The following is a 57,671-nucleotide window of genomic DNA, read 5'->3' as shown; positions in this document are numbered from 1 at the left end:
GAACTCAAGGGCAAGCTGCGCGGCGGCGTCACCGCCACCGACCTGGTGCTGACCATTACCGAAATGCTGCGCAAGGAAAAGGTAGTGGGCAAGTTCGTCGAGTTCTGCGGCGAGGGCACGGCCAGCCTGTCCGTGACCGATCGCGCCACCATCGGCAATATGGCGCCTGAGTATGGCGCCACCATGGGCTTTTTTCCGGTCGACGAGCGCACCATCGACTATTTCAAGGGCACAGGCCGCACCGAGGACGAGATCGCCGCCTTCGAGGCGTATTTCAAGGCCCAAAAGATGTTCGGCGTACCCAAGGGCAAGGACATCGGCTATACCAAGCTGCTCACGCTGGACCTGGCTACCGTCGCGCCCTCGCTCGCCGGCCCCAAGCGCCCGCAGGACCGCATCGAGATCGGCGACCTGAAGAAGACTTTCACCGCGCTGTATTCCAAGCCCACTGCCGAGAACGGCTTTAACCAGCCGGCCGACAAGCTGGCCCAGACTTTCACCACCAGCGTCGGCACCAAGGTGAAGAACGGCGATATCCTGATCGCCGCCATCACTTCGTGCACCAACACCTCCAATCCGAGCGTGCTGCTGGCAGCGGGCCTGTTGGCCAAAAAGGCGGTGGAAGCGGGCCTGACGGTGTCCAAGCACATCAAAACTTCGCTTGCACCGGGGTCGCGTGTGGTGACCGACTACCTGACCAAGACGGGACTGCTGCCCTACCTGGAAAAGCTGGGCTTCGACGTGGCGGCCTACGGCTGCACCACTTGTATCGGCAACGCCGGCGACCTCACGGCCGACTTGAATGAAGCCATCACGTCCAACGACCTGGTGTGCGCGGCCGTGTTATCTGGCAACCGCAATTTCGAAGCACGCATCCACCCGAACATCAAGGCCAACTTCCTGGCGTCGCCGCCGCTGGTGGTGGCGTACGCCATCGCCGGCACCGTGATCAAGGACCTGATGACCGAACCCGTGGGCCGCGGCAAGAAGGGCGATGTCTGGCTGGGCGATATCTGGCCCACTACGCAGGAAATCGACGCCCTGCTCAAGTTCGCCATGGACCCCAACGCCTTTCGCGACAATTACGGCCAGGTCAAGACCAAGCCGGGCAAACTGTGGGAAAAAATCAAAGGCGTCAAGGGCGAAACCTACGATTGGCCCGTTTCCACCTATATCGCCGAGCCGCCTTTCTTCGAAGGTTTCGGCATGACGCCGGGTGCGATGCCCACGGTGCAGGGCGCGCGCGCCCTGGGCATCTTCGGCGACTCGATCACCACCGACCACATCTCGCCGGCCGGCTCCATCAAGGAAACATCGCCTGCGGGCAAGTGGCTGACGGAACACGGCGTGCTCAAGGCCGACTTCAACAGCTATGGTTCGCGGCGCGGCAATCACGAGATCATGATGCGCGGCACCTTCGCCAACGTACGCATCAAAAACCTGATGATCCCGCCCAGGGCGGACGGCAGCCGCTTCGAAGGCGGCGATACGCTGTTCCAGCCCAACGGCGAACAGATGTCCATCTACGAAGCGGCGATGAAGTACGTCGCCCAGGGCACGCCCACCGTCGTGTTCGGAGGCGAAGAGTATGGCACGGGTTCATCGCGCGACTGGGCCGCCAAGGGCACGCAACTGCTGGGCGTGAAGGCGGTGATCGCCCGCAGCTTCGAGCGCATCCATCGCAGCAATCTCGTAGGTATGGGCGTGCTACCCCTGCAGTTCAAGGGCAGCGAGAGCGTGGAGAGCCTGAAGATCACGGGCAAGGAGACCTTCGACGTCTCCGGGCTGGAGCATGGCATCAAACCCATGCAGAACGTGACGCTGAGCATCCACCGTCCCGACGGCAGCAGGCAGGATGTCACCTTGCTGTTGCGGATCGATACGCCGATCGAGGTCGACTACTACAAGCACGGTGGGATATTGCCCTTCGTGCTGCGCCAGCTGCTGGCGGCGTAATCGTCGTATATCGGCGCCCATTGCCGCCGTCACGCCGTCAGGCCTGCCGCCTGGGACGTTGACAAAAAAGCCGCGCAAATTGCGCGGCTTTTTTAATGCCTACGCGCCCCGGGCTACGCGCCCCGGAACTAAGGCGGCTTCTGAACGGGGGCGCGGGTTCAGCCAAAGGAATAGGCATCCATGGCCAGGGCGCCATAGGTGATCTCGTCGTTTAGGCGGCGGGCCTGGTCTCCATTGCCAGCGCCCAGCGCCACGTACAGCGGCATGAGATGCTCGTCGCTGGGGTGCGCCCGATGCGCCTGCGGTGCTTCGAACTCCCATTGCAGCAGTTCATCGACGCGTTCCTGCTGCAGGCGCTCGGCGTACCAGTCCTGGAAGGGTTTCACGTAGCTCGCAGACGGGGCGCCATCGCGATCGATGTCACGCAGATTGTGCGTGAGCGAACCCGAGCCGATCACGAGTATGCCCTCGTCGCGCAGGGGTGCCAGAGCACGTCCGATCTCGTATTGGGCAGCGGCGTCGCGGCCGGCATCCAGAGAAAGCTGGACCACGGGCACATCGGCATCCGGGTAGAGATACCGCAACGGCACCCAGGTGCCGTGATCCAGAGGACGGCGCGCATCATCAGCCGCAGGCAGGCCGGCTTCAGCCAATACCTGACGTGTACGGGCGGCCAGGGCAGGCGATCCCGGCGCCGAGTATTGCAAGTGGTAGAGGACATCGGGAAAGCCACCGAAGTCGTGCCAGGCGACCTGCTGATCGCGAGTGGAAACGGCCAGACCGCGGGTCATCCAATGCGGCGACACGACCAGGATGCCCCGGGGTTTTTCCGGCAAGGAACGGCTCCAATCCGCGAGAACGGGTCCGGTGCGGCCCGGCTCGACGGCCAGCATGGGAGAACCATGGGAAACGAAAAGAACGGGCCAGCGCATGGCGGCAACTCCGCAGGATCAATGAACGCCCTCATTGTGGGCGCTTTGCGCACGGGAATAAACGGCCCCGGGCGGCACGCTCTGTTGCCCAGGGCGAGCCAATAGCGACATACCGTACTGCGAGGTCCCGCCTTGCGCACAAGCGCTTGCGCCTTGACGCAGATCGGCCAAGAAGAACCAAGGGGTAAACTACAAGGCTTTCCTTGACGCAGTCTAAATCGATTCATGGCCCGAACCCGCAGCCGAACCTCCTCCCGCTTGACCCGCGACGCATCGCGTCTGGTAACGCTGGCCCAAGCTTTGAACCGCTCAGGTAGCCGCGTGGAAGACCAGTATTGGGAATCCCAGATCGGCGAGGCCATCACCAAGCTGCTGCGCGGCGGACAGGACGGCCCGCTGGATGCTGCGCTCGATCACCTTGTGCAGCAGGACACCGGCGCCTACGAGATATTGATCGAGCAGGCCGAGACCCAGTCCGAATCCATACAGGTCGAAAAAAACGGCGTACGTCACGACGTGCTGCTGCTGGTGGCCCCCATCCTGGCCTGGACGCGCTATGCGATTCCGGCCGGCCCCATTTCCGCCACCGCGCAGCAGGCCCTGCTTGCCCAGCTGCACGGTCATGTGCTGGCCCGGGATGTACGCGTGGAGCTGATGCCTCACCTGCTCAGCCTGGACCAAATGCCGCGCACTTTCTCGGAAACCTGGCACTGGCTGCACAAGCTGGCTTCCCGGGCGCTAGGCGCCGAAACCGTCAGGCCGGCGCCAGATACCGAGGTGGAGACGGCCCACATGCTGGCCGACACCCGTTACCTGGTGGCCGCGGTGGCTGTGCCGCACGGTCAGGCCCTGTTCCGCTGGCAGGAGCAGCCCGAAGATCCGGCCAGCAGCCGCGATGCCTGCCTGGAGCAATGGGTAAGCCAGGCTCAGCCCACCCTTGCAGGGCTGCTTGCGGGCTGCGGCATCGAGTGCCTGCTGCCCGATGCCTACTACGTCAGCAACCGCGAAGCCGACCGGCGCGTGCGTCCGATGTCGCTGCGCGCGGCGGTCAATTGGCTGGAGAGCGCGGTCAATCTGCCCGCGGACCAGTTGCGCGCCATCGTGGCCGGCTGCGGCGAAACCCGAGTGGACGAGTACCGCATCGGCTTCGCCCCCGCACAGGGCAACGATGTTTACTACGGCTGCGTGTGGCCGCTCTATGGCCGCGAGGATGAAGAGGCCCTGGACGATGGCCAGCCCGGCGCCGCCGAAGAGATCGCGGCACTCCTGCGGGAATACGGCGTAGGCGAAGTGCGCCGCATCCCCGGCGTGCTGCAGCCCGAATTCTGCGAAGATTGCGGCGCGCCCTACTTCCCCAATCCGCTGGGCGAGATGGTCCATGCGGAACTGCCCGAAGACGCCGCAAGCGCCCCTACGCACTTTCACTAAATGAGCTTGCGCGCCGACCTGTTCTGCAGGGTCGTCGACAACTACGGCGACATCGGCGTGTGCTGGCGCCTGGCGCGCCGGCTGGCGAACGGCCTGGGCTGGCAGGTGAGGCTCTGGGCGGACGATCTGTGCGCCTTCGCCCGCATCCAGCCTGGCTTGGACACGGCCGCGGCGCGGCAATGGCATACCGGGGTCCAGATCATCCATTGGCGGGCGACCCCGCCCTCGCCCCTACCGGCGCCGGGCGATGTGGTGATCGAAGCCTTTGCCTGCGATCCCCCGGCAGAGTTCGTCGATGCCGTGCGCGTGCTGGCTGCCGGACCGTCTGGACAAGGGCCGGCCGCGCACGGCAGGGGCGCAGGACCTGTCTGGATCAACCTGGAATACCTCAGCGCCGAAGACTGGGTAGAAGGCTGCCATGGCATAGCGTCGCGCCGTGCCGACGGGCTAGTGAAGTATTTTTTCTTTCCCGGCTTTACGCCGGCGACCGGCGGACTGCTGCGCGAACCGGGCCTGACAGCCGAGCGCGACGCGCTGCAGGCCTCGCGCGAGACGCAAAACGATTTCCTGCGCCGATTGGGGCTGGATGATGCCGCACTGGCGGCGCATCGTTTGGGCGCCCGGGTGCTGTCGCTGTTTTGCTATCCGCGTGCGTCGGCAGACCTTCTGGCAAAGGCCCTAGGAGGGCGCAGCGACTGGACCCTGATGTTGGTGCCCGAGGGCGTGGCGCCCGGCCTGGACGCGCACGCGGGTGGCGCGCTGCGCATCGCCCGCGTCCCCTTCGTCGCGCAGCCCGACTTCGACCGGCTGCTCTGGTGCGCCGATGTCAATTTCGTGCGCGGTGAAGACTCCTTCGTGCGCGCCGCCTGGGCCGCGCGGCCGCTGGTCTGGCACATTTACCCGCAGGACGGCAACACGCATCTGGAAAAACTCGAAGCCTGGCTGGCCCGCTATCCCGCACCCGAAGCCGCCCGCCACCTGGCGCGTGCCTGGAATGGAGGAACCCAGGCCCAGGGCGCGGCCGCCCCGGGCTTGGCCGATGCCCTGCAAGCCGCGCTGTCCGAGCCGACCTGGAGCGCCTGGCAGGCGGCTGCCCGGGCCTGGGCTGCCGAACAGGCGGCCGGTCCCGATCTGGCCGACAAATTGGCCATTTTTTGCGCAGAAAAGCTTAAAACACGTTAGAATAGAAGGCTTTACCGGCTTTGCGATAATCTTTGCCGGCGCTATTGGTGGGAAATTAACCCAGTGGGAGCTGACCCGGCGGGAATGGCCCTGCGCGAGGATTACCCCGAGAACTACCCCGGAGTTTTGATTAAATGAAAACCGCTCAGGAATTGCGAGTCGGCAACGTGATCATGGTCGGCAAGGATCCGCTCGTGGTCCAGAAGGCCGAATACAACAAGTCGGGCCGCAACGCGGCCGTGGTCAAGCTGAAGTTCAAGAACCTGCTGAACGGCTCGAACAGCGAATCGGTCTACAAGGCCGACGAAAAGTTCGACATCGTCCTGCTCGAACGCAAGGAATGCTCGTACTCGTACTTTGGCGACCCCATGTACGTCTTCATGGACGCCGAGTACAACCAGTACGAAATCGAAGCCGACAGCATGGGCGACGCCCTGAACTACATCGAAGAAGGCATGCCCGTGGAAGTGGTCTTCTACGAAGGCCGTGCCATCTCGGTGGAGCTGCCCACCATGCTGGTGCGCGAAATCATCTACACCGAGCCGGCCGTGCGTGGCGACACCTCGGGCAAGGTGCTCAAGCCCGCCAAGATCAATACCGGCTTCGAGCTGAACGTGCCGCTGTTCTGCGCTATCGGCGACAAAATCGAAATCGACACCCGCACCAACGAATACCGCAGCCGCGTGTAAGCGCTGCAGCGCAATCCCTTGTTCATGGCTGGCCCTGAGCCGGCCGATATGCAAAGCCCTCGGAAAGTTCCGAGGGCTTTTTCATTCAGGACCCGCTCGAATCGAAAGCCGTGGCCGGCGTTTACTGCAACGGGCCGTCGTCCAGGAAGGCCGGTAGCGCCAAAACTTCGATGCCGTCCTCGGCCAGCTCCGCGCGCTCTTGCTGGGTCGCGGTGCCGCGGATGGGGCGCTCGTCGACCTCACCCTCATGGATGCGGCGGGCCTCTTGGGCAAAGCGCGCACCGACGTTCTCGGTCGAGCGCACCAGCTCGCGCACCTGGCGCATAACGCGGGCCTGCAGAGCGGCCATGACGGCCTTCTCATCCATGCCCGCCGCAGGCGCTGGCGACGCGGACTCGGGCGCGTGCAGATGCGAAACGTTCAGGTGCGGCGCCGACAGGCGCTTGGCGATCTCCTTGGAGTCGCACATGGGGCATGCGACCAGTCCCCGGGCGCGCTGGGTATCGTAGTCGTCGTGCGAGGCAAACCACCCCTCGAAGACGTGGCCGTGCTCGCATTGAAGGTCGAAAACTTTGAGTGCCATGACTTCAATATGGGCGCGAAAGGCGCCAACACAAGGGCAACAGGCCCGGCTGGCCAAATCGGATGCACCCGCCAGCAAGCGGGTGCCGCCAGACAGGGCCGGCGGCACACATCGTCTTTACTGCGCCTGGGATGCCGCTGGGGACGCCTGCCGGGGCGCCGGGGCAGCCGCTGCGCCAGCCTGCGGTGCGGCGGCGGGAGGCGGTGCATCCGCAGCACGCGGCGCGGGCACCTGAGGCGCTGCCGGCACCTTGGCAGCATGCGCGGCGGGAACCCTGTGGACGGGCGTTCTGCTGTGGTAAGAATGCGAATAGGGCTTTCTATAAGTCCGATGCGCCGGCCTGACGTAGCGCCTGGAAGGCACCGGATGATTGACGATGCCCAAGAGGCGGTTCTGCTCAGCCTGCAAGGCATCGATCTGACGCTGCAGATTGTTCAGCTGCGAACGGGCGATCTCTTGCTGCTGGTTCAGGCGATCGGTTTCGGCGTTGATCTGGTTCTGCCGGGCAGCTACCAGTTGGTCCTGCTGCTGGCGCAGCGCTTGATCGGCCTGCAAGGTGCTCAGGCGAGCCAGGCGGGCGTTGAGCAGTTCTTGTGCCTTGGCGTTTTCCGCTTCCAGGCGGATGCGCTCGAAATCGGCCTGGGCTAGTTCGGCCGTGCGGGCGACAAAGGCACGGTAGGCCATATCGGCCTGCTGGAAGGATTGGGTTTTGACGACCTGCCAGAAATTACGTTGTTGGAAAAGCACAACATAATAGGTCAGATCGTCCGGCTTAAAGAGCATGCTGGCGCCGTAGCTGGCGTTGTAGATGGTGCGCAGCTCGTCGACTTTGTGATCCCGGATGAGGCCCTGCAGTTCGGCCACGGTGGTGTTGGAGACCGGCACATCGGCCTGCGGCGCGACGGGCTCTGTAGCCTGCGCTGCCGGTTTCGCGGCGACGGGGGAGGCCTCGGACGACGACGGATTGGTCGCGCAGGCGCTCAAGCCTATCAAGGCTGCGCAGGCCAGCGCCGCGCGCAAGACCTTGCCGGCGCGCAGTAGACCAAACTGATGCATGTCGTGTGCCATCCTTTTGAGAAACAATCTTTTAACTATAGCAACTTATCGCCCAATTACGAATACCCGCCATCACGGGCTTGACTCCAAAAAACGCCCCAAACGCCCGCAACTTGCCTTCACCGGCAAAGCTTCCATCAACAATCAGGCTTTCAGGAAAACCCGCTATCTTATCGCATTATAGATAAGGCCCATAAATAGTCTGAACTAATTGCTGGCGCTGTGGTCAGATAGCGCATGGAAACCGAAGACGCCCGCCGGCTCAGCCCGGCCGAACAACACGAGCGCCGCCGCCAGGTCATTCGGGCGTACAAGCGCAAGCTCACCAAGCGGCAGATCGCGCGCGATGTGGGACTGAGTTATTCAGCCACGTGCAAGATCATCGACCGCTATAACGCTGGGGGCATGGCGGCGCTGGCGCCAGGTCAACGTGGCCGCAGCGCTGGCGACAAACGCGCACTGACCGTCGAGCAAGAAGCCACGATCGGTCAGACGATCTGCGACAACCGTCCGGAGCAGCTGAAGATGGAGTTCGCCTTGTGGAGCCGTGCCGCCGTGAAGGAGCTGATCGAGCGCGACTACCAGATCACCTTGCACCTGCGCTCGGTTGGAAAGTATCTGGCGCGCTGGGGCTTCACGCCGCAGAAGCCCATCAAGCGCGCCTATGAACAGTCGCCCGAAGCCGTGCGCACGTGGCTGGATGAAACCTATCCTGGCATCGCCGAACGCGCCAAATCAGAGGGTGCGGAGATTCACTGGGGTGATGAGACGGCGCTGGTGAACACCGATGTGCGTGGCCGCAGTTACGCCCCCAAAGGCAAGACGCCGGTAGCGATGGCAGTGGGTGGCACGCGCCAGAAGCTGTCCATGCTGGCCAGCGTGACCAACCAGGGCAAGGCGCGCTGGATGATCATCGACGGCAATTTCAATCACGAGAAGCTGATCGAGTTTTTCGAGGCCCTGGTCGCGGACACCGAGCGCAAGGTGTTTCTGATCCTGGACAACCTGGGCGTGCATCACTGCAAGCCGGTCAAGCAGTGGCTGGCCGAGCATGTCGATCAGATGGAGGTGTTCTATCTACCCAGCTACAGCCCCGAACTCAATCCGGAGGAACGTCTCAACGCCGATCTCAAACACGTTATCCGTCGCAAGGTACCGGCACGCACCAAGGCCAAACTTCGCGCCGCCACCGAAGCACATATGGCCGTGATCGGCAGCGAGCCGGAACGCGTCAAAGCCTACTTTCGCGATCCTCGCGTCAAGTACGCTGCTTGATACTGTTTAAGGGCCGAATCAATAGGGCATTTCCATGTAGCCGTCGGGCGATGAGAAATCCAGCCTGGGCACGGCCTGCAGCAACTGCCGCGTGACGGCATGGCGCGGTTCGTGCAGCACGGCCCAGGCCGTATCGCTCTCGACTATGCGTCCCCCATGCATCACCGCCACGCGATCGGCCAGATATTCGACCACCCCGAAGTTGTGGGTAATGAAAAGATAGGCGATGCCCAGTTCGGTTTGCAGCTCGCGCAGCAGATCCAGTATTTGCGCCTGCACCGACACATCCAGCGCTGAGGTGGGTTCGTCGCAAACCAGCACCTTGGGTTCGACGGCCAGCGCCCGCGCAATGGCGATGCGCTGGCGCTGGCCGCCGGAAAATTCGTGCGGGTAGCGCTGCAGCGAATCCGCGGGCAGGCCGACACGCCTCAAGAGATTTTGCGAACGCCCCGCGCGCGCGGGACGGTCCAGTTCGGGGCGCAGGGCAGCGATCCCCTCGTCCAGTATTTCCCCCACCCGCATGCGCGGGTCGAGCGAAGCATACGGATCCTGGAACACGATCTGGATGTCTCGCCGCAGACCGCGCAGCGCGGTACGCGAGGCTGCCAGCAGGTCTTGGCCGGCCAGCCGAGCGCTGCCCGTGACGCGGGCGCCTTCGGCCAGCCGGAGCAAGGCGTGGGCGGTGGTGGTCTTGCCACAACCCGACTCGCCCAGAAGCGCCAGGGTTTCGCCCACGCCCAAGGTGAAATTCACGCCGTCGACCGCCTTGATCCATTCGCGCCGCCATGCCCGGCCTGTTCCGGGGTATTGCACGCGCAAGTCCCGCACGTCGAGCAGGATCTCCCGTGGGATGTCGCAAGCGGATGGAACGCGGGAAACAACGGCAGCCGGCGCCGGCTGCGCGGCAGCCACCTTCATGGCCTGCCGCCCGGCCGGCGACAGGGGGCGGCCCCGCTTGGCATACGTAGGAATGGCCTCGAACAACTGCAACGCGTAAGGATGGTCCGGCGCGGCGAAGAAATCGGTTGCCGACGCGCTTGCGACGATCTCGCCTGCGCGCATCAGGGCCACATGCTGGGCCACTTGGCGAACCACGGCCAGATCATGTGTGATGAGCAGCACCGCCATGCCCAGCTCGCGCTGGATATCGGCCAGCAGCGCCAGCACCTGGGCCTGCACGGTCACATCCAGAGCGGTGGTTGGCTCGTCGGCGATGAGCAGCCCCGGTTCGGCGGCCAGTGCGATGGCGATCATGATGCGCTGCTTCTGCCCGCCGGAGAACTGGAAGGGATAGTCGTCCAGTCGCCTCACGGCATCGGCGATGCCGACGCGGCCCAGCCAATGCGCCGCCCGCTCGCGCGCCGCCGCGCCGCGCAGCGCGGTATGCGCGCGCAAGACCTCCATGATCTGCTCGCCCACCCGCATGACCGGATTCAGGCTGGTGGCCGGCTCCTGGAAGACGATGCCCATGCGCGCACCGCGCACGGCTCGCATGGCCGATTCCGGCAAGCGGTTCAAGTCCCTGCCTTCGAGGCGGACCTCACCGGCGACGATGCGTCCGGCCTGCGGCAGCAGGCGCAGTAAAGCCAACGCCATCAGGCTCTTGCCGCAGCCGGATTCGCCCACCAGCGCGAAGGTTTCGCCTCGATCGATCGCAAAGCGCAGCCGCCTGACGGCCTGCATTACGCCGGATTCGCCGGCCAGATCCACGCTCAGATCCGCCACCTCGAGCAACGGCACGTTCATGGAGAAGCTCCCGTATCCGCCACGGCCCTGCCGGTGCGGCGCCGGCGCAGGCGGGGATCGAGGGCGTCGCGCACCGCATCGGCGAACAGATTGGCCGCGAGCACCAAGGTCAGCATGAAAACGAAGGCGGAAAGCAGGCCCCACCAGACCATCGGATCGCGCGACATCTCGTAGCGCGACCTGTCTATCATCGAACCGAAGGAGTTCATGCTCGGGTCCACGCCTATGCCAAGATAGGACAGCACCGCCTCGTACAGGACCAGGCTGGAGAACTGCAGAACCACGGTAATGAGGATCAGGTGCATGACGTTAGGCAGCAGGTGCCGGCGCATGATGCGCCAGTTCGAAACGCCGAAGGCGCGCGCCGCCTGAACGTAGTCGAGCTCGCGCAGCTTGAGCGTCTCGGCCCGCAACAGACGGCACAGGCCGTCCCAACCGGTCAGGCCCAGGATCATGCACAGCAGAAAAAGGCGCAGATCGGCCCGCGCCGCCGAGGTATCGAAGAACTCGGCATGGCGATCGATGTAAACCTGCATCATCAGCGAGCAGGCAGCCACCAGCAGCACCCCCGGAATAGAGGTGATGGTGGTGTAGAGATACTGGATGGCAATATCGATACCGCCTTTGAAATAGCCCGCCGCGATGCCGAAGAAAATAGCCGGCGGCAGCATGGCGGCCGTGGTCAGGCTGCCTATCACCAGCGCCGTGCGCACGCTCTTTATGCACTGCCACAACACGTCGTTGCCGGTGCGGTCGGTGCCCAGCACGTGGTAGCCACTGGCCAGGCCGGCCACTGCGCCAATCAGCAGACATAGTGCCGCGACAGTGCAGAGCATCGCGCGCCAGGGCAACTGCGTGCGGTTGCGGCCCACGGCACCCAGCGCGCGCCGCCAGCCGCCATGACGGCTGGACAAGGCCGCCCCCAGGAGGGCGCCCGCAACAAGCGCAGCCGCCACACCGCCGAGCATGCCCCATCCCAGGCGCATGAAAACATCCGGCCGCCATTGGGTGGCGGGGTCGGCCAAATACGCACCCCCATATTTCAGGCGCGGAAAATCGCGCACCGGCTGACCGTGCATCAGCATGGTTTCTTTGGTGAATTGGCGCCACGCCAGCGGCGCGGAATAGGTCTTTTCGGGATGCGTGAGAACCGTGGCATCGAACAGGCCGTCCAGCGCCGAACGCACGGCCGGCGAATACACCGCGCCCGCATGCGCGGGCGCTGCGGACGCAGGCGGCAGGCGCGGCTGGTAGTGCAGGGAATCGAGCAGGCCCGCGGCGACCAGCACCAGCAGCACGATCGCCGAGCACATGGCCGGCGCGCTGTGCGCGACCTGCGACCACGTCGCGCGCAAGGTCGCGCTGCGCGCGACGCGCACCGCGTAGAGTAAGACGCAAGCGAGCATCAGGAACAGCGCGGCGTCGGTCCAGAGCAGAACGGGTTTGAACGGCATGCCGCTCTCCTCGCTATTCGAAACGCACGCGGGGATCGACCAGCGTGTAGGAAACATCGGCCAGAATCAGGCCTACGATATACAGGGCCGATCCCAGAAACACCATGGACCGCACGATGGCGAAGTCCTGCGCGTTGAGGGCATCGATGGTGTAGCTGCCCAGGCCGGGAATGCCGAAGAAGGATTCGGATATCAGGCTACCCATGAACAGCAGAGGGATAGCCGACACGGCGCCGGTCAGAATAGGCAGCATGGCGTTCCTGAGCACGTGGCGAAACAGTACGACTGCCTCGCCAAGACCCTTGGCCCGCGCAGTGCGCACGTAGTCCTTACCTATCTCCTCCAGGAACAGCGTGCGATAGAAGCGTGCATTCGAACCCAAGCCGGCCACCACCGCCACCGCCACCGGCAGGGCCAGGAACTTGATCATGTCCCACCCGCCCGAATAGCCCGAATACGGCACCAGACGCAGCACCTTGGAAAACAGCCACTGCCCCGCGATGATGTAGAAAAGCCCTGATATCGACAGCATCGCAACGCAAGCGACTACGCCCCAGAAATCCAGCCGCGTAGTGTGGAAATACACCAGCATCAGCGCGAAAGCCACACTGCTTGCCAAACCCAGGATGAAGGTGGGTAGCGCCAGGGCCAGGCTGGGTCCCATGCGCGCGCGGATTTCACGGCCTATGTCGCGCCCTGCGTCGGACACGCCGAAATCCATGAAAAGCAGCGGCACCGAGCGCTGGTAGAAGACTGTGTCGATATAGCGCCGTGCACCCTGCTCGGTCGTGTTATAGAACAGCGGCTTGTCGTAGCCGTGCTCGGTCTTCCACCTCTGCAGGGCCTGAGGGCTGGCGCGCTGCCCACCTATGGCCAAGCGCGCCATGTCGTCGGGCGTGTTCACCGCGAAAAACAGCACGAAGGTCAGGAGATTGACGCCCACCAGGATCAGCACGCCGTAGATCAGGCGCCGCAGGATATAAGCGATCATGCCCTCTCCTGCCTCGATCGATCCGCCGCTGCCGCAGGCAGCGCCGCCTGGGCATCGCGCCGCTTGACGGTGCGCCAGGCCGCCGCCACGGCCAGCGCGCCCGCCAGCGCGAAGGCGACCAGCGGCCACCAGATGGGCCGGTTCCATTCACGCACACGCCGCAACCGCAAAGCCGGATCTATCTTCATGTACTGCAGCGTGTTGCGCACCATATCGGTGGGCTTGGCGTTGCCCACCCACTGTTGATAGGCTGCGCCCGATAGCGGAAAGTAGCCGAACATCCAGGGCGCGTCGTGCTGCACGATGGCCACCATGCGCCGCAACAGCTCGACCTTGCGCGGGCCGTCGTCGAGGTATTTCATCTGCTCGAAAAGCCTATCGAATTCCGGATTCTCGTAATTCGCGGCGTTCTCGCCGCCATACTTGACCTTGCCGTTGGGGCCGTAGAGCAGGAAAAGGAAGTTCTCGGCGTCGGGGTAGTCGGCCACCCAGCCCCAGGAAAACAGCTGCGCCGCGCCGCGCTGCATCTTGTCCTGGAAACGGTTGTAGTCGGTGGCGCGCAGGTCCAGCTGAATGCCGATCCTGGCCAGTTGGCGGCGCATCCAATCGAATTGCGCGTCGCCGCCCGCGCCCCCGGTCGCGTCGTAGTAAAGCACCAGCGGCTGGCCCGTCTTGCTGCTGCGCCCGTCGGGATAGCCGGCCTGGGCCAGCAAGCGCCTGGCTTGCGCCAGGGATTTGCGCACAGGCTTGCCGTCGACCAGATCGTAGACTTGCGGATCGTATCCGGCCGGCGGCGCCTCGTAGCCCAGCACGCCCGGGGGCAGTGGGCCGTATGCCACCTGCGCCTGCCCGTTCTCGAACACGGCCACGTGCGCCTCCCAGTCGAAGGCAATGCTGATGGCCAGGCGCAGCTTACGGTTCTTTTCCTGCTGCTCGGGGGTGTCGCCGCGTCCCACCACCGGGTCGAGCCAGTTAAAGCCCATGTACATTTCGGTCATCGCCACCGAAGTGGGCAGGCGGATGCCGTGTTCGCGATAGAGCCTGGCCTTGTCGGCCGAATCGTCCGCCGCCACGCGCATGGCCACGCCGTAGTCGCCGCGGTCAGCCTGGGGAATATCGTAATAACCCTGGATGAACTTGCCGCTCAGGGGCACCGCTTCCTTTTCATTGCTGAACACGATGCGGTCGATGAAGGGCGTAGGCTTGCCGCAATCGGCCAGCAGGCCGCGCGCGCGGTCGCCGGGCGCCCCCTCGCATGGGTAAGGCTCGCCGTGAAAATTGGGATTGCGCTGCAGTACCAGGCGCCGGTTGGGCAGGTTCTGCACCAGCATATAGGGACCGGTGCCTATGGGCCAGGTGTTGAGCGACAGATCGTGCTCGGCCATGCCGGGCTGACTATAGAAGCGGTCCGCCTCCCAGGGCACCGGCGCGGTGAAGGTCATGGCGAGCCAATACTTGAACTGCGGATACTTGCCCTTCACGCGGATGAGCAGGGTGTGATCGTCCAGCGCCTGCACGCCGGTAAAGCCGTCGGCCGGGCGCAGGTCCAGCCAGGGCAGATCGCGCGTGCCCGCCGGCAGTCCCTGACGCAAGGCCGCATCCCGTTTGCGCAGCACGTCGCCGTATTCCTTCAGGCCCACCACGTACTGCGCCATCAGCGCAAAAATGGGCGAGACTACGCGCGGACTGGCCAGGCGCCGGAAACCGTAGACGTAGTCCTGGGCCGTCAGCTCGCGCGTACCCGTCTGCTTGAAATCGGTAATGGCATAGGCCCGCGCAAGCACGCCGGCCGGCACGGGATCGTAGACATCGCTGCCGTCGGCACGGCGGGCCAGCGCCGGATGCGGCTGATAGCGTATGCCGGGGCGGATGCGGATGATGTAGTCGCTCTGGGCGATCTGGTCGCCCGGCGCGTCGGCGGGCAGCACATGGCCCTGCGCGTCCAGGTACCGCGGCGGGTCGATCGAGGCTGCCGCGCGCGGCACCAGCGTATATGGCCGCCTCAGATAGTGATAGCCGTAAAGCGGCTCGTAGATATTGTAGGTATAGGGCGTCTCGTCGGTCGAGTAGGAACTGGCGGGGTCGAGGTACTTGGGCGAGCGTCCGGCGAAGGCGGTGTAGAGCGTGTTGCGGGCCAGGCTGGCGTCGGGATAGGGACTATTGATGGGGTTGTCGGGCGAGCAGCCCGACAGACCGGCGAGCAGCATCAGCGCCGCGACCGCAAAAGCCGTACAGGCCGCCAGCACGCGCCGCATCAATCGCACCGCTGCTGCCTCCAGCAATCGTAGCGCCATTTCCAGGGCGCCGTGGGGCCTTGCTGAGCCCACAAGCCAAGGCCCGCCTGCTTGGCCTGGCTTTGCAATTCGGGCATGGCGCCGTCGCGCAAATAGGCATCATGCCGCGCCGTGTAAGCCCAGGCGTAGCCGCTCTGGACCTGGGCGCGGTTGACCGATGAACCGTCGTCCAACATCAGGGCGCAGACCTCGCGCTTGTATCGGTCGGTCTCGTAGCAGCGCGCCCTCAGGCGCTTGCCAGCCACCATCGCGGCCAAGTTCCTGCGCGCCTGCTCGGCAAAAAGCTGGCCGGGCTGGTCCGAGCCATGCGCTTTTTCCGGCGCGTCGATGCTGTCCAGGCGGATGCGGTGCTGCGTGTTGTCGTCGGTCAGCAGTGTGACGGTGTCGCCGTCGGCCACATTGATCACCTTCCCCGCCAACTCATAGGCGCCCGCGGGCACCGGGCTATCCGGCGCGGACGTATGCAATGCGCCGAGTCCGCCCGTCGTCGGTGAAAGTAACTGCAGCAAAGCCGCCGCCAGAGCCATGATCAGCACGCTCACGGCAAAGCGCGCGTTCCGGCGCCTGGAATTGCCGCGCAGCGGGCCGCCAGAGGAATTTTCGTCGTTCAACGCTTTGCACCTCGAAAAGGCATTACAGCCATCCGGCCCGGCGCAAGCGCCAGTAGAGTGTCATACAAATCGTCGCCATGGCGCCCAGGATCAAGAAATAGCCGCCGCGCCATTTCAGCTCCGGCATGAATTCGAAATTCATGCCATATATACCCGCAATGGCTGTGGGCACGGCCAGTATGGCGGCCCAAGCCGCCAGCTTGCGCGTGGTGTCGTTTTGCTGGGCTTGCGCCATCATCTGGCTGGCCTCGAAGGCAAACACCAGGGCCTCGCGCAAGGCGTTGATCAGTTCGTCAATGCGCTGCACGCGATCGGCCACTTCGCCGTAATACGGGCGGGCCTGCGCGTCGATGGGATCCATCTCGACCCGCGCCAGACGGCGGCATATTTCGGCCATCGGCGCCACGGCGGTGTGGATGCGCAGCAGGTCGCGACGCTGGCGATACAGCTTGCGAATGTCGGCCATGCTGGTACCGCGGATCAGCAGCTTTTGTTCCGCCGCTTCGACCTGGGCTTCGAGCTTGTGCAAGGCAATCGCATAGCGGTCCACCAGCAGGTCGAGCAATTCCGCCGCCACGTAGTCGCTGCCGCGCTTGAGCAGGCCGGGCACGGCTTCAAGGCGGGCGCGCAGATCCGCATACGGCGCCACCGAGCCGCGCCGCACCGTGAGCAGAAACCCGTTGCCGATGAGAAGCTGGGTTTCACCAAACGCGGGGCGCTCGGCCTGAACCTCGACCATGATGGCCACCACCAGCACCATATTGCCGTAGTCCAGAATCTTGGGCCGCGTGTGCGCCTGCAGCATGTCCTCGCGGCAGCGCGCATCGGCGCCCAGGCGGGCCAGCACGCATGTCAGCAGGTCTTCGGTGGGTTCGCGCAGGCCCGTCCAGAGCAGGCTGTCTGCGCGGCCGACATAGGAGGGAATGTCTTCGACGGGCACATCGCACACTCGCCGGCCTTCCAGGTAGGCCACAGACGCCATCACCTCTGGCGGCAGGCTGCTCGCTTCATCGGACATGCCGGCATTTCTCCCCTTGATGCCCGGCCAACGCCGGCCAGACTACCGCAAGTTTACGCAAGACCATGGCTTGATCTCTCTTGGAATGCGCCGATTTTTCCGAAATGCTACGCCTATGAGGCTGCCTGTTGGAGGCTGCCCGGTCCGAGCAAAAAGGGCGGGGGAAGTCCGGACGCGCTGCCTGAGTCCCGCAGGGGCGAGTTCGCGCCCGGACCGCCTTTTTTGCTCGATCGATGGCCAAGGCCCCGTCCTGGGGCCGAGTCTGCCGACCAGGCAGCCTCATAGGCCCCCCCGTTCCGGCATGGCAAACGACTCAAGAACTCAAACAACGTTACTAAACGCACAATCGACATCATGTCGTGCTAGATTGAAAGACTTCCCCGATTCTCCCTCCCCCTCAGACATGAGCCGCACATTCTCGCGTGACGATACGCGTCGTCTTGCCGTCGTACTGGCCGAAGTGGCGCAGTCCGTCGTCATGCCACGCTTTCGTAATCTGCCTCCGGAGGCGATACGCTGCAAGAGTTCGCCGCGCGATCTGGTCACCGATGCGGACGAGGAAGCCGAGCGCCAGATCTTCGCGCGTCTGGCAAAGCAACACTCCGGCGCCGTGCTCATAGGCGAAGAGGCTTCGGAGCGCAATCCGGCGCTGCTGAACATGCTGGTGGACGCCGACCTGGCCTTCATCGTCGACCCCATCGACGGCACTCGCAACTATGTGATGGGGCTGCCGCTATTTGGCATGATGGTCGCCGCTTGCCACCGCGGCGAGGTGATCGCCAGCGTCATCTACGATCCGGTCTGCCGCGATGCCGCCATTGCGGTACGGGGCGAGGGCGCATGGATGGCCCGCGAGGATGGCGAGATGTCGCCGCTGTCGGTGGCCAAGCCCGCGCCGGTACAGGACATGGAATGCATGATCGACGACAGCGGCCTGCCTCGGAATTTGCGCGACATGGCCCATGTCCGCCTGTCCGCTTTCGCCCGCAATACTTCGCTGCACTGCGCCGCGCACGAATACCGCATGGCAGCCTCGGGGCATTGCCATATTCTGCTCTACAACGTGTTGCATCCCTGGGATCACGCGGCCGGCTGGCTGCTGCACCAGGAGGCGGGAGGCTACTCCGCCCATTTTGACGGCAGCCCCTACAAGCCCACACACCGCGACGGAGGTTTGCTGCTCGCCCCCGATGAGGCCACCTGGGAAGAAGCCCGCCAGCTCCTGCTGGTTGACCGCAGGCATGGCAGCAGACAGGCCCTGTAGGCGGGTTTTGCAGGCCGCCTGCTGCAGGCTAGGCGGGATACAGCGCGCCCAGGGCCTGGGCGCAGGACTGCTCCACCTTCAGGCATAGCAAATCGTCCGCGCGCGTGCGCCCCATATTGATGGCCGCGATGGGCAGGCCGCGATGGCTAGCCTCCTTCACATAGCGGTAGCCCGAATGCACCATCAGTGAAGAACCCACCACCAACACTGCGTCGGCCTCGTCCAGCGCCGCCATGGCGCGCTCGTAGCGCTCGCGCGGCACAAGTTCGCCGAAGAACACCACGTCCGGCTTGACGATGCCACCACAATGCGGACACGACGGCACGACGAAGTGCGTGAAATCCAGGCCGTCGAGATCGGCATCGCCATCGGGAGCATCCGGCGCATCCAAGGCAATCCACTCGGGATTCAGTGACTCCAACTGACCCTGCCAGTGTGCCCGCGGGCCGCGCCAGCCGCACGCCGTGCACAGCACCTGGACCATGCGGCCGTGCAGGTCGAGCACGACGCGGCTGCCTGCGGCCTGATGCAGGCCATCCACGTTCTGCGTGACCAGCAGCGCGATGCCCCCATCGCGTTCCATGGCGGCCAGCGCGCGATGCGCCGCGTTGGGCTGCGCTTGGCCAAAGCGCCGCCAACCCACCAGGCCGCGCGCCCAGTAGCGCGCGCGCCTCGTGTCGCTGCCCATGAAGGTCTGAAAATCGATGGGCGGCTTGCGTTTCCATTCGCCGGCCCCGTCCCGGTAGTCGGGCAGGCCCGAGTCCGTGCTGCACCCGGCGCCGGTCAGCACGAAGAGGCGCCGGCCGGTCAAAAAGTCGCGCAGCGCCTGCATCTTAGCCGCGCCGGGCCACCCCGAGGGACAGGGACGCCCCCCCGGCGTGCAGCGAACAAAGCGGACGCGGCGGTCGTTTCATTTTTTAGCCGCCGTCCAGCCCGCAGCCCGGCAGATCGCTCACCAGGCTGGCCTGCGTGACATTGCTGCCCGGCGCCACATCGCGCGTCAGCCAGACATTGCCGCCTATGGTCGAGCCCTTGCCGATGACGACGCGGCCCAGGATGGTTGCGCCGGCATAGATCACCACATCGTCTTCGATGATGGGATGCCGCGGCAGGCCTTTCTTGAGTTCGCCGTTCTCGCCCGGCGGGAAGCGCTTGGCCCCCAGCGTCACCATCTGATAGAGCCGCACGCGGTCGCCGATGATGGCGGTCTCGCCTATTACCACGCCCGTGCCATGATCGATGAAAAAACGCTTGCCTATGGTCGCGCCGGGATGGATGTCAATGCCAGTCTCGGCATGCGCGATCTCGGCCACGATGCGCGCCAGCATGGGCGCGCCCAGGCGGTACAACACATTGGCCAGGCGATGATGGATCATCGCGGTCACGCCCGGATAGCACAGCAGCACCTCATCGACGCTGCGCGCGGCCGGGTCGCCTTGATAGGCCGCCGTCACATCCAGGTCGAGCGCGCGCCGGAGCCTGGGCAGTTCGGCGCCGAACTGCCGCACGATCTGCACGGCGCGCGCCATGGTCTCTTCGCACGACTGCGGCTCATGGCGGCCCAGGTGGCGCAGTTCCAGGTATGTCTGCCCCAGCAGGGCATCCAGCGCCTCGCCCAGCGTATGGCCGACATAGAAATCCTCGCCTTCCTCGCGCAGATCGATGGGACCGAGCCTCATGGGAAACAGCGCCCCGCTCAATTGCGCGACGATCTGGCGCAGGCTGTCTTGCGACGGAAACTCGCGGCCCGCCGAGGCTTCGCGCAGGCGGCCTTGCGGCCCGCGCCAGTCCACCCGCGCCGCGCGCAGGCCCGAAACAATGCCATCCAGATTCCAGTTGGGGCCCCAAGACGGGCTGCTCATGTTTGTATCTCCCGCATTTCAATGGGGTCGAATTTAACCGCTGCGCACCGAACCGTCCGGATCTGCGCGACAAGGCATCAGGGTTTTGTCGGGATACGCGCAGGAGCGGACAAGCGCGTTTTGCTACCATGAATCCGTCGCCCCACGCTTTCCCGCCCGGCATGACGCCTCCCCGCCCGCACTTGATCGACCGCCTGTTCGAGGGCCTGATCGACCCGTTCCGGCCGTCCGTTGACGTCATGCCGCCCGACGGCCTGGTCGGCTTCTATGCCCACTATCTGCGCCAGGTCAAAGGCCCCCTGATCTGTCTTCTGGCCGTCGGCCTGCTGTCCGCCCTGGCGGATGTGGCGCTGTTCGATTTTCTCGGCCGCATCGTGGACTGGGCCAGCGCGATGTCCGGCGGCGCGCCCGGCGGCAATTTTTTCAAGATGCACGGCCGCCTATTGTGGCTGATGGCCTTGGTCACGCTGATTCTGCGTCCGGCGCTCACCGGCATCCACGACCTGCTGGTGCACCAGACGTTGACGCCCGGCCTGGCCACGCTGGTGCGCTGGCAGAACCACCGCTACGTGCTCAAGCAAAGCCTGGCTTTCTTTCTCAACGACTTTGCTGGCGGCATCGCCAATCGCATCGTGCAGACCGGCGCCGCGCTGCGCGATTCGTCCGTCTCGGCCATGGACGCCATCTGGCACGTGCTGATCTACTCGATCACCTCGCTGGTGTTGTTCGCCCACGCGGACTGGCGACTGACCCTGCCGCTGGTCACCTGGATCTCGGGCTATATCGCCACGCTGGTCTACTTTGTGCCGCGCGTAAAGCATCGGGCCGCCATCGCTTCGCAGTCGCGCGGCAAGCTCATGGGCCGCATCGTCGACGGCTACGGCAATATCGCCACGCTCAAGCTCTTCGCGCACCAGCAGTTCGAGGAGCAATACGTGCGCGAGGCCATGGCCGAGCAGACCGAGCAGGCGCAATATGCCGCGCGCATGATCACCCGCATGGGCTTTGTCATCGCGGTGCTCAACGGCATCCTGATTGCCGGCACGCCCGGGCTGGCGCTGTGGCTATGGGCCAGCGGACATATGTCGGCCGGCATGATCGCGCTGGCCACCGGTCTGGCCATACGCATCAACAATATGTCGGGCTGGATCATGTGGGTGGTCAACGGCATCTTCGAGAACCTGGGTACGGTGCAGGACGGCATCCACACCATCTCGCGGCCACGCATCGTGACCGATGCGCCGGGCGCGCAGGATCTGCGCGTGACACGGGGCGGCATACGTTTCGAGGAGGTGTCCTTTCACTATGGCAGGCCGTCGGGCGTCATCGACCGGCTGACTCTGGACATCGAGCCGGGAGAGAAGATAGGCCTGGTCGGCCCCTCGGGCGCGGGCAAGTCCACGCTCATCAATATCTTGCTGCGCCTGTACGATCTGGACGGCGGACGCATTCTCGTCGACGACCAGGATATTTCCCGGGTCGGCCAGGAAAGTCTGCGTTCGCAGATCGGCGTGGTCACGCAGGACACCTCGTTGCTGCATCGATCCGTACGCGACAACATGCGCTATGGCAAGCCCGCGGCCAGCGACGCGCAGATCGTGCAGGCCCTGCGCCAAGCGCAGGCGGACGGCTTTGTCGCGGCCCTGGCCGACCTGCAAGGCCGCACCGGCCTGGATACCCTCGTGGGCGAGCGCGGCGTGAAACTCTCCGGAGGCCAGCGCCAGCGCATCGCCATCGCCCGCGTTCTGCTCAAGAACGCGCCCATACTCGTTCTGGACGAAGCCACTTCAGCCCTGGACTCCGACGCCGAAGCCGCAATCCAGGACAATCTGGAAACCCTGATGCGCGGCAAGACGGTGATTGCCATCGCCCACCGCCTGTCGACCATCGCGCGTCTGGACCGCCTGGTGGTGATGGACAAGGGCCGGATCGTCGAAGCCGGCACGCATGCCGAACTGCGTGCCAAAAACGGGTTGTACGCACGGCTATGGCGGCATCAGTCGGGAGGGTTGATACACGACCCGAATGCGCCACAAAAGAATGCCCCCTGATTTTTCCTTCAGCCTTCCCGGGTGGCAGCCAGCGTCTGGCGCAATATCTCGCCCAGTTCTCCTGGCGAGAATTTCGGGATATAGCCTGTGGCCCCGGCGTTCTTGACATGCGTTTCGTTGGCCGTCCCGGTCAGCGAGGAATGGATGACAACAGGAATGTCGCGCAAATGCATATCGCCGCGGATCCGCCGGGTCAGCATGAAGCCGTCCATCTCCGGCATCTCGATATCCGTCAGCACCAGGGCGATCTTGTCGCGCACGCGCCCGCCCTGCTTCTGCACGGTGTCCGAAATCTCCTGCAGCACCTCCCATGCCTCCTGGCCGGTCTTGGTCATGATGTAGTCCACGCCAAGTGCCTGCAGCGACTCTTCGATGATTCGGCGTGCAAACCCCGAGTCGTCCGCCGCCAGCACCTTGGCGCCGGGAGGAAGACTCGCAAGCGAGCCGACGTCTTCAGGCTTGACATCCGGGTGCTGCGCCGGGAACACGTCGCGCAGCACCTGCTCGACGTCGACCACCTGGGCGAGCCGGGAATCGCCCGTGTTGCCATCGATCCGCGCGAGGCTGGTCACGGAACTGCCGCCGATAGCCGCTTCCGCCGACAACACCTGGTTCCATTCAAGCCGCACGATGTCATCGACTTCCTCGACGGCAAAGGCCTGCACCGTCCGCGCGAACTCCGTGACCAGAAGCAGATTGAGCCCTCGGGTCGGGTCGCAGCCCATCACTTTGGGCAGATTGACGACAGGCATGATCTGCCCGCGGATGTCGACGGCTCCCAGCACGAAATCCGAAGAACCGGCTATCGGCGTCACCGCCGGTATCTGCATGATCTCGCGGATCTTGAAGATATTGATGCCGTAAAGCTCATGCTGATCGCCGCCGCCCGGCGCGGCGCCGAGCCGAAACAGCAGGAGCTCGAATCGGTTCGTGCTGGTCAGGTTGGCGCGTTCGTCGACCAAGCGGCTGCTCGTTTCCATCTCTCGTCCCGTTCAATATTGTTATGAATCTTAACGGTACACGATGAACGACTCTTTAGCATGTCAGCTGGCGCACCCTATGGAATTCCCTAGGGTCTGTTAACCCTGATCTTGCCCGGTCCGCGCCGGCGCTGCCGGTGCCGCTCGGCACGACGTCCATGGTGGCCGCGGTCAAACCGACCGCATCAGCCCACCATCAACGCGCAGGTTCTGCCCCGTGATGTATGCCGCCCCTTCCGAAGCCAGGAAGGCAACTGTGGCCGCGATCTCCTGGCTGGTGCCGTAACGGCCCATAGGCACGCTGTCGCGGCGCTCCTCGGTGGCCGGCAGGCTGTCTATCCAGCCGGGCAGGACGTTGTTCATGCGGATGTTTTCCGCGGCGTAGGTGTCCGCGAAAAGCTTGGTGAAGGCGGCCAGCCCCGCGCGAAATACCGCCGAGGTCGGAAACATATTGCTGGGTTCGAAGGCCCAGGCCGTCGATATATTGACGACCGCGCCGGACTTTTGCTTTTGCATGGCGGGCGTCACCAGCCGCACCGGACGGATCACGTTCATCAGATAGGTATCCATGCCGCGATGCCAGTCTTCATCGGAAATGTCCAGGACGCCTGCGCGCGGCCCGTGACCGGCGCTGTTGACCAGCACGTCGATGCGCCCCCAGCGGGCCAGGACCTGCTCGACCAGCCTGCCCAGGTCCTCGTTGGACTGGTTCGACCCGGTTACACCGATGCCCCCCAATTGCGCCGCCAGCGCCTCGCCCTTTCCGGAAGATGAAAGTATCGCCACCCTGAAGCCGTCGGCCGCCAGCTTGCGGGCGCACGCCGCCCCCATGCCGCTGCCGCCGGCGGTCACGATCGCCACTTTTTCTGCAGTCATGCCTGGCCACCCCCGAAAAAAGAAAAGGCCGGGTACGCAAGCACCCGGCCTTTTTTTCATCTTGGTGCGCCCGGCAGGATTCGAACCCACGACCCCTTGGTTCGTAGCCAAGTACTCTATCCAACTGAGCTACGGGCGCTAAAGAGACAAGATTATAGCTGAATTATTTTAGGTTAGCACCGGATAGTCCACGTAGCCCCTCTCGCCGCCGCCGTAGAACGTGGACTGGTCCCAATCATTCAAGGGGGCCTGCTCGCGCAAGCGGCGCACCAGATCCGGGTTGGAGATAAATGCCTTGCCGAATGCCACCAGGTCGGCCTGCCCGCTTGCCACGGCCTGCTGCGCCTGCGCCCCGTCGTAGCCGTTGTTGGCCATCCAGGCCCCCTTGCCGCCGGCCTCACGGTAGGCCGATTTGAGCGCCGCATAGTCAAAGGGCGCGTCGCCCTGCTGGAAGTCGCGCGCCCCGCCCGTGGCGCCCTCGATCACATGCACATAAGCCAGGCCGTAGCGCGCCAGGCCTTCTACCACGTAGTTAAAGAGCGGCTGCGGATTCGGATCGCTGACATCGTTGGCCGGCGTCACCGGCGAAATACGGATGCCGACCCGCCCCGCGCCGATCTCGGCGGTGATGGCATCGAGCACCTCGAACAGCAAGCGCGCACGGTTTTCGATCGAACCGCCGTAGGCATCGGTACGCTGATTGCTGTCCGAGCGCAGGAACTGGTCGATGAGATAGCCGTTGGCGGCGTGCAGTTCCACGCCGTCAAAGGCCGCCTCGATGGCCGCCCGGGCCGCCTTGCGATAGTCGGACACGATGCCCGGCAGTTCTTCGATGTTCAGCGCGCGCGGCGCGGAGGTCGGCGTAAATTCGCCCTTGCCCTCGGCGTCGATGACGTAGGTCTTGGACTTGGCCGTAATGGCCGAGGGCGCCACCGGCGCGCCGCCATTGGGCTGCAGCGAGGTGTGCGAGATGCGGCCCACATGCCAGAGCTGCACCACGATGCACCCGCCCGCCTCGTGCACGGCGCCGGTCACTCGTTTCCAGCCCTCGATCTGGTCGGCGCCGTACAGGCCGGGCACGTCGGCGTAGCCCTGGCCCTGGTGCGAGATGGCCGTGGCCTCGGTAATGAGCAGGCCGGCCGTGGCGCGCTGAGCGTAATAGGTCGCGGCGATGGGCTGCGGCACGGCCTTGGGTGAACGGTTGCGGGTCAGCGGCGCCATGACGACACGGTTGGCCAGCTTGAGTTCGCCGGCAACCAGGGGATCGAATAATGAGGGCATTTAAAACTCCTGCCTGTCGAGGGAAGGGAAATTGGTGCGTTGCACTATACCTCTGGAGCGGGAGTACCATTGCCCAAAACCCTAAGGGCCAAAAGCCCTTTCAACAACCCGGAGTATTGCAGTGAAATACCGCCAGCTTGGCCGCACCGGCCTGGAAGTCAGCCTGATCGGCCTGGGTACCATGACCTGGGGCGAGCAAAATACCGAAGCCCAGGCCCACCAGCAGCTCGACTATGCGCTGTCGCGCGGCGTCAATCTGATCGATGCCGCCGAGATGTATCCCGTACCGCCCAAGCCCGAAACCCAGGGCCGCACCGAAGCCTATATCGGCACCTGGATCGCCCGGCGCGGCAAACGCGACGATTTCTACCTTGCCAGCAAGGTGGCCGGACCCGTGCGCGACGCCAAGCGCCCCGGGCACATCCGTGACGGCAAGACTTTTCTGGACCGCAAGAACATCACCGCAGCGCTGGACGCCAGCCTCAAGCGCCTGCAGACCGACTACCTCGACCTCTACCAGTTGCACTGGCCCGACCGCACCACCAGCACCTTCGGCAAGCTCAACTACCCCTGGGTCGAAGACGACTACACCGTGCCCGTCGAAGAAACGCTGCAGGTGCTCAGCGACCTGCAGAAGGCCGGCAAGATCCGCCACTTCGGCCTGTCCAACGAAACACCCTGGGGCATGGCGCAGTTCCTCAAGCATGCGGAAATGAAGAACCTACCGCGCCCGGCGTCCATCCAGAATCCGTACAGCCTGGTCAACCGCGTCTACGAGATCGGTCTGTCGGAATTCACCCATCACGAAGGCGTGAGCCTGCTGGCCTATTCGCCGCTGGCCATGGGCGTGCTGTCGGGCAAGTACCTGAACGGTGCGCACCCGGCCAAGGCGCGCCTGACGCTGTTCGAGCGCTTTACCCGCTACAGCAATCCGGAAACCGACGCGGCCGCGGCCGAATACGTGGCGCTGGCCAAGCAGCATGGCCTGTCGCCGGTGGCCCTGGCCCTGGCCTGGGTGAACGCGCGCAAGTTCGTCGCCAGCAACCTGGTTGGCGCCACGACGCTGGATCAGCTCAAGGAAAACATCGATAGCGTCGAGGTGGAATTGAACGCGGATGTGCTCGCCGGCATCGAAGCCATCCACGTCAGGCATCCGAACCCGGCGCCCTGAACGCCTGAAACGCAAATAAAGCCACGCACGCGTGGCTTTATTCATCAATAAACGGACGGCACGTACATATCCTGCGGCTGCGGATTGCGGCTGTAGTCCGGATGATGCACGCGCTGGGGCAGCACGACATCGGGATGGCCCACCTCGCCGTAGGGCACCTGATCGAGCAGATGCCGTATGCAATTGAGGCGGGCGCGCTTCTTGTCCACGCCCTCGACAATCCACCAGCGCGCTTCGGGAATGTGCGAGCGCTCCATCATCTCTTCCTTGGCCTTGGTATAGGCCTCCCATAGGCGGCGCGACTCCAGATCCATGGGCGATAGCTTCCATTGCTTGAGCGGATCATGCACGCGGGCCAGGAAGCGCCGATGCTGCTCCTCGTCGCTGATCGAGAACCAGTACTTGATGAGCACGATGCCCGAGCGCACCAACATCTTCTCGAACTCGGACACGCTGCGGAAGAATTCTTCGTATTCCTCGTCGGTACAGAATTCCATGACGCGCTCCACCCCGGCGCGGTTGTACCAGCTGCGATCGAACAACACGATTTCGCCGCCCGCCGGCAAATGGGATACATAGCGCTGGAAGTACCACTGCGTGCGCTCGCGGTCATTGGGTGCGGGCAGCGCCGCCACCCGGCACACGCGCGGGTTCAGGCGCTGGGTGATGCGCTTGATGGCGCCGCCCTTGCCTGCCGCGTCGCGCCCCTCGAAGAGCACGACGATCTTGAGCTTCTTGTCGACCACCCAGTCCTGCAGCTTGACCAGTTCGCCCTGCAGGCGCAGCAGCTCGCGAAAGTACTGGCGGCGATCCATGTCGGAATCGCCCGCATGGTCGCCCTCCAGCATGGCGTCCAGGCGCTCGTCGTCCAGTTCCATCTCCAGCTCTTCGTCGAGGCTGTCGATCATTTCGGCATAGAGCCGGCGGGTGTGTAAGGAGAGTAGGTCGGAGTCGCTCACGTTGTCGCCGTCGGATGAAAAATTGAGGAGAAAAAGTCCTTTCGCTATTTACCCTATCGGCGTGACAACATGATGAAGCCCACCGCGGCACCAAGACGCCTGTCGGCATCAGCGACCCACCGTGATCCGCAGCACTGCCGATTCGGCCTGCCCCGGCCGCACCCAGCGCAGCCCCAGGCCGTTGTGAATCGCGTCCGGCATACCCAGCCAGGGTTCGACGCAATAGAAATCGGACTCTGCCGCCTCGGTCCAGGTGGTAACGCAATACCAGGGCACCGAACCCGGGCGCCGCAGATCGATCTCGATGCGGCGGTCCAGGCCCGGCATGCGCAGGCGCACAGGTCGGTCCGGTAAGCCTTGCAGGCAATGCATGCAGTCGTGAATGACCGGGTCGTCCAGCGTGTAGCGCGCCTGGCCCGGCACAGCCGCCGCGATGGCGCCGTCGGCCCGATGGTAGCGCCGCTGAGTGGGCGGCAGCTCCATGGAGGCCGCGCCGCGCTGGATGTGCGGCAGCGTGAAATAGAAATGGTGGCCCGCATAATGCGGCAAGGGCGCATCGCCCGTGTTGAACACGCTCAGCTCGACCTCGAGCGTGCGGGCGTCGATCAGCCGGTAGGCGGCCTCCAAGCGAAAGCCGAAGGGATAGCCGGCGCGCGTGGCTTTGCTGTCCTGCAGCGTCATGCGCACGCCCTTGCCGTGCGGTTCGATCTGCGCGATAAACGGCAAATCGCGCGCGAAACCATGCATGGGCACCTCGCGCACCACGCCCCGCGCATCCCGCCAGCGGCCGATCTGGCCGTCGACGCGGTGCCGGCCCAGAAAGGGAAACAGAAGGGGATTGCCGCCGCGCACGCCCCCGAGCCGGCTCCAGTCGGCCTTTTCGGGCCAATGAATCACCGGCTCCCCGTCGACGTCCCAGGACAACAGACGCCCGCCATAGTGCGGGGCCAAGCGCAGCCGCGAACCCTCTTCGGTGATTTCGAGGATCTGCTGCGAAAGTGCGGGCATAGGGTTCACCATAAAGACCTAGATCGACCAGCCCGGAATTTAAGCACGCCGCCCCCACCCTGCCCGGTAAAATGGCGCTGATCGATATATGCGTTTCCCAGGCACCCCGCGTGAACACTCAGCGAGGCTTCATCCTCACCCGGCACTGGCGCGATACGGCCGCCGGCACCGAGATCGAACTCTGGCTGGCCACCGACGCCGGACCGCGCCTGCTGCGCGTTCCTGACCAGGTTTCGGTGGCCTTCATCCCCGCCGAACAGCGCGAAACGGCCCAATCCCTGCTGCGCGGCGAGCATGGCGCCGAACTGCGTCCGCTGGGACTGCGTGACTTCCATCATCGACCCGTGTTGGGCCTCTATTGCACACATCACCGCCATCTACTCAAGCTGGAAAAGCAGTTGCGGCAAGCCGGCGTGGATGTCTACGAGGCCGACATCCGGCCGCCGGAACGCTACCTAATGGAGCGCTTCATCACCGCCGCGGTCGCCTTCGACGATGCGACCGAGCCGCGAGATGGCGCTACGAATTCGATTCGCATCAAACCGGATCGAACCGGCTACCGGCCCACGCTCAGGCTCGCCTCGCTCGACATCGAGACCAGCATGAACGGCGAGCTGTACTGCATCGCCATCGAAGGCTGCGGCCAGAGACAGGTCTACATGCTGGGGCCGGGGCCAGCCCAGGCAGGCGAATGCGATTTCGCGCTCGAATACTGCGCGACGCACGCCGAACTGCTCGACGCTCTCAACGGCTGGATGGCGCGCCACGACCCCGACGCCATCATAGGCTGGAACCTGGTGCAGTTCGATCTGCGCATCCTGCAGGAACATGCACAGCGCCTGGGCATGCCGCTGCGACTGGGCCGCGCCGGCGGGGAAATACAGTGGCGCGAACACGGCGAAAGCCAGCAGCACTACTTCGCGACGGTCCCCGGCCGCTTGGTGATCGATGGCATCGAAGCCCTGCGCTCGGCCACCTGGAGCTTCCCGTCTTTCAGTCTGGAAGCGGTGGCGCGGAACCTGCTGGGCGAAGGCAAAGCCATCGACAACCCCTACGACCGCATGGATGCGATCAACCGCATGTTCGCACAGGACAAGCCCGCGCTGGCCCGCTACAACCTGCAGGACTGCGTGCTGGTCGCGCGCATCTTCGAGAAGACCGGGCTGATCGATTTCCTGCTGGAACGCGCGAGCGTGACCGGCCTGCCCGCCGATCGCAACGGCGGTTCGGTGGCGGCCTTCACGCACCTGTACCTGCCGCGCATGCACAGGCTGGGCTTTGTCGCGCCTAACCTGGGCGAGCGCCGGCCCGAATCCAGTCCCGGGGGGTTTGTCATGGACTCGCGGCCCGGCCTGTACGAATCGGTGCTGGTGCTCGACTACAAAAGCCTCTATCCCGCCATTATCCGCACTTTTCTCATCGATCCGGCGGGGCTGATCGAGGGCCTGCGCGCCGGCGGCCCGGCAGACGCCGTGGACGGTTATCGCGGCGCGCGCTTCTCGCGTGACAAGCATTGCCTGCCCGGCATCGTCGCCCAGGTATGGCAGGGCCGCGAAGCAGCCAAGCGCGAAAACAATGCGCCGCTCTCGCAAGCGCTCAAGATCATCATGAACTCCTTCTACGGCGTGCTCGGCTCCAGCGGTTGCCGCTTCTTTGACCCGCGCCTGGCCTCGTCCATCACCCTGCGCGGCCACGACATCATGCGCCGCACCCGCGCCCTGATCGAGCAGCGCGGCTTTGAGGTGATCTACGGCGACACCGACTCCACCTTTGTCTGGCTCGGGCGCGCCCATGATCAGGCGAGCGCGGCCGCCATAGGCCAGGGACTGGTCGATCATGTCAACCGCTGGTGGCGCGAGCATTTACACCAAACATACGGCCTGGAAAGCGCGCTGGAATTGGAATTGGACACCCATTACCGGCGCTTTCTCATGCCCACCGTGCGCGGCGCCGAACTGGGCAGCAAAAAGCGCTACGCCGGCCAGGTAGTGCGCGACGACGGCAGCACCGAACTGGTCTTCAAGGGCATGGAAACGGTGCGCTCCGACTGGTCTGCGCTCGCGCAGCAGTTCCAGCAGGAGCTCTATCGGCGCGTCTTCGACCGTCAGCCCCACCGGGACTATGTGCAAGATGTCGTGCGGCGCACGCTGCTGGGCCAGATGGACGATCTGCTGGTCTATCGCAAACGCCTGCGTCGACGGCTGAGCGAATACCAACACAATGTCCCCCCGCATGTGCGCGCCGCACGCATGGCAGACGATTTCAACCGGAGCCAGGGAAGGCCAAGGCAATACCAGAACGGCGGCTGGATCAGCTACGTGATCACCGAGGCCGGCCCGCAACCTCTGGAAGTACGGCGCTTTCCCATCGACTACGCGCACTATGTGGATAAGCAGTTGCGGCCCATCGCCGATGCCATATTGCCTTTTCTGGGTGAGGATTTCGACGGCGTGGTGAGCCGGCAACTGGACCTGTTCGGATAGGCGGCAGCACGCACTCCCGTTACAAAAAAGATCGCCGATCGGCGACGGATGCAGCATGCAATACCGGTTAAACGTAGGCAATCCAAGCAAACGGCATGGACTGGCCCTCCTAGGCTGCCTACCCGTCTTCGATTCAAAGGCTAAGGAAATATGGCACGACAACTTTCGCCGCGCGCTTGTGCTCGACCTTTACACCCGAACCGCAACGCCGGGCGCATGGCCGCGACCTCGCTGGCCGCCACGCTGCTCTGCCTGAGCCTGTCTGCTTGCGTGGTCGAACCCGCGCGGCCGGCCGTCATACGCGTGGCCCCGCCACCGCCGCAGATCGAAGTCGTGCCTGCGCCGCATCCGGGCTATGCCTGGGACGGCGGCCACTGGGTCTGGCGCAAGGGGCGCTACGTCTGGATACCCGGCCACTGGCGGGCCGTGCGCGTCGGCTATCACTGGGTGCCCGGTCATTGGGCCGGACGCGCCGGCGGCTGGGTATGGGTCGAGGGCCACTGGGCGCCGTGACCCGATCGGCATCTGACTAAGGCCTGTTAACACTAAAAGGAGCCACGCATGAGCCTCCAACCGCGCGCCTGGCAAGGCGCGAAGCGCAGACGTAGTGGGTGTGCTGCGGCGAGCATTCGCAACGCGGCCAGGCGTGCGTTTGGGGGCTCACCCGTCGGGCTGGATGTCTGCCACGACAGACTCTAATGAATCGCCGCCATTTCCTTCGGGCCGGCACCGCTTCGCTCGCCGCCGCCATCCACCCCGGGCTTGCATGGGGCGCTGCGCGCCCGCCTGATTATGCCCGGCTGCTGATCCTGGTCGAACCCAAGGGCGGCAACGACGGCCTGAACACCGTCATCCCCTATGCCTCGCCGCGCTACGCGCAGCTGCGGCCCACCATCGGCATCATGCGCGACCAGGTTATTGCGCTCGACAGGCAGACCGGCCTGCACCCTGCTATGCAGGCGCTTATGCCGCTATGGCAGCAGCGCGAGTTGCCCATTGTGCAGGCTGTGAGCTACCCCATGCCCAATCTCTCGCATTTCCGCTCCATCGAGATCTGGAATACTGCCTCGGCGTCGAACCAGTACCTGGATACCCGCTGGCTCACGCGCTCGTTCCAGAAGAACCGGGTGCCGCAAAGCTTCGCCTCAGACGCGGTGGTGATCGGCAGCGCGGAAATGGGGCCGCTCGCCAACGGCGCCCATGCCATCGCCCTGGTCAACCCGCAACAGTTTCTACGTGATTCAAAACGGGTCCATTCCGTCGCTAAGACGGGCGGCAACCCGGAACTCGCCCATATATTGGAAGTCGAACACGAAATCCAGCGCGCCGCAGATCGACTGCGGTCCGCGGATGGACAAGCCATGCTGCATACTTCCTTCCCGCCCGGCAATTTCGGCAGCCTCGTCAAGACCGCGATGCAAATCGTGGCCGACTCGCAGACGCGCTCGGACCCGCGCGAGTCCGGCAAGGGCGTCGCGGCCATCCGGCTCACGCTCAACGGTTTCGACACCCATCACGACCAGCCCGACCGGCACCAGAACCTGCTCAGGCAGTTTTCGCAAGGCATGGCCGCGATGCGCAGCGCCTTGGTCGAAATGAACCGCTGGGACTGGACGCTGGTGGCGAGCTATTCGGAATTCGGTCGGCGCCGTGCGCGGCGGCCTCTACGGCGTGCCGCCAGCGCTCGACCGGCTGGACGCGAACGGCAATCCGCCGGTCGGCGTGGGCTTTCGCTCGGTCTACGCAACGATTCTCGAAAACTGGAGGGGCATCGACTCGCGGCCGGTTCTGGGCGGGTGCTACATCACGCTGCCCGTGCTGCGTGCCTAGAAAATGCTTCCCATCCTCCGCGCAAATCCATGGACCAAAAGAAGGAACGGCAATGAAAAGTAGGATACACACCCCCACACAGCGCGTGATCACATCATCGCTGATGGTATCGATGCTGAGCCTGACCACGTTCGGAACACAAGCGCTCGCGCAGCAGGCGCCTGCCTATCCGCCCGCTTCGGCGCCGGCCTCGTCCGCGGCCTACACGCCGCCCTCCGCGGGCCAGCTCTATCAAATGACTGCGCCCATCGCCCTATTCCCCGACAAGCTGGTCGCACTGGTGCTGGCGGGCGCCACGTATCCCGATCAGATATCAGCCGCCAACGATCTGGTGACGCAGAATCCCGATCTCACAGGAGCGGCGCTCGTCAGCGCCGCCGATCAGCAGCCCTGGGATCCCTCGGTCAAAGCCTTGACCGAATTCCCGGCCGTGCTGTCGCAAATGTCTTCGAACATGGCCTGGACGACCGCGCTCGGACAGGCCTACTACAACGATCCGAGCGACGTGCTGAACGCCGTGCAGGTTATGCGCCAGCGCGCCAAGGCCGCCGGCCATCTAAGTTCGAACCGCCAGATAGTGGTCATGACTTCGCCCCCTGTGGTGACGCCGCAATACGTGCCCGCGCCGGACGCACCGCTCATCTACGACGGCCCGCCCGTCGTCGCGCCCCCGCCGCAGACCATCGTGATCGAGCCCGCGCAGCCTGAGGTGGTCTACGTACCCGCCTACAATCCGGCCGTAGTCTATGGCGCGCCGGTTGCCTACTATCCGGGCTATGCCTACGAGCCGCCGGTCTTTGCACCGGGAGTCGGCGTCACCGTAGGCCTGATCTCCTTCGGCGTGGGCATCGTGGTCGGCGCCGCCATGTTCAGTCACGTGGGCTGGGGCTGGCACAACTGGGGCATGCATTGGGCGCCGCCGCCCAGCTACGGTCCCAGCGGTCCCGGCGGCGGCTGGCGCCCGTCGGTGGTCTACAACCACACGACGTACATCTCCCGAACGTCGACCACCATCATCAACCGATACAACCACTACCGCGTGGTCAACAACTACGGCAACAGGCGCCCTTCGCCGCAGCAGATACGCATGCAGCAGATGAATGAGCGGCAGTTGCACGCACAGCAGATGCGCATGCATCAACGTTCCGGCGCAGCCCCCGCGATGCATCCCGCAACCGCGCCGGCCATGCACCCTGGCGCGTTTCCAGATGCGCGCCCCGGACGCACCATGACCATGCCGCAATTCAATGCCAACGACTCGCATCCTGGCCCAAGGCCGGCTCCGCAGTCCCCCCCCAATCGTTCAATGGAAATGCATCGCTCGGGGAATCCGCCCTCGCGCAACCCAGCGCCGCAGTTTCAGCACAACGGACCGGAGCGGGCGCCGGCGGCGCATCCGCAAATGCCCCGGCGCGAAGCCACGCCGCATCAGAGCTTCCAGCCGCCTCACGTCAATGCGCCGCGCCCCGCCGAGGCGCATCCGCAGAGGCCTCAGCCGCAGTTTCATCCACAGCAGCCACGGCCTCAGTTCCATCCACAGCGGCATCCCCAAGCGGCGCCGCGCCCGGCCCCCGCTGCGCATCCGGCGCCTGCGCAGCACACAGAACCCAGGCGTGTGGATGAGCACAAGTAACCGGGCTGCGGCTGCCTGGCATACACAATGCAAACGGGCCGGGCGCGAACGTCTGTCGTTCGCGCCCGGCCCGTTTCTTTCACGGCCTGCTATCGTATGAATCGCGAAGCGAGAAACGGCCGGGGATCAATCGGCGGCGACTCGCCGTGCATCATCGCTCCCAGCAAGGCCGCGGTGCCGGTGCCGGTGGAAAAGCCGATGTGCTGATGGCCGCAGGCCAGCCACAAGCCCCTGCGTCGCGGCACCTCGCCGATGGCCGGCCTGCTGTCGGGCAAGGTCGGCCGCCGGCCCAGCCAGGGCACATCGTCCAGGCGCCTGGCCAAGGGGAAGGCCCTGCGCGCGGCCGCCTCGCAGCGCTCCAGCTGCGCGAAGTCCGGGGGCGCGTCGCGCCGGTTCAGTTCCACGCCGGTCGTCATGCGTATGCCCTGCTCCATCGGGCTGAGCACATAGCCGCCCGCGGCATCGTAGACCGGGCGGTTCAGCTTCGCGCCGTTCTCGCTGGCATAGTGCATGTGATAGCCCCGTTCGAAGGCCATAGGCAGCCGCAGGCCTATCGTGCGCAGCAGGTCGTTGGTCCAGGGTCCCAGGGCAACGACGATTTTTTGCGCCAGTAGCCGCTTGCCGCAGGAGGTCGTAAGCTGCCAGCGCTTGCCGTCCAACACCTGCAGGGCGGCAGCCTCGGCCTGCATCAACTCGCCGCCGCGGTCTGCAAAAACGCGCGCATAGGCCTGGGTGACCGCGCCGGGACTGTCCACCGACATGGCGCCGTCGAACCACAGGCCGCAATGGAACCCGCGCGCCAGGCTGGGTTCGAGGTCCGCGATCCGTTCCTGGTCGAGCAGCTTGTAGGAGATAGCAAAACGGTCGTAAGTATGCCGCGCCAGCGAACCGGCCTGGAAAGCGGCTTGGTCGCGGTACAAGGTCATCCAGCCGGTGTCCCGCAGCCTGTGCAATGCCTGGGCTTCCCGCAGCAGCCGCATGTGCTCGACCGTCGAGAGCGAAATCAGCGCGTGCAGGGCCGCGGCGGTTTCCTCGAATTTCGATCGCCGGGCGTTCAGCAGGAAGCGCACGCCCCATCCCGCCATCTGCATCAGATAGCCAAGGTCATAACGAAAACTCTGTCCTCGATTCTTGAGCAGGCCGGGCAGGCTGGCGAAAAGAGCGGGATTGTTGAAAGGAACCAGCGAACTCGTCGAAAACACGCCGGCATTGCCGTAGGAGGTTTCGCTGCCGGGGGCTTTCCTGTCGACCAGGACGACGCGCGCGCCGCGCCGCTGCATTTCCAGCGCGCAGCACACGCCTACGATTCCCCCGCCTACGACCAGCACTTCATTCATTTCGTTCATGCACGAGTGCATTCAATTGAAAGATGCAGTATGCGCCCGAGATCGTACAGTGTGCTATGGTCGGCTCGCCCCGCGGTTGCGCCGCCTCTTCCCCTATATGAGCATGTCCATCATGAAAAAAGTGCTTCTTGCCTGCGCTGCCGCGCTGCTGCTTCCCCAACCGGCCTGGGCCCACGCCCATCTGAAGCAGGCCTCGCCCGCAAACGGCAGCACCGTGGCCTCGCCGCCGGAAATACGCGGCGATTACACCGAAGGGTTGAACATCGCCTTTTCCTCGATGACGCTGGCCGGCGCCGACGGCAAGATGCTGAACCTGGGCAAGGCCGCTCTGGTAGCGGGGGACGACAAAGCCATGGATCTGGCGGTGAATCACCCCCTGCCCTCAGGACATTACATCGTCACCTGGCATGCCCTGTCCAAAGACGGACACAAGACCCAGGGCACCTGGAATTTCACGATCAAGTAACCATGCTGGCCGCCGCCAACGTCGCTTGCCGTTTCGTCTCGACGCTAGCACCCATGTTGGTCTTCGGCGCGAGCCTGATGCTGGCGGCAAGCGGCAATGCCCAGGCGGCGCGACGCCTCAACGCTCGCCTGCGCCCCTTGCTGCGTGTACTCGCCACGGCTGGCCTGCCTGCCTCATGGCTGCTGCTGAGCCTGGAAGCAGCCCTCGTCACAGACAGCCGCGCGGCAATGCATAACCTGGCGACGCTGCAACAAGTCGCACTGCTCACGGACTACGGCCACGCCTGCCTGGTGCAAGGCATCGCCGCCCTGGCGCTGTGCACGGCGCTCTGGCTGCCCGGCCAGCGTCCGCCCGCACTCCTGGCCTGCCTATCGGCCTGCGTGCTCGCCGGGATCGGCATCAACGGGCATGCCGCCATGGACGAAGGACTATTGGGGCTGGCGCACATGGCCAACAACGTCGCGCACATCCTGTGCTCGGCCTTCTGGATCGGCGCCCTGCTGGTCGTGCTGCCGCTGCTGTGCTCATGGCCGGACGAGCAATACGACGCCGGACCCATCATGGTGCGTTTCTCAACACTGGGCCATATCGCCGTCGCGGGATCCATCCTGACCGGCGTCCTGGATACCTGGCTGATACTGCGCGGCAGCGGCCTGAACCCGCATTCGCGCTACCAGCAATGGCTGGCCCTGAAAATCGCCGTCGTGCTGGGCATGGCCGTTCTGGCCTTGAGCAATCGTTATTACTGGGTCCCCCGCTTGTCGGGCGAGCCCTATGCCTTGCACGCTCTGCGCCGGCAGGCGGCCTATTCGGTGGCAGCCGGCTCGATCGCCGTGTTGATCGTGGCCTTGTTCGGCACCTTGCCGCCTGCTTGAAAACGCCGCACCTATAGCAAGAGCCCGGTCCTTTGCGGACCGGGCTCTTGTCGGATCAAACACTCGCAGCGCGCGCGAAAATCATCCAACAGTCAATGCCAGTGGCCGTGATCCCGATCGGGGCCGTGATCGCGATCGGGACCGCGGCCGTGATCCCAGTGATCGCGGCCCGGGGGATGATGGCGATACCAATCCTCGCGTCCCCAGTAGCGGCGGCCATCCCAATAGCGGTCGCCGTGCCAGCCTATGATGACGGCCGGCCCGGGAGCGGGAACGTAGTAGGTCGGCGGGGGCGGGGGCGGCGCCACATATACCGGCGGGGGCGCAACCACTATGGGCGGGCCGATATTGACTCCGATGGATACTTCCGCCAAGGCGCTGGCCGAAGCGACAATGGCCAGAACACCGACCAGCACTGCGTTGGCACGAATGATTTTCATGAGATCACCTATTGACTGGCTTTATTGAGTCGGGTTTTGTTCAATTCAATATAGAGCAAGCCCATGGGGGATATATTTCGGCATTGTAATAACTGCTGCACAAAGCCACGCCGGCCGAGCGGAGTAACGCAAAGAAATTTCTCCCTCGATGCGACACCGGCGCGGACTCGTAAGCTTCCCCGTGCGGTAGACAGTCGTCAGTAGAATATTCGGAGCCTCCCCCGTTAGGAGTCTCCCTTGAAGAAATCCAGATTTACCGAAAGCCAGATTGTTGCCGCGCTGAAGGAAGGCGAAGCCGGTGTGCCGGTGGCCGAGCTGTGCCGCAAGCACGGCATCAGCGCAGCGACGTACTACAACTGGAAGAGCAAGTATTCCGGTGTGCAGGTATCGGACTTGCGTAAGCGTCCGGTGAGTACCGTTCTTCCGTGAGCATTGAATAGCCCTCAAAATTGTGTCCACAAAAAATTCTGGACATGAATGTCGGACGGTCATGGCAAACCCGGGGCGAAAATACCAACACCACTCTGTCGCGCGCAAACGTGAGATCGTCGAGGCGTCGCTTCGCGGCGATGAGTCAGTGGCCGTCGTGGCGCGCGAGTATGGTGTGAACGCCAATCAGATATGGGCTTGGCGCAAGCTCTACAGCGAAGGTCGCCTGGATAATGGCCCGGTCGTGGCTGGGTCCTCGGCATCGACACTGCTGGCGGTTGACGTGATTGAGGAAGCGCCGACACAGCCCGTCACGGCATCGCATGGCGGTTGCCTGGAGATTACGGTGGGTCAGGCCAGGCTACGAGCCACGGGCGCCATCGACCCCGAACTGCTACGGACGGCGCTCGTGGCGCTACTGGCCTGATGCTGCCGACCAACACACGCATCTGGATCGTGGCGGGTATCACCGACATGCGCTGCGGCTTCGATGGCTTGGCAGCCAAGGTACAGGTGCATTTGCAGGCAGATCCCTTCAGCGGCCAGGTGTTTGTATTCCGAGGCCGGCGCGGTGATCGGATCAAGGCCTTGTGGTTCGATGGCGATGGGATGTGCCTGTTCTGCAAACGTCTGGAAGCAGGCCGCTTCGTGTGGCCCCAGGCGCAGGACGGGCGCGTCGCGTTGACGACGGCGCAGCTCTCGATGCTGCTCGAAGGCATCGACTGGCGTATGCCACGCCGCACTGCACCGGCGCTTGCCGCATGACACGTCTCCTGGCCATCGAGTCCACGCGATAACGCTTTATACGCGAGCACTGCGCCGATAAAATATCGGTATGTCCACGCCTGTTGTCACCACCGATCGCGAAGCTGCCTTGCAGGCGGTGATCGATGCGCTCAAGCAAGAGAATGACTATCTGCGCTGGCAACTGGCCAAGGCCAGGCGCGAGCGCTTCGGGCGCAGTAGCGAACGGGGCGATCTGCTCGATCAGCTGGCGCTCTATGACGAGCCTGTGCAAGAGATGCCTGCCACCATGGCCGAGGCAGTCATGGCCAAGCGCGCGGATCAGCCTACGCGCCGCACTGGGCAGTCTCGCCCGAGCCTGCCGGCCACGTTGCCGCGCGAAGAGCACATTCACCCTGCCAGCGACGCTTGCGCCTGCCCGGCCTGTGGCGGACAACTCAAGCTGCTGGGCGAAGACGTCAGCGAAGTCCTGGAGTATGTGCCGGCCAGCCTCAAGGTGGTGCGCCACGTGCGGCCCAAGCTGGCCTGTGGCCGGTGTGATGCCATCGTGCAAGCGCCTGCGCCGAGCCGCCCGATTGCACGCGGCCTGGCCGGACCTGGCTTGCTGGCGCAAGTTCTGGTCGCCAAGTACTGCGATCACCTTCCCCTGTATCGCCAAAGCGCCATCTATGCTCGCCATGGCCTCACGCTGTCTCGCTCGACCTTGTCCGACTGGGTGGCCGGCAGCAGCCAATTGCTGCGTCCCTTGGTCGCGGCGCTACAGCAGTATGTGACCGGCCGCGACAAGGTTCATGCCGATGACACGCCGGTTCCCGTGTTGGCCCCAGGCCGAGGCAAGACCAAGACCGGGCGCTTGTGGACGTATGTACGCGATGACTGCGCAGCAGGAATCACTGCACCTGCCGCCGTCTGGTTCGGCTACTCGCCCGACCGCAAGGGCGAGCACCCGGCGCGGCACCTGAGGCACTTCTCTGGCATCGTGCAGGCCGATGGCTACGCGGGCTTCAATCAGCTCTATGCCACGGGCCGGGTCGTCGAGGCCGCCTGCTGGGCGCATGTGCGGCGCAAGTTCTACGACATCGCCGAGCAACAGGCCAGCCCGCTGGCGCTCGAGGCGATCGCCCGGATCGGGCAGCTCTACGGCATCGAGGCGCAGTTGCGCGGCCAGTCGGCGCAAACGCGACAGCGTGTTCGCCAGGCTCGGGCTGGCCCCTTGTTGGCCGCCTTGCATGCCTGGCTGCACGACACCATGCGCGCCTTGCCGCGTAAATCGGCGCTGGCTGGGGGAATCCATTACGCCTTGGCGCGGTGGGCGGCACTGACGCGCTATGTCGACGACGGCCGCATCGAGATCGACAACAACCCGGCCGAGCGCGCGCTGCGTGCGGTGGCGCTCGGGCGCAAGAACTACTTGTTCGCCGGTTCTGACGCGGGCGGTCATCGCGCGGCGGCGATCTATAGCCTGCTCGGTACGGCGGCGATGAACGGCATCGACCCTATGGTCTACCTGCGCGAGGTACTGGCCCGCATCGCCGATCATCCCATCAACCGCATCCAGGATTTGCTGCCATGGAATCTGGCTTTACCCTGCAACGAACAGGCAGCGTAAGCCGCCCCAAAGTTGTTCCCTTGCAAGGCACGGCGCTGGTGCTGCGCATCGCGTTGCGCCACATCGCGCCGGTTATCCATCGCACCGTGGTCGTGCCCAGCCGCATCACGCTGCCCAAGCTGCACGTCACGATCCTGCGTGCCATGGGCTGGCAGGGCGGGCATCTGCATGAGTTCGCCATCAACGGCGTGCGCTATGGCGAGCCTGATCCCGACTATCCAGAGTTGAACCTACGTAGCGAAAAGCGGGTGCGGCTGGACACCGCGCTGGGCGATGCCCAAAGTCTTGACTACCTATACGACTTCGGCGACTACTGGGAGCATAAGGTCCGTCTAATGGAGGTAGCCACCTTCAACGGCCCGATGGCCTCGCCCTGGTGCCTGGACGGCGCCAACGCCTGTCCGCCCGAAGATGTCGGCGGCCTGCCGGGCTACGAACACTTCTTGCATGTGCTCTCAGACCGCACCCATCCCGAATACGACGACATGCTGCTCTGGCATGGCAAACGCTTCGATCCCGCCGCCTTCGACCTCGATGAGGTCAATGAGCGTCTGAGTCAGATCCAGATCTAATGCAAGACGGCCTCGGCCGGACGCTTACGGACTTGCAGCGCTTACGCGAGTTGGAGGCGGAGAACGCCAAGCTCAAGCGGATGTATGCCGACCTGGCGCTGGAGAACAACGCCATCAAGTCGGTCCTAGAACGAAAGTTTTGACGCCATCAGCCAGGCGCGAGGTGGCGGAGCATCTGGTGCAAGAGAAGCTCCGCATTCATCGGGCCTGCAAACTAGCTGGCCTGTCGCGGGCGGCGTTTTACAAAAGGCCAGTATCAGCAGCCGAGCGAGATGCGCCGGTCATTGATGCGCTCAATGATTTGGTCAGCAGTCACGGCCGCTGGGGTTTCTGGAAATGCTTTGACCGGATTCGGCTCGACGGCCGCGCCTGGAATCACAAGAGGGTTCACCGCGTGTACTGCGATATGGGCTTGAACCTGCCGCGCCGTGGCAAGAAACGGGTGTGGGAACGAGAGCGTCAGCCGCTTACCCTTGCGACCGAGATCAATCGTTGCTGGGCGCTGGACTTCATGAGTGATGCGCTCTACAACGGCAGGCGGTTCCGCACGCTCAATGTCATTGATGAAGCCAACCGCGAAGCGCTGACCATCGAGGCAGGATTCTCGATTCCTGCGGCCAGGCTGATTCGTGTTCTGAGTCGCTTGACCGATTATTACGGCACGCCGGAGTTCATCCGCATGGACAACGGGCCGGAGATGACTTCGCATGCGTTTGATGAATGGGCCAAGGCCAAAGGCATTCAACTGCTCTATATCGAGCCAGGCAAGCCCAACCAAAATGCCTTTGTGGAACGATTCAATCGCACTTTCCGCACAGAAATCCTGAATGCCCACATCTTTGAAAACATTCAGCAGGTGCAAGCCCTGGCCGACGAGTGGCTACGCGATTACAACGCATTCCGTCCGCATGAATCGCTGGGCGGCGTACCGCCGGTGCAATATCTGCCCCGGTTAACCCTGGCTTCGAATGTCTACAACAAACTGTCTACTTGACGGGGAAGCTTACGGAAGCAGCTGTCGTCATGTCGAGTTAGCGTCCAAGGAAGTTTCGAACTCTATGTCCTAAATCGGTGGCGGATTTCTCACTCCACCCACGCGAAAAGTGATTTACCTCTACGATTTCGGAGTGCAGTTGCTTTTCACGAACATAGGTGATGGCTTCGTTTCCGTTCAAGCCGCGTAGTTTTGAGGCGTTCGCTTAGGCCCAGAGTCACGGCGAGTTGCAAAACCGCGGCGCGTGCGCGAATGCAGACTAAGTCTGCTGATACCCGTGTCACTGCCCTCATGCGGCCAGTCTTCGATGCTGGGATCGGAAATGCGCGTAAGTGAAACTAGGGGGGCTGCGCCTGTCTCGCTGACGATCAATGTTGCGGAGCGCGTCACAGACCGCGGTACAGCCGAAGCGTTTTCGAACACGGCGGTGGAGTTTGACGCTATCGATTCCAGGACTAGGCGACGCAAGTACGCAATATGCAGCACGCAGGGCGCCGTAACGCGGTACGCGGGATCGGCAAGCGAAAGGGTTGTGAGTACGGGCACTCCCGGAAGCCCGAATATCGCAAACGGTCCTTTGGCTGCGTTGCCCTTGATCAGTTTCGAAAATTTTGTCGCTTCGGCTAGCACCTTGGCTCGCGCCTTTTCCACTGCGGCATCGCGCTCGGAATGAGGGAGTATCGACCATTCAACGTCAAGATACAGATTCAGCAACGCCGATTCGGCCTTGACAATATTGCCTTTGTCAAAGGGAACACCAAATCTTTTGCAGACGTCACTCACGATCTCGCTGTAGTCAGGACCGCCCCCACGCACCGCATTGGCCATCGTATTACCGCCAAACCTTCGGATCTCGTCACCAATTGCCCGGTAGTACCGAGACGGTTGTGAGGGGGATTTCTTGTACTGATCGTATGATTCGATTGAGCTGCTAACACGGTCTTTGATTAGCGAGAGGAGCGGCTCTAGATCATGATCTGTACAAACCGACAGTAGTGCGTAAAGGTCACCCTTTCGAATATCTCCGATCATTGAATATTTGATCGTACGCGCGGTCTTCTCGGTCATAATCTTCTGTGTTGTGACATATTCGACGTCCCCCCCGTTTTCGGTAGCACTGGGCTTTAGAGTCTGGGGGTTAATTTAACTGCTTTGGGATCAGTGTCCTGGCATAGGCCGCTGGGGTCAGACCACCGAGAGATATCTTGTGTCGCTCTTCGTTGTATTCCCGGCACCAGGATTCCACGACAACACGGGCATGCCGCAAGCTGGTGAACCAATGCTTGTTCAGGCATTCATCTCGGAATCGTCCGTTTAAATGATCCTTCTCAAAAACTATTGAATTTGATAGTTAGGAAGGGGCTTGAGGCTGTTCTGTAACAGAGGAAGACTACGGTTGAACTTGCCCTTCTACCCGTACGCCGCTAAACAGACCGCGCGCGCCCGACACGCGGCGTAAACTGACTGGATTGCGACGACCTCACGGCCGTATGGTCTCGAACCGCTCAACCAACGGGTTGAGCACACGTCCATCAATTGCCCCCCCATGAATCCCAGCAAGCTTTTCAGCGGCATCACCAAATAGAATTGGCAACCAGCGGGTCAATTTTTCATCTTCCTTCACCAACTCGAATTGCCAACGCCTCTGAGCGTAGCGCATCATTGCGATACCTCGCGCGGCGATCGTTGCAGCATTCCAACTAGGGCAAATTACTGAAATCTGCCACTCAGAATAACTGCCACTTTTATAAATCTCCCTTTTATCCTTGCGCGGATCATCATTTCTGGTATAAAGATAGTTTTTCGCCCGAGCATTTAACGGACAGGACAACAGCAACAAATTCCCTATCGAACCCAACATCGCGTTTTTGACCCGAGGAGAAGTACGTCCATCAATTGCAATACTGTTCTCCCACCCATCAATTGGAGTCTGGGGGTAGACGTGTTCGACCGAATCATCCCACGAGAATTTTTCCCAGGATTTTTTCACGGGCCTCCCAGATTCTCCACGCAAATTTTCTTCCCAGCCATTAATTATTAGTTTGCCAAAAAGCCAGCTATAAAACCCATTGTTTTGCAGTCGCTCGGTAATCGCTGTAATCATTTTTGCCGTTGTGAAAAAACCTTCCCAAGGAAACCTAGCATCTGGGAACTGACCTTCTTCATCTGGTTGACTATCTATCAAGGCTTTAACATAAGCCGCGACATAGCTTACCGCAGCCCCTGGCGTCTTGGGCGCATCAGCTGAAAAACCGTCATTTACAGTCTCATCAGGATGTCCAAGCAGATAAGAAAGCCGATTGAAAGCACTCTGGCCTACGTTAGCTTGGCGTTCGTTTCCAAGCAGCACAAGCACAGAGAACCTCTCAGCCTGTAAAACCAGTTCTTTAAACGGCTCTAGCCAAGCATGGCCATACTTCTTAGGATCGCTGATAACATCCGGAGAAGGAGCATTTTGCGCCGCACGCCATAATGCCCATAGCAAAAGTGGACGAGTACTGAAAGAACTTGCACGCTGCCAATCGTTCAGCATCCGTTCTATTTCAGAAGGCAATTCATCGGGATGATTGAGGTAATACCACCATGCCGATAGTTGCTCTAGATTCGTAATATATTCTTCTATTTTTTCCGGGGAAATATTGGCAGAAAGGTGAAATTCCTCATCGAATAATTGAGTAGTTAACCACTCCGCCCGCTTCTCCTTGCGGAACCATCCATCCGCATGCGCTCTCAAGAACTCATCGTCATCAAGCAGAGTATCTCCTTTTCCTAGCCAATAGTAGATAGTCTTCCATGTGCTATGCACCCGATCGGCAACGCGAGAACCAACCGCCTGATCAGCAGTGGTAGAACATAGGTAGATCAGCCTATTTTTTAATTTTTCTAGAATTGAAAGATCTCGCCCTCGATTGTTGATGGTTTCAAACGTAACATGAACATTAAACTCCGGCGATAGAGTCAACATGAACATCTTGAATCGGTCTAGCAATACTTGAACTAATTTTTTGTGCTGATCAGATGGTAAATTTTGCACTTTACCTTCGAAAAATTTTGCAGCATCTTGCACATTACGCGCATAGAACGACCGATGTTGCCCCAATCGGGCATCAATAGACTGGTCGCCGCGCGCGTAATAGTTGAAATATGTCTGCAATGGTTCATTATTTTGGAATTCAATATCTAACACCGGCGCGCCCAGTGCGCGAAGAAGCAGACTAATACTTGTAAGCCGCTGCTGCCCATCCACTACTTCGACCTTTTCATCTATGGATCGCAGCATCAACGATCCCGAGAAGTGATCTGCCGTGATGCTTCGATCAACAAAGGTCTGGGCATCATTCCATAAATCCTCCCACTGAGCCTTACCCCAGGCAAAGCCTCGTTGATATTCGGGGATGATAAATTTGTATTTCTGCTCAAGAAGGTCTCTAACTGTTATTAATGATGCCTGTTGGATACCCACGACAACTCCTATTAATATAAAAAATAATTCCAACTCAGTTCGAAGGTAGGCATCGAGTTCAACCGTTGAACGCTTCCCATAACTTCACCATCGCCCACGTGTCCAGTTCACAATACTTCCAAAGCTGCGATTCCAGCTCCGTCTTTTTCTCGGGCGAAACATTCGGGTGAATAGCCTCTGCATAGGCATCCATTGCCATGCCACCATCTTGCACACCATCCAGTTGTTCGTAGCTCAGTTCAGGGCATAGTGCGGGCAATACGGCCTTGATGCTCCAGCTTCCTTGCTGGCTGGGGTGATAGTAGTGATCCCGCACGATGGGCAATAGGTCAACAATGCGGCCCACCAATGCCAGCAGTTCTTGTCTGCGTTTCGGAAAGCGTTCCGCTAGTTCCTTGATGCGACCACTTTCAAAACCCGCGTTGTAGACGAATATCGGACCAGACTTGCCACAACTGTTAATCAAGGCAGCAACAAACGCAGGGGATGGATCATTCCCGGACAAATCCAGGAAACCATCATGTGTGGCCTCCCATTTTCGATCAAGCCGGTGCACACTGAATTGAAAAGGTACTTGTTGATAGGGGCGCACACCTTTCCAGATCGGCACGGCGAAATTTATCGTCTCGAAGTCCAGGAAGTACGCGGGGAATTTGTAGCCCACCAAGGCCGCTACGGTTTCTTTTTTGCTGAAATAAGGCTTCCCAGACAGCGTCACCTGCTTCACACGCAGTTGTTTGGTGTTAAGCAGATCATCTGGCACATCTCGCATATCTTTGATGCCGTCATCATCAACCAGGGAGTTCAGCTTTTGGCTCCACCTGCCTGGTAACCATTGCACCGGATATTCCGCCTGTGCCTCTTGACTGATGCAGTAATTATGGAAACCACAATCAAAAGGGTCTGAGCAATGCTTGCCAGTTCTGATTTCAGGCTCCGCATCCAAGGCGACAATTTCCTGCGACTCGCCTATCCAGGTTCGCACTTCATCGCTGCGGGAAAAAGCCGATTCACTGACGTCCTCTTCAATCAGCAGTCCAGCATAGTCGTTACCCCCGGGATGCACCCACGAACTATCAATGTGCGCCAGGGCGATTGCCTTCAGCGGGACACCCGACTCCAAGGCGATGAAAGCTTGCACGGCTGCATCATCTAGGTGGTAGTTCTTGACACTAGTGGAGGATTTGACTTCCACCATGCGCCACCCGCGGTTGGCACCACGACCAGTAGGCAGCATGATGTCCGCAAAAGCCAAAGCGCGTCCGATGGTAAAGCCTGCCTCAAAGATAGGTTGATCTGATTGCAGGAACTCGCGGGTACGGTCGTATACAAATTGGTAGCCATCTTCCTGTGCGGTCAGCAGCACCCCTTTCCCTTTGGGGTCGTATAGCCGTTGGGCGATTGCGCCGACCTCATGGCCGGCCTGCATGATTTTCTGCGTGTTAGCGGAGTTGTCCAGCAAGTTTTTGCGATGCACTTCCAGCCACAGCCGTTTGGGGCATTGGCGGTAGGCGATGATCTTGGACTTAGACAGTGCCTTCATGTGTAGTTCCGTGGCTAACTAACAGGAATTGCAGTGTATGTTCCATCATGGACAGTATCTGTCTCTTACCGATGTCATGATGTCGCTTTCTGTAGATGAAAAGGCTATCACAATGCCCGGTATTGCCGTCTACCGAAAAACCGCTGAATGAACCAACAGTACTCCTGCCATCCCGATTGCCGCTGAAGCGGGCAAGCGTTTAACAATCTTTATCTCTGATCTCTCAGAGCCATAAGCTCGGCATCGATTTGTTGCAACACGCTCAGCGCACCGCCTTGAATACCCATGCGGCTCTTCCCGCTGGGCACTCCCCATTCATTGGGATTAATCCGAATGAATCGATGCGCAAATCGCTCGCCATACCTCCGGACCGTAGAGATCGTTTTACCAGCTCCCAACTCGATGACAAGCAATTCATTTTTGTGCTTGAATCCCCAAACATTAAACGCCGACACCTCCTGCATCGTTGGTCCGTCGATATATCCCCAATCATCAAACATCAGGACATGAGGTCTGGCCAGACCGCCACAATGCGGACAAGTAGGCGGCGGGCAGAGAAGATTTCCTTCAACGCAGAATTTGGGTTGATACACATCGGCATCCCATATGTCATCGCGGCAAGGTCTGAGGCACTGAAGCCTATGTATGCTGCCATGAACCTCTAAAACCTGATGGGAGGCAAAGCCTGCTTTCTGAAATTGACCATCGATATTGGACGTGAAAACACGATGCCCCTGAGTGGTGAGGGCCACCCAACGCAAAAGAATCTCAAACCCTGCGTGCGGCGTCGTTCGACGGTAGGAATCCAACCGCTTGGCGTAAAAATTCCAGGCCAGGTATGGATGCTCCCTGAACGCCTTAGGTGAGGCGATATCCTGAAACCCCCAGTTGAGTTCCTTCAATTCCGGAAATTTTGTCCACAACCCCTGTGCCCCCCGAAAATCTGGCAACCCGGAATCCACTCCCATTCCCGCACCCGCAGCAATCATGATGACAGACGCCTCTTGTATCCACTGTGCCGCAAGCTTGGCTTTTTCTTGAATTGACATGGTGATCTTCCCACCGCAAGACAGGGCAGCTATTATTCATTAAGACTCGGACATTTGTTGTCCATTATCAATATAAAAATTTCCTCATGTCGACTCTCAATCAATTCATTCTGTCGCTGCTGCCTGACAAGAACTCATCGCCTCCTTGGATGCCTACATCCGAACTCATCCGGCAATTGAAAGAGCGGGGCCATGAGGTCCCCTATTCCAAGAAAATCGTGCGAGCACTACAAGCACTGGAAGAAGAAAATTTAGTCGATGGCCAGGAAATTGGGCGCACACTTGAATGGCAACGCAAAGCCGGCGCCACCGGAATCAACAAAGGGGCCATGGGCTTGGACGAAGCACTAGCCCTGCAAATTCTGCAGCGCTATTCAATTCACCAGTTACCTGAGTTGGCTCAGAAAACGCTCAAAGGCCTATTTGACATGGCTGCCACTCGGCTCAAGCACGCCAACGATGCACGCGAAAAGCAATACGCCAATTGGCCACTGAAGATCGCCATGGTCGGGGGAGGATTCCAGCTTATTCGCCCCAATCTTGATGACAAGGTTTTCTACCCGATTACCAACGCCTTGTTCACGGAACGGCTCTTGAAGATTACGTATCGCAAACCGGGATCCATCGACAAGCCACAAGCCTATACGCTTATGCCCCTGAGCTTAGTCGAAAGCGCCGAAGGTCTGCTTTACCTCGTAGCCAAGACTTTTTATAAAGACGGCTTTGTGCCCAACCCTGCACGTTATCGCGTGGATCGAATCGCCAGCGCAAAAGTTGATGATGAAAGTTTTTCCTATCCGCCTGACTTCAACTTGACCGAATACATAGAGAAAGATCGGGCGATGGAGTTCTTCGAAGAGAAAGCAACGACTGTCGTTTTGCGAGTTAGCGGCTTTCTGACGCAACTCCTACAGGAAACCCCGATTTCCAAGGATCAACAGGTTAAGCGACACAAGGACGGCAGCGTGACCATTCATGCCACGGTTGTACCAAGCATGCGCTTTCGTTGGTGGGTGCTGTCGCATGACGCACAGATCGAGGTGATATCACCCAAGCGCTTGCGAACGGAATTTGCAGAAAAGATTGAGGCGATGCACAAGCTTTACAACTAACCCTCTTGATCTACTCATGACTCGATTGTAGGCATGTAGTCGAGCCAATTATCGAATACCAAACTCCCGTCAGCGTTACGCCAAGTAGACGCTGCAGCGGCGTGGACATTTCTTGCGGCCTCGCCATCGTACGCATCAGGATCCACACGCAGCAGATATCGTCGCCGCGTGCCGTCCGGTTCAGGTGTGCTATTTAGCAGATTGACAAAATACAGTGGGCTGTCGCCGCGACCCATGCTTTTCTTCAGTAAGCATGCGGTGCGCAGTCCTACTATGCAATGATCCTCTGGAATCACGTCGATTACATGTGCGCCGGTATCAAGCACATATCTCTTCAGGCCATAAATCTCCAGCATCAACCGACGCATCTCAGCATTCTGCTCGGCTTCGATATCCCGAGTAGTCAGGCTTTTAGGATCGCTTACAAAATGCTCCACACGGCCTGGAACGAACGTACCGTGCCAATAGTGCATCCGCAGGCCATCCCTCCATTGGATAGCTGCATCGCCGTCATCGTGCAGCCGTCCACTCTCATCAATGCTAATTCGCGCTGGACGATCACTCACTACACAAAACTGCTCGAAGGGCAGGCATATGCCGGCACCCAAGCAATAGGCCTCCCATGCCTTTTGTTCTTCGGTCTTTGAATCCGCAATACCGAATACCTCGTGCATTGCTTCTGAAAAAAATGCCTCATCGCTTACAAAGTTGCCGAAATTGACCTGATAGGGAATGCGCATCCAGTACGCCCTCAGCAATTGCGGTGAAATATCGAAGACTTCCCCTAGATTCTGGAACAGGGTTTTGAGCATCTCCACGGGCTGGGAGAAAGCCAGATTATGACTTTCTATTTGGAGATTCACTTGCCTATTGGCGTGATAAAGCTGCATATTTTCAGCAAGCATGGAGATTGCGTCTGCCGCTTCGTCATGCAGCGCTTTGAGCACACTCGGATCATTCAATGCTGAAATTTCAGCAAGCCTCATGTCCTTCACCATCGCCTGTGCCGGTTGCCAGCCTTCACTCCAGAAGGAATTCATTCTCGTCGCACCCGGTGGCAACCAAGATTCATTGCCAAATCTAGGGATGCTTCGCCTAGCCATGTTGATAGCAGCCGCCACGTCGTAACCCAGGGGGGAAGCCCCTTCAGGAGATGACTGCTCAGTTTTGGCTTCAACGGGTGGCACAGTCATCACCTGTCGTTGTGACCTTGCCAAGACCCGGCTACCGGGCTCGATACCAAACCGTCGAGCGTCATGCATCGATCTGACACCAGTACATTCAGCGTACAGAATTCCCGTTATAGCCCCTGCCACAATGGCCATGACGAATGGAGACGAAACCACAACCACACTGGGTTCTCCCAGACCGCTCACTCGATACCTGGCTTTGACCAGAGTAATAGCGCCCGAAGCATCCACCGACACCGTAGATAAGGCATTAGCTCGCCATTTTGAGGCAAGCTTTTCCAACGCGTCTCTTTCCACACGCGTGACTGAACCCGTTGCAATGGATCTGTTCCGAATGCGTTGACGCATGATGTCAGTCCTCAACACGACGCAGTAGGACAGGACCGTCGTATTCGACCTGTTGGGGCAACTTGTAGACACCAACAGGCAGCGAAAGCTCCGTGTGTTCTTCGTGCTGTAGCGGCACCGAGACCAATACCTGCAGGAATCGCTCTGCTCCCGCCTCCCACAACCTAACCGTAGGTTCGACTTCCGTGCCTCGGTCGTAAATCGCGTGAGCATGACCCGTGACTTCACCATGTGCCAGAACGACGCGTCCCTGCGCAGGTGTCACGTCAATAGCATCCGTTGGTAGGCCTGTGGCGCCGATAAGAAGTACATCCCCTTGCCGAATTATTGTTTCCATGATTTTTTCCAATCGAAGGTAATAGGTCTGGTTTTACCTTCTAATCAGGACAATTTATGTCCATAAATAGCACACCCACTCTCATGTCGCTGCCCCCCCCAATCAAAGACATTAAATGTCTCATTTTGCAGCAACAATGTCTTTACAGCATACGGTGAAAAATCATTCGCATGCTTGATCTTCGTCTGCATAAGGAGAATGACATGGTCACCCATACGAACAATAAATACGAGCTCATCGAATCCGACACGATCGAGTTCGAAGACGGGACGATTTTGCGGTGGATCCGAGCGCTCATGCAGTTGGGACAGTCAGTATTTCCCGGCGATTTGGGTGGCTACCTGGAGAGCGAGCGCAACCTTGATCCCGAAGGCCTCGCGTGGGTTTACGACGATGCGCGTGTCTACGGCGAGGCCAGGATCAGCGAAAACGCCCGCGCCGCTTTCAATACACGGGTACACGGTAACGCGCAAATCTTGGGTGACGCCTCGGTGGACTTGGCCGAGGTGTATGGAAACGCCCAAATCAAAGATAACGCCCAGGTCTTTGATGACGCCTTAGTTCATGGACATGCAGTAATTGCGGGTAATGCCCAGGTGTATGGCCAAGCAGAGGTCTATGGCAGTGCTCAAGTCATGGACAACGCTCAAATCCTAGGTAACGCACGGATCCATGGTAAGGCGAAGGTTTCGGGTAATGCTCGTGTATTCGGGGATGCTGAAATCCACGAGTCGGCTCACATCTACGACAACGCTCGGGTGTACGAAAGCGTTGTCGTACACGGCCGGACGAAGATCTACGGAAATTTCGTTCTCTCAGGCACGGCAGACCTGGGAGGAGATCTTTCCATTTCGCGAAACGGCTTTACGATCTTGCAATAGGGAGCACGACCATGCGTGGACGTGGCTTGAAAAAATCCGAAATAGCACCCATCACAAAATTGTGGATTTTGCGCGCTCTCGTTCCGGTGGGCCTCTACAAGGACTTCGTTCGCGGCCGGCGCGGCTTTTCCGATGATCGACTCGCACGCGAACTCGGCCTGGAGCGCTGGCTGGACAGCGAGGACGGCATTAATGAAGTCGCCGTCCGCAAGGCGCTGGAAAGACAATACGAGACCGCGGAAAAGTCGAGCGCCGGTTTGCGCGTGCCCGATACGCTGCATGCAAACATCGCCAGACTGACCGAGGTAGTGGGACTGTCCGAGGTCGACTGCCGCTTACTCGAATTCGCAATCATGGCGAATCAGGATGCATCGCTAATGAACATCGCAAATCTCTTCGGTGAAATGAATGCGTCGCGCCTGATCAGCTTTCTGTCAAGCACGCTGAATCTGTCTGAACAGGACGTCGCCGAAGCGCTGAGCCCCCGAGGCCTGCTGGCGCAATCCGGCCTGATGTCGGTCGACGGTTCGTCTTCGCATCGCTTCGAGTCCAAGATCGATCTTCTGTCGCGGGGTTTTGCCGACCGAGTCTTCAGCGCTCCCATCGACATGCACAATCTGCTGCGCGACGTGGTGATGCCATCCGACCCGGCCAAGCTGGACTTGGCTAGTTATGAGCATCTCTCTTCATTCATTCGGGTGCTTTCGGCGTATTTGAATGAAGCGGTAAAAGCGCGGCGCAAGGGTGTGAACATCCTGCTGCACGGTTCGCCAGGTACGGGCAAGACCGAACTCGCCCGCGCGATCGCGCGCCATATGGGCTGCGAATTGTTCGAGATATCGAGCGAGGACAGCGACGGCGACCCCGTAGAGGGAGAGGATCGTCTGCGTTCGTATCGGGCAGCGCAGTGTCTGTTCGCCAAACAGAAGAACACCATACTACTGTTCGACGAGGTCGAGGATGTATTCAACGACGGAGCCAGCCTGCTTGGCAAGCGCAGTACCGCCGAGAAGCGCAAGGCCTGGATGAACCGCATGCTGGAAAGCAACCCCATCCCCACCCTATGGTTGTCGAACGCGGTGTACTGCATGGACCCGGCTTTTCTTCGTCGCTTCGACATGGTCAAGGAAATGCCCGTTCCGCCCAAGGCCACGCGAACGAACATTATCCGTGCGGCCTGTGACGGGCTGCTGAGCGAGCATGAAGTGCTGCGCCTGGCCGAATCCCAGGATCTCTCCCCGGCGGTGATAACGCGGGCGGCTTCGGTGGTGCGCAGCATCGAAGGCGAGCTGAGCGTACAGGAAATTAGCGACACGATGAACATGCTCATCGCGGACAGTCTGGAGGCGCAAGGTCTGCGTCTCGTCGCCAGGCACGATCCAGCGCGCTTGCCTGAGGTTTACGATCCAGCCTTCATCCATGCGAATGTCAATCTCGACCAAATAATCGAAGGGCTGATCCAGACGCGTTCCGGCCGCGTGTGCTTCTATGGCCCACCAGGTACAGGCAAAACAGCACTGGGCCGTTATCTCGCCGATCGGCTCGGCGTTCCGCTGCACGCCACCAAGGTGTCTGATCTGGTTTCGCCTTGGGTTGGGATGACCGAGAAAAACATCGCCAGCGCCTTTCGCGACGCGAAGCGGGAAAAGGCGCTACTGCTGATCGACGAGGTCGACAGCTTTCTGCAGAATCGGCGCGGCGCGCGGCATGGCTGGGAAGTGACGCAGGTCAACGAGATGTTGACCCAGATGGAGGAGTTTCCCGGCGTGTTTGTGGCCTCGACCAACCTAATGGATGACTTGGACGAAGCCTCGCTAAGGCGTTTCGACCTGAAAGTGAAGTTCGATCACTTGCGCCCGGATCAGGCCCAAGCCCTGTTTACCAGGCATTGCGCGGCTATGGATATTCAGCCTAGTGAGAGCGATCTGGCGTCGGTACAAGCCTTGCGCAATTTGACTCCGGGGGATTTCGCCGCCGTCATCCGGCAGTCCAGATTTCACCGGCTCAATACGGCACACGATTTCGCTGCTGCCCTGCTGGCAGAGTGTGCCCTGAAGGTCAGTGGCATCAGGCAACGCATCGGCTTTATCTGAAAGTCAAGAAATAGCAGATACGACATCCGCGTTAAGCCTTGTCCGACCGGTCGTGAGTAGCGCTGCTTTAACGCTGTGCATGCCCGCCATGGGGAAGGTTTTCCGAGGGGAGGTGCAGTGAAAGTCTTTCTTGATGATGAGCGGCAGGCGCCAGAAGGATGGGTATCTGCTCGCTGGCGGGAAGAAACCATCGCACTGTTCGAAACCGGTACGGTGACGCAGATCAGTTTGGATCATGACCTGGGTGACGATGAACGTGGAACCAGCTACGACATGCTCCTTTGGATCGAGGACGCGGTTTTCATGCGCAAATTTTCTCCATCCTCGATCACTATTCATTCCGCCAATGCGCCAGCCCAAATAAAGATGTTGTCGGCGGTCGACAGCATCATGAAGCATGTAAGCCGTCAATCATAGGAACGTACCATCATGCCGTACCTGATGCGCACCCCGGAAGCTATCTTCCGGGAAGGGGTCTATCAGTAATTTCGTGTTCAGGGCATAACATGTCTCCAAGGAGAGGATATGCCCCGCAAGCCGAAGACCCCGTTGGCAGAACTGCCGACCCTACCTGCCGAATTGCTTGAGCTGCTCGGCGACGGTCCGAAGACGGCCGCCGAGATCAACGCCACAGTCATGGCGCTGAAGAAGGCGCTGATTGAAAGGGCGCTGTCAGGCGAGATGAGTCACCACCTGGGCTACAAGCCTGGCATGGCCAAACCGGAATCGGTGACTAACCAGCGCAATGGCAAAGGCGCCAAGACGGTGCTGACCGAAGACGGCCCGCTGCGCATCGAGGTGCCGCGAGACCGTGACGGCAGCTTTGATCCTATTCTGATCGCTAAGCACGAACGGCGGTTTACCGGGTTCGATGACAAGATTATCGCCATGTATGCCCGAGGCATGACGGTGCGAGAAATCCAGGGTTTTTTGCTCGAGCAATACGGCACGGAAGTTTCGCCGGACTTCATCAGCACGGTCACCGATGAAGTCATGGTCGAAGTCACGGCGTGGCAGGCCCGGCCGCTCGAACCGATGTATCCGGTCGTGTTCTTCGACGCTCTGCGCGTGAAGATCCGTGAAGATGCCGTGGTGCGCAACAAAGCGGTTTACCTGGCGCTAGGCGTTCTGGCCGACGGCACCCGGGACATTCTGGGTCTATGGATTGAAAATACCGAAGGTGCCAGGTTCTGGATGAAGGTCTTCAACGATCTGAAAACCCGAGGCGTTAACGATATCCTGATTGCCGTCACTGACGGCCTGAAGGGGCTGCCCGATGCGCTGGCGGCGGTGTTCCCGGCAACCACCCCGCAGACCTGCATCGTTCACCTGATCCGTAACAGCCTGGCTTACGCTAACTGGAAAGAGCGCAAGGCGCTGGCAGCAGCAATTCGATGCGCTCCCACTGGGCTTGGCTAAGTTCGTAACGACTGGGGCGGGGATGCATTTGCTTGGACATCCCTTCATTTTAAAAATGAATGTCGATTCAGCCTAGGGTCTGTCATCAATTGAGCCAAATGACGGCAGCGGCGAGATGAATGGCGCCAAGGAACGCGGTGCGGGTTTTATCGTAGCGCGTGGCGATGGCGCGGTACTGCTTGAGGCGGGCGAAGAAGTTCTCGATCAGGTGACGCGCCTTGTACAAGTGCCGGTCATAGTCTCGCTGGTGCTTGCGTGTGCGTAGAGAGGGGATGACGACGGACTTTCCAGCGCGTAACAGGGGTTCGATCACGCGCTGCTGCGCGTCATAGGCTTTGTCGGCCATCACTGTTTCCCCTTGCGTATGCGGCAACAGGGCATCGGCCCCTTCCAAATCCGAGGCCTGCCCCGGCGTCAGGTGAAAACGCGTTGGGTTGCCCAGCGCATCGACCGTGGCATGAATCTTTGTGCTCAGCCCCCCCCGGCTGCGTCCGATGGCTTGCGCCTGAGCCCCCCTTTTCCGCCTGTGCCATGCTGGTGGGCTCGCACAATCGTGGCATCTATCATCGCGTACTCGTTGTCCGCATCCTGTGCCAGCGCCTCAAACACGCGCCGCCACACGCCGCTACGGCTCCAACGCATGTGCCTCAGATGCACGACGCGGAAATCCCCGAAGCGCTCCGGCAAATCCCGCCAGGGTATACCTGCGCGATAGCGATACAGCACCGCCTCTACGAATAGGCGATTGTCTCGCGCGGTCACGCCAGCATGGCCCGCTCGCCCAGGCAGCAAACCTTCAATCCGCTCCCACTGATCATCTCGCAATGCATATCGTCTCGACATACGGCCGAAGTTTGGAACGCCTGGCCTAAAATCTCAAGCCATCAATTGATGACAGCCCCTAGTCATCCGTGAGGTTCGCGCCCGCGCCGCGCCCTGGTTTTCCCCCGTGGCGGCCCTCCCGAGAACGCGGCAGCGTCGGGGAGAGGGCAGCCTGCCCGATCACCATCCCAGCAACATGCACACCAGCGCCTTGACGTGCTGATATCTGTCACGCCGCACACCTTGCGCAGGTAACGACCGAACCACTTGGAGAAATTGCCGGACGCCTTACCGTCCACGTCGGGCACCAGCTCAGGGAATATCCGCTTGCTCTCCGCCTTCTTCGCGGCCCGGACAACATCCAGCCAGCCTAGACGGATCAACTCGGCATGCACGGGGATGCGCCTCTCGCTGCCCTCATTCTTGACGCGCTGGCCCTCGGCCTCGTTGTTCACGAAGCGCATAACCCAGGCCGTGCAATCCTTGCCGTGCATGTCCTGGTAACGCTCCTCGTATACGTCCTCGGGCCGTAGCTGCGCCAACTCCTCCATACGTGCCCCGGTGTACAGAGCCAGCACGGGAAGCCAGTACGCGGCCTCCCCTCCCCCGCCTCGGGGTCGCTCGTGCTGCGTGTAGACCGGGCTACCGAAGATCGCCTGCATGGCCGCTAAGTCGAAGGCGTCCCGTTTGTCCCTGGCCCGCACCTTGTCGGTAACACTGACGCCCTTGGCCGGATTGGCCGACATGCCCAGGTCGTTGTTCACGGCGTAATTGAACACCGTGCCCATCGTCGCAAGCTGGACGTTGATGTTTGCGGCTGTCTGCCCCTTGGACACGAGCGAGTCTTTGAGCTGCAAGACGTGACGCCGCTCGACCTTGGCCGCAAGGATGACGCCTGACGCTGCTGTGAGTGCATCCAGGGTACGCTGGGCGCGGGCTACGGTCTTCGCAGCGGGCTTACGCTCCCTGGCCCACTTATCGAGGATGTCATTGAGGGTCGGGCCTGACGCCTTGCCAGCGGGCTTATCGGCGGGCTTGGACTCCTCCCCCTCCTGCCGCGCAAAGATCGACTGTAGGGCCTCTTTGTCAGCCGCAGGCATATCAAGGCCCATAGCTTGCGTGAAGGCCATAACGGACCTGTACGCCTCCCGACGATTCGCCTTGTCTTCGCGTATCTCGTCAACGAATGCGTTGTCCGTGGCGACTTGTTCAATAGCCCACTGCTCGCCCTCCCACTGCGCCCGCTCTTGCTCAGGCGTCAGAGGCTTGACCTGGGGCTTGGGGCCGGGCGTTGCCTGTTCTTCCAGCATCATCGCCCGAGCCTTG

At 61.5% G+C, this 57,671-nt stretch carries 47 protein-coding genes, 1 tRNA gene and 5 pseudogenes (2 of these 53 running past the window's edge); 26 read left to right on the top strand and 27 right to left on the bottom strand.

The features are described 5' to 3' along the window. Window positions 1-1,956, top strand: partial view of an aconitate hydratase AcnA gene (gene acnA / locus H143_RS0111895; protein WP_019938469.1) — the 3' portion only. 747 nt of this gene lie to the left of the window's left edge; only the last 1,956 of its 2,703 coding nucleotides appear in the window; the start codon falls outside the window, past its left edge; it ends in the stop codon at window positions 1,954-1,956. 158 nt (window positions 1,957-2,114) lie between these two features. Here acnA and H143_RS0111890 read toward each other — a convergent pair whose 3' ends face one another. Beyond that, the gene (locus H143_RS0111890) at window positions 2,115-2,888 is read right to left on the bottom strand and encodes a class III extradiol ring-cleavage dioxygenase (RefSeq protein ID WP_019938468.1); all 774 of its coding nucleotides are present in this window, start codon (window positions 2,886-2,888) and stop codon (window positions 2,115-2,117) included. Window positions 2,889-3,113: 225 nt separating this feature from the next. On the opposite strand from H143_RS0111890, the gene H143_RS0111885 reads away from it, so the two are divergent. The 3 genes from H143_RS0111885 (at window position 3,114) to efp (ending at window position 6,187) form a co-directional block, all read left to right on the top strand. After that, window positions 3,114-4,316, top strand: coding sequence for a DUF2863 family protein (locus tag H143_RS0111885; RefSeq protein WP_026349981.1), 1,203 nt, complete (start codon window positions 3,114-3,116; stop codon window positions 4,314-4,316). A gap of 6 nt (window positions 4,317-4,322) precedes the next feature. After that, window positions 4,323-5,498, top strand: coding sequence for an elongation factor P maturation arginine rhamnosyltransferase EarP (gene earP, locus H143_RS0111880; RefSeq protein ID WP_026349980.1), 1,176 nt, complete (start codon window positions 4,323-4,325; stop codon window positions 5,496-5,498). A gap of 134 nt (window positions 5,499-5,632) precedes the next feature. After that, the gene (gene efp, locus H143_RS0111875; RefSeq protein ID WP_019938465.1) at window positions 5,633-6,187 is read left to right on the top strand and encodes an elongation factor P; all 555 of its coding nucleotides are present in this window, start codon (window positions 5,633-5,635) and stop codon (window positions 6,185-6,187) included. Between the two features lie 121 nt (window positions 6,188-6,308). On the opposite strand, the gene H143_RS0111870 is transcribed toward efp, so the two are convergent. Further along, window positions 6,309-6,770 carry a DUF1178 family protein gene (locus H143_RS0111870; RefSeq protein ID WP_019938464.1) on the bottom strand — a complete coding sequence of 154 codons (462 nt, stop codon included), beginning with the start codon at window positions 6,768-6,770 and terminating at the stop codon, window positions 6,309-6,311. Between the two features lie 384 nt (window positions 6,771-7,154). Beyond that, window positions 7,155-7,826: pseudogene (locus tag H143_RS20575) on the bottom strand (DUF2968 domain-containing protein); the annotation flags it as partial. Between the two features lie 237 nt (window positions 7,827-8,063). On the opposite strand from H143_RS20575, the gene H143_RS0111860 reads away from it, so the two are divergent. Beyond that, window positions 8,064-9,101, top strand: a complete 1,038-nt coding sequence (locus H143_RS0111860; protein WP_019938462.1) for an IS630 family transposase — start codon at window positions 8,064-8,066, stop codon at window positions 9,099-9,101. 18 nt (window positions 9,102-9,119) lie between these two features. Here H143_RS0111860 and H143_RS0111855 read toward each other — a convergent pair whose 3' ends face one another. Genes H143_RS0111855 through H143_RS0111830 form a run of 6 tightly spaced genes read right to left on the bottom strand, consistent with a single transcriptional unit; the run spans window position 9,120 to window position 17,215 of the window. Next, window positions 9,120-10,847 carry an ABC transporter ATP-binding protein gene (locus tag H143_RS0111855; RefSeq protein ID WP_019938461.1) on the bottom strand — a complete coding sequence of 576 codons (1,728 nt, stop codon included), beginning with the start codon at window positions 10,845-10,847 and terminating at the stop codon, window positions 9,120-9,122. Beyond that, on the bottom strand, window positions 10,844-12,301 hold the full coding sequence (locus tag H143_RS0111850) for an ABC transporter permease (RefSeq protein WP_019938460.1): 1,458 nt from the start codon (window positions 12,299-12,301) through the stop codon (window positions 10,844-10,846). The genes H143_RS0111855 and H143_RS0111850 overlap by 4 nt, the downstream gene beginning before the upstream one ends. Window positions 12,302-12,314: 13 nt before the next feature. Beyond that, a complete protein-coding gene (locus tag H143_RS0111845; protein WP_019938459.1) occupies window positions 12,315-13,292 on the bottom strand; it encodes an ABC transporter permease in 978 nt (325 codons plus the stop codon). Then, complete coding sequence (locus tag H143_RS0111840; protein WP_019938458.1) at window positions 13,289-15,547, bottom strand: ABC transporter substrate-binding protein; 2,259 nt, start codon at window positions 15,545-15,547, stop codon at window positions 13,289-13,291. The genes H143_RS0111845 and H143_RS0111840 overlap by 4 nt, the downstream gene beginning before the upstream one ends. Next, window positions 15,547-16,197 (bottom strand): thermonuclease family protein, encoded by a 651-nt coding sequence (locus H143_RS0111835; protein ID WP_019938457.1) that lies wholly within the window; start codon window positions 16,195-16,197, stop codon window positions 15,547-15,549. The genes H143_RS0111840 and H143_RS0111835 overlap by 1 nt, the downstream gene beginning before the upstream one ends. Before the next feature lie 22 nt (window positions 16,198-16,219). Next, window positions 16,220-17,215: a magnesium and cobalt transport protein CorA gene (locus H143_RS0111830; protein ID WP_019938456.1), complete on the bottom strand. Its 996-nt coding sequence runs from the start codon at window positions 17,213-17,215 to the stop codon at window positions 16,220-16,222. A gap of 403 nt (window positions 17,216-17,618) precedes the next feature. On the opposite strand from H143_RS0111830, the gene H143_RS0111825 reads away from it, so the two are divergent. Next, a complete protein-coding gene (locus H143_RS0111825; protein ID WP_019938455.1) occupies window positions 17,619-18,479 on the top strand; it encodes an inositol monophosphatase family protein in 861 nt (286 codons plus the stop codon). 28 nt (window positions 18,480-18,507) lie between these two features. Here H143_RS0111825 and H143_RS0111820 read toward each other — a convergent pair whose 3' ends face one another. Continuing rightward, complete coding sequence (locus H143_RS0111820; protein ID WP_019938454.1) at window positions 18,508-19,311, bottom strand: NAD-dependent protein deacetylase; 804 nt, start codon at window positions 19,309-19,311, stop codon at window positions 18,508-18,510. A gap of 85 nt (window positions 19,312-19,396) precedes the next feature. Next, on the bottom strand, window positions 19,397-20,341 hold the full coding sequence (epsC, locus tag H143_RS0111815; protein WP_019938453.1) for a serine O-acetyltransferase EpsC: 945 nt from the start codon (window positions 20,339-20,341) through the stop codon (window positions 19,397-19,399). A 128-nt stretch (window positions 20,342-20,469) separates the two neighbouring features. On the opposite strand from epsC, the gene H143_RS20570 reads away from it, so the two are divergent. Further along, entirely contained in the window at window positions 20,470-22,392 is a 1,923-nt protein-coding gene (locus H143_RS20570) for an ABC transporter ATP-binding protein (RefSeq protein ID WP_019938452.1), read from the top strand. Between the two features lie 8 nt (window positions 22,393-22,400). Here H143_RS20570 and H143_RS0111805 read toward each other — a convergent pair whose 3' ends face one another. The 4 genes from H143_RS0111805 to H143_RS0111790 form a co-directional block, all read right to left on the bottom strand. Continuing rightward, window positions 22,401-23,372: a chemotaxis protein CheV gene (locus H143_RS0111805; RefSeq protein ID WP_019938451.1), complete on the bottom strand. Its 972-nt coding sequence runs from the start codon at window positions 23,370-23,372 to the stop codon at window positions 22,401-22,403. Between the two features lie 171 nt (window positions 23,373-23,543). Then, the gene (locus H143_RS0111800) at window positions 23,544-24,248 is read right to left on the bottom strand and encodes an SDR family oxidoreductase (RefSeq protein ID WP_019938450.1); all 705 of its coding nucleotides are present in this window, start codon (window positions 24,246-24,248) and stop codon (window positions 23,544-23,546) included. 62 nt (window positions 24,249-24,310) lie between these two features. Next, a tRNA-Arg gene (locus tag H143_RS0111795) sits at window positions 24,311-24,387 on the bottom strand. Window positions 24,388-24,416: 29 nt separating this feature from the next. Next, window positions 24,417-25,529 carry an alkene reductase gene (locus H143_RS0111790; protein WP_019938449.1) on the bottom strand — a complete coding sequence of 371 codons (1,113 nt, stop codon included), beginning with the start codon at window positions 25,527-25,529 and terminating at the stop codon, window positions 24,417-24,419. 121 nt (window positions 25,530-25,650) lie between these two features. Between H143_RS0111790 and H143_RS0111785 the strand changes: the two genes are divergently transcribed. Next, window positions 25,651-26,700, top strand: a complete 1,050-nt coding sequence (locus H143_RS0111785) for an NADP(H)-dependent aldo-keto reductase (RefSeq protein WP_019938448.1) — start codon at window positions 25,651-25,653, stop codon at window positions 26,698-26,700. A 44-nt stretch (window positions 26,701-26,744) separates the two neighbouring features. Here the strand turns inward: H143_RS0111785 and ppk2 are convergent, their stop codons facing one another. Next, window positions 26,745-27,608: a polyphosphate kinase 2 gene (gene ppk2 / locus H143_RS0111780; protein ID WP_019938447.1), complete on the bottom strand. Its 864-nt coding sequence runs from the start codon at window positions 27,606-27,608 to the stop codon at window positions 26,745-26,747. A 159-nt stretch (window positions 27,609-27,767) separates the two neighbouring features. After that, a complete protein-coding gene (locus H143_RS0111775; RefSeq protein WP_019938446.1) occupies window positions 27,768-28,667 on the bottom strand; it encodes a hypothetical protein in 900 nt (299 codons plus the stop codon). A 110-nt stretch (window positions 28,668-28,777) separates the two neighbouring features. On the opposite strand from H143_RS0111775, the gene H143_RS0111770 reads away from it, so the two are divergent. From H143_RS0111770 to H143_RS20560, 4 genes and pseudogenes are all read left to right on the top strand, one after another. Continuing rightward, window positions 28,778-31,150 (top strand): DNA polymerase II, encoded by a 2,373-nt coding sequence (locus tag H143_RS0111770; RefSeq protein WP_026349976.1) that lies wholly within the window; start codon window positions 28,778-28,780, stop codon window positions 31,148-31,150. A gap of 216 nt (window positions 31,151-31,366) precedes the next feature. After that, window positions 31,367-31,663, top strand: coding sequence for a YXWGXW repeat-containing protein (locus tag H143_RS0111765; RefSeq protein ID WP_019938444.1), 297 nt, complete (start codon window positions 31,367-31,369; stop codon window positions 31,661-31,663). 185 nt (window positions 31,664-31,848) lie between these two features. After that, window positions 31,849-32,980, top strand: a pseudogene (locus H143_RS21395) (DUF1501 domain-containing protein). Between the two features lie 52 nt (window positions 32,981-33,032). Next, window positions 33,033-34,613 carry a DUF3300 domain-containing protein gene (locus tag H143_RS20560; RefSeq protein WP_081627042.1) on the top strand — a complete coding sequence of 527 codons (1,581 nt, stop codon included), beginning with the start codon at window positions 33,033-33,035 and terminating at the stop codon, window positions 34,611-34,613. Window positions 34,614-34,702: 89 nt separating this feature from the next. Here the strand turns inward: H143_RS20560 and H143_RS0111750 are convergent, their stop codons facing one another. Then, a complete protein-coding gene (locus tag H143_RS0111750) occupies window positions 34,703-35,959 on the bottom strand; it encodes an FAD-binding oxidoreductase (protein ID WP_019938442.1) in 1,257 nt (418 codons plus the stop codon). A 112-nt stretch (window positions 35,960-36,071) separates the two neighbouring features. Here H143_RS0111750 and copC point away from each other — a divergent pair, with 112 nt between their 5' ends. Both copC and copD read left to right on the top strand, forming a co-directional pair. Then, window positions 36,072-36,425 carry a copper homeostasis periplasmic binding protein CopC gene (gene copC / locus H143_RS0111745; RefSeq protein ID WP_155803380.1) on the top strand — a complete coding sequence of 118 codons (354 nt, stop codon included), beginning with the start codon at window positions 36,072-36,074 and terminating at the stop codon, window positions 36,423-36,425. A gap of 2 nt (window positions 36,426-36,427) precedes the next feature. Beyond that, window positions 36,428-37,300 carry a copper homeostasis membrane protein CopD gene (gene copD, locus H143_RS20555; protein WP_019938440.1) on the top strand — a complete coding sequence of 291 codons (873 nt, stop codon included), beginning with the start codon at window positions 36,428-36,430 and terminating at the stop codon, window positions 37,298-37,300. Window positions 37,301-37,392: 92 nt separating this feature from the next. Here copD and H143_RS20550 read toward each other — a convergent pair whose 3' ends face one another. Continuing rightward, a complete protein-coding gene (locus tag H143_RS20550; RefSeq protein ID WP_019938439.1) occupies window positions 37,393-37,740 on the bottom strand; it encodes a hypothetical protein in 348 nt (115 codons plus the stop codon). A 237-nt stretch (window positions 37,741-37,977) separates the two neighbouring features. Here H143_RS20550 and H143_RS20545 point away from each other — a divergent pair. From H143_RS20545 to H143_RS0111700, 7 genes and pseudogenes are all read left to right on the top strand, one after another. Then, a pseudogene (locus tag H143_RS20545) lies at window positions 37,978-38,142 on the top strand (transposase); the annotation flags it as partial. An 88-nt stretch (window positions 38,143-38,230) separates the two neighbouring features. Further along, window positions 38,231-38,596, top strand: coding sequence for a transposase (locus H143_RS0111725; RefSeq protein ID WP_019938437.1), 366 nt, complete (start codon window positions 38,231-38,233; stop codon window positions 38,594-38,596). Continuing rightward, a complete protein-coding gene (gene tnpB, locus H143_RS0111720; protein ID WP_019938436.1) occupies window positions 38,596-38,934 on the top strand; it encodes an IS66 family insertion sequence element accessory protein TnpB in 339 nt (112 codons plus the stop codon). The genes H143_RS0111725 and tnpB overlap by 1 nt, the downstream gene beginning before the upstream one ends. Window positions 38,935-39,004: 70 nt before the next feature. Beyond that, window positions 39,005-40,522 (top strand): IS66 family transposase, encoded by a 1,518-nt coding sequence (locus H143_RS0111715; protein WP_019938435.1) that lies wholly within the window; start codon window positions 39,005-39,007, stop codon window positions 40,520-40,522. Then, window positions 40,483-41,094 carry a plasmid pRiA4b ORF-3 family protein gene (locus H143_RS20540; RefSeq protein WP_033365476.1) on the top strand — a complete coding sequence of 204 codons (612 nt, stop codon included), beginning with the start codon at window positions 40,483-40,485 and terminating at the stop codon, window positions 41,092-41,094. Before H143_RS0111715 ends, H143_RS20540 begins: the two co-directional genes overlap by 40 nt. Further along, entirely contained in the window at window positions 41,094-41,237 is a 144-nt protein-coding gene (locus H143_RS0111705; RefSeq protein ID WP_019938433.1) for an IS3 family transposase, read from the top strand. Before H143_RS20540 ends, H143_RS0111705 begins: the two co-directional genes overlap by 1 nt. A 35-nt stretch (window positions 41,238-41,272) precedes the next feature. After that, window positions 41,273-42,088, top strand: coding sequence for an IS3 family transposase (locus H143_RS0111700; protein ID WP_231378498.1), 816 nt, complete (start codon window positions 41,273-41,275; stop codon window positions 42,086-42,088). 177 nt (window positions 42,089-42,265) lie between these two features. Here H143_RS0111700 and H143_RS0111695 read toward each other — a convergent pair whose 3' ends face one another. From H143_RS0111695 to H143_RS0111670, 5 genes and pseudogenes are all read right to left on the bottom strand, one after another. Then, window positions 42,266-43,156 carry a hypothetical protein gene (locus H143_RS0111695; RefSeq protein WP_019938431.1) on the bottom strand — a complete coding sequence of 297 codons (891 nt, stop codon included), beginning with the start codon at window positions 43,154-43,156 and terminating at the stop codon, window positions 42,266-42,268. 70 nt (window positions 43,157-43,226) lie between these two features. Then, window positions 43,227-43,412: pseudogene (locus tag H143_RS22075) on the bottom strand (transposase); the annotation flags it as partial. A 156-nt stretch (window positions 43,413-43,568) separates the two neighbouring features. Further along, complete coding sequence (locus H143_RS22070) at window positions 43,569-45,551, bottom strand: DUF262 domain-containing protein (protein ID WP_196801300.1); 1,983 nt, start codon at window positions 45,549-45,551, stop codon at window positions 43,569-43,571. 58 nt (window positions 45,552-45,609) lie between these two features. Beyond that, a complete protein-coding gene (locus H143_RS0111675; protein ID WP_019938427.1) occupies window positions 45,610-47,094 on the bottom strand; it encodes a DUF2779 domain-containing protein in 1,485 nt (494 codons plus the stop codon). Window positions 47,095-47,303: 209 nt separating this feature from the next. Continuing rightward, window positions 47,304-48,143, bottom strand: a complete 840-nt coding sequence (locus tag H143_RS0111670) for a Sir2 family NAD-dependent protein deacetylase (RefSeq protein ID WP_019938426.1) — start codon at window positions 48,141-48,143, stop codon at window positions 47,304-47,306. A gap of 86 nt (window positions 48,144-48,229) precedes the next feature. Here H143_RS0111670 and H143_RS0111665 point away from each other — a divergent pair, with 86 nt between their 5' ends. Beyond that, a complete protein-coding gene (locus H143_RS0111665) occupies window positions 48,230-49,255 on the top strand; it encodes a YafY family protein (protein ID WP_019938425.1) in 1,026 nt (341 codons plus the stop codon). A 14-nt stretch (window positions 49,256-49,269) separates the two neighbouring features. Here H143_RS0111665 and H143_RS21625 read toward each other — a convergent pair whose 3' ends face one another. After that, window positions 49,270-50,793 (bottom strand): DUF6745 domain-containing protein, encoded by a 1,524-nt coding sequence (locus H143_RS21625; RefSeq protein WP_155803379.1) that lies wholly within the window; start codon window positions 50,791-50,793, stop codon window positions 49,270-49,272. A 540-nt stretch (window positions 50,794-51,333) separates the two neighbouring features. On the opposite strand from H143_RS21625, the gene H143_RS20530 reads away from it, so the two are divergent. From H143_RS20530 to H143_RS20525, 4 genes and pseudogenes are all read left to right on the top strand, one after another. After that, the gene (locus tag H143_RS20530) at window positions 51,334-52,011 is read left to right on the top strand and encodes a hypothetical protein (RefSeq protein WP_019938422.1); all 678 of its coding nucleotides are present in this window, start codon (window positions 51,334-51,336) and stop codon (window positions 52,009-52,011) included. Window positions 52,012-52,022: 11 nt separating this feature from the next. Beyond that, window positions 52,023-54,104 (top strand): ATP-binding protein, encoded by a 2,082-nt coding sequence (locus H143_RS0111645; protein ID WP_033365474.1) that lies wholly within the window; start codon window positions 52,023-52,025, stop codon window positions 54,102-54,104. Between the two features lie 117 nt (window positions 54,105-54,221). Continuing rightward, window positions 54,222-54,521: a cyclic-phosphate processing receiver domain-containing protein gene (locus tag H143_RS0111640; RefSeq protein WP_019938420.1), complete on the top strand. Its 300-nt coding sequence runs from the start codon at window positions 54,222-54,224 to the stop codon at window positions 54,519-54,521. Between the two features lie 108 nt (window positions 54,522-54,629). After that, window positions 54,630-55,499, top strand: a pseudogene (locus H143_RS20525) (IS256 family transposase); the annotation flags it as partial. 109 nt (window positions 55,500-55,608) lie between these two features. Here H143_RS20525 and H143_RS22065 read toward each other — a convergent pair. Further along, window positions 55,609-56,366 (bottom strand): IS5 family transposase gene (locus H143_RS22065; RefSeq protein WP_196801278.1). Its coding sequence is split into 2 segments (ribosomal slippage): window positions 55,609-56,045 and window positions 56,045-56,366, totalling 759 coding nucleotides; the frame shifts between segments, so codons are not numbered across the junction. 62 nt (window positions 56,367-56,428) lie between these two features. Beyond that, window positions 56,429-57,671, bottom strand: partial view of a DUF6538 domain-containing protein gene (locus H143_RS21615; RefSeq protein ID WP_051094401.1) — the 3' portion only. Its footprint extends 179 nt past the window's final position; the window shows 1,243 of its 1,422 coding nt (coding positions 180-1,422); its start codon lies beyond the right edge, outside the window — the gene reads right to left on this strand; it ends in the stop codon at window positions 56,429-56,431.

It is taken from the genome of Bordetella sp. FB-8 (assembly GCF_000382185.1).
Classification (GTDB): Bacteria; Pseudomonadota; Gammaproteobacteria; order Burkholderiales; family Burkholderiaceae_B; genus Bordetella.
Note: the sequence above shows the minus strand (reverse complement) of the source record. Positions and strands in the feature narration are given on the sequence as shown.

What these genes read in the sequence shown, in the direction of transcription:
- H143_RS0111800 (WP_019938450.1), bottom strand. Translation starts at nt 24,248, where the DNA reads ATGACTGCAGAAAAAGTGGCGATCGTGACCGCCGGCGGCAGCGGCATG.
- copC (WP_155803380.1), top strand. Translation starts at nt 36,072, where the DNA reads ATGAAAAAAGTGCTTCTTGCCTGCGCTGCCGCGCTGCTGCTTCCCCAA.
- H143_RS0111845 (WP_019938459.1), bottom strand. Translation starts at nt 13,292, where the DNA reads ATGATCGCTTATATCCTGCGGCGCCTGATCTACGGCGTGCTGATCCTG.
- H143_RS0111825 (WP_019938455.1), top strand. Translation starts at nt 17,619, where the DNA reads ATGAGCCGCACATTCTCGCGTGACGATACGCGTCGTCTTGCCGTCGTA.
- H143_RS0111675 (WP_019938427.1), bottom strand. Translation starts at nt 47,094, where the DNA reads ATGAAGGCACTGTCTAAGTCCAAGATCATCGCCTACCGCCAATGCCCC.
- H143_RS0111805 (WP_019938451.1), bottom strand. Translation starts at nt 23,372, where the DNA reads ATGGAAACGAGCAGCCGCTTGGTCGACGAACGCGCCAACCTGACCAGC.
- H143_RS0111715 (WP_019938435.1), top strand. Translation starts at nt 39,005, where the DNA reads ATGTCCACGCCTGTTGTCACCACCGATCGCGAAGCTGCCTTGCAGGCG.
- epsC (WP_019938453.1), bottom strand. Translation starts at nt 20,341, where the DNA reads ATGAGCAGCCCGTCTTGGGGCCCCAACTGGAATCTGGATGGCATTGTT.
- H143_RS0111870 (WP_019938464.1), bottom strand. Translation starts at nt 6,770, where the DNA reads ATGGCACTCAAAGTTTTCGACCTTCAATGCGAGCACGGCCACGTCTTC.
- efp (WP_019938465.1), top strand. Translation starts at nt 5,633, where the DNA reads ATGAAAACCGCTCAGGAATTGCGAGTCGGCAACGTGATCATGGTCGGC.
- H143_RS21625 (WP_155803379.1), bottom strand. Translation starts at nt 50,793, where the DNA reads ATGCGTCAACGCATTCGGAACAGATCCATTGCAACGGGTTCAGTCACG.
- H143_RS0111750 (WP_019938442.1), bottom strand. Translation starts at nt 35,959, where the DNA reads ATGAACGAAATGAATGAAGTGCTGGTCGTAGGCGGGGGAATCGTAGGC.
- H143_RS0111855 (WP_019938461.1), bottom strand. Translation starts at nt 10,847, where the DNA reads ATGAACGTGCCGTTGCTCGAGGTGGCGGATCTGAGCGTGGATCTGGCC.
- H143_RS0111670 (WP_019938426.1), bottom strand. Translation starts at nt 48,143, where the DNA reads ATGTCAATTCAAGAAAAAGCCAAGCTTGCGGCACAGTGGATACAAGAG.
- ppk2 (WP_019938447.1), bottom strand. Translation starts at nt 27,608, where the DNA reads ATGATCGACAGCCTCGACGAAGAGCTGGAGATGGAACTGGACGACGAG.
- H143_RS0111725 (WP_019938437.1), top strand. Translation starts at nt 38,231, where the DNA reads ATGGCAAACCCGGGGCGAAAATACCAACACCACTCTGTCGCGCGCAAA.
- H143_RS0111860 (WP_019938462.1), top strand. Translation starts at nt 8,064, where the DNA reads ATGGAAACCGAAGACGCCCGCCGGCTCAGCCCGGCCGAACAACACGAG.
- tnpB (WP_019938436.1), top strand. Translation starts at nt 38,596, where the DNA reads ATGCTGCCGACCAACACACGCATCTGGATCGTGGCGGGTATCACCGAC.
- H143_RS0111705 (WP_019938433.1), top strand. Translation starts at nt 41,094, where the DNA reads ATGCAAGACGGCCTCGGCCGGACGCTTACGGACTTGCAGCGCTTACGC.
- H143_RS0111775 (WP_019938446.1), bottom strand. Translation starts at nt 28,667, where the DNA reads ATGCCCGCACTTTCGCAGCAGATCCTCGAAATCACCGAAGAGGGTTCG.
- H143_RS20540 (WP_033365476.1), top strand. Translation starts at nt 40,483, where the DNA reads ATGGAATCTGGCTTTACCCTGCAACGAACAGGCAGCGTAAGCCGCCCC.
- H143_RS0111850 (WP_019938460.1), bottom strand. Translation starts at nt 12,301, where the DNA reads ATGCCGTTCAAACCCGTTCTGCTCTGGACCGACGCCGCGCTGTTCCTG.
- H143_RS0111665 (WP_019938425.1), top strand. Translation starts at nt 48,230, where the DNA reads ATGTCGACTCTCAATCAATTCATTCTGTCGCTGCTGCCTGACAAGAAC.
- H143_RS20570 (WP_019938452.1), top strand. Translation starts at nt 20,470, where the DNA reads ATGAATCCGTCGCCCCACGCTTTCCCGCCCGGCATGACGCCTCCCCGC.
- H143_RS20560 (WP_081627042.1), top strand. Translation starts at nt 33,033, where the DNA reads ATGAAAAGTAGGATACACACCCCCACACAGCGCGTGATCACATCATCG.
- H143_RS0111695 (WP_019938431.1), bottom strand. Translation starts at nt 43,156, where the DNA reads ATGACCGAGAAGACCGCGCGTACGATCAAATATTCAATGATCGGAGAT.
- H143_RS20530 (WP_019938422.1), top strand. Translation starts at nt 51,334, where the DNA reads ATGGTCACCCATACGAACAATAAATACGAGCTCATCGAATCCGACACG.
- H143_RS0111765 (WP_019938444.1), top strand. Translation starts at nt 31,367, where the DNA reads ATGGCCGCGACCTCGCTGGCCGCCACGCTGCTCTGCCTGAGCCTGTCT.
- H143_RS20550 (WP_019938439.1), bottom strand. Translation starts at nt 37,740, where the DNA reads ATGAAAATCATTCGTGCCAACGCAGTGCTGGTCGGTGTTCTGGCCATT.
- H143_RS0111890 (WP_019938468.1), bottom strand. Translation starts at nt 2,888, where the DNA reads ATGCGCTGGCCCGTTCTTTTCGTTTCCCATGGTTCTCCCATGCTGGCC.
- H143_RS0111790 (WP_019938449.1), bottom strand. Translation starts at nt 25,529, where the DNA reads ATGCCCTCATTATTCGATCCCCTGGTTGCCGGCGAACTCAAGCTGGCC.
- H143_RS0111830 (WP_019938456.1), bottom strand. Translation starts at nt 17,215, where the DNA reads ATGTCCGATGAAGCGAGCAGCCTGCCGCCAGAGGTGATGGCGTCTGTG.
- H143_RS0111645 (WP_033365474.1), top strand. Translation starts at nt 52,023, where the DNA reads ATGCGTGGACGTGGCTTGAAAAAATCCGAAATAGCACCCATCACAAAA.
- H143_RS0111840 (WP_019938458.1), bottom strand. Translation starts at nt 15,547, where the DNA reads ATGCGGCGCGTGCTGGCGGCCTGTACGGCTTTTGCGGTCGCGGCGCTG.
- copD (WP_019938440.1), top strand. Translation starts at nt 36,428, where the DNA reads ATGCTGGCCGCCGCCAACGTCGCTTGCCGTTTCGTCTCGACGCTAGCA.
- H143_RS0111820 (WP_019938454.1), bottom strand. Translation starts at nt 19,311, where the DNA reads ATGCAGGCGCTGCGCGACTTTTTGACCGGCCGGCGCCTCTTCGTGCTG.
- H143_RS0111885 (WP_026349981.1), top strand. Translation starts at nt 3,114, where the DNA reads ATGGCCCGAACCCGCAGCCGAACCTCCTCCCGCTTGACCCGCGACGCA.